Below are 56768 nucleotides of genomic sequence, written 5' to 3'. Positions count from 1 at the left end.
TTCGACGCCGTGATGCGTTCCGCACTGTATGCGGAAGACATGAACAGCGCCATCACCGAAGAAGACGGCCGCCGCATACTCTTCGTACCGGCCAACCTGACCGAGATGCGTTCGCAGGCCATCAACGACGACGATTTTCTGGCGCGCCATCTGCGCAGCGGCGGCAGCACCAGCGTGTTGACCGGGCGCACCGCAAACGGCGAAAAGCGCATGGTGGTGCAACGCACCGTCACGCCGGGCGACATGGGACTCGACAAGACCCTGGTCATCAGCCTGACGCGCAACGTCGAGCGCCTGCATGCGGGATGGCATGACCTGGCTTTGTCCTATCTGTCGGCGTGGGGCACTTTCGCTTTGACAGGCGCACTGGTGCTGGCTTTCATCCAGCGTCGCCGCGGCATGGTGCACAGTCTCAAACGCATTCAGGAAGAACGCCAGGCGGAAGCTGCGGAACGCATGGAGCTGGCGCTGAGCAGCGTCAATCTCGGTCTGTGGGACTGGCACATCCCCAGCGACTGCCGCACTGTCGATGCACGCAGCAACGCTATCCTCGGTTACTCGGCGGAGAAGCAGCACAACGGCCCCGGCGAATGGCGCAAGCTGGTCAATCCGGAACATCGCGAGGCCTTGGATGAGGCATTGCGCCTGCATCTGATCGATAGTTCCAATTCCTTTGAGGCCGAGTATCAGATGCTGCATCGCGACGGCCAATGGGTCTGGATCCAGTGCCGCGGCAGGGTGGTGCAGCGTGACCAGCAGGGGCGTCCCTTGCGCATGGTCGGTACGCGCATGGATATCAGCGCGCGCAAGAAAGCAGAAGCAGACATTGCGCATCTGGCCTTCTACGATGGGCTGACCAATCTGCCCAACCGCCGCCTGCTGCTGGACCGGCTCGGGCATGCGGTCGCCAAAAGCGGCCGGGGCGGCTATCACGGCGCCGTCATCTTCGTCGACCTCGACAATTTCAAATCTCTCAACGACACCATGGGACATGATATGGGCGATCAGTTGCTGGGCATCGTCGCCCTGCGCCTGAAGCAGGTAACGCGCGAAGCCGACACGGTGGCGCGTCTGGGCGGCGATGAGTTCGTCATCTTGCTGGACGACCTGGGAACGACGCCGGAAGAGGCCGCCAACAATGCCGAGTTCGTCTGCCGCAAAGTGCTTTCGGCGCTCAATGCCGGTTATTCGCTGGGCGGCTACGAACTGCGCAGCACGCCCAGCATCGGCGTAGTGATGTTCGGCGCCGGCCTGCACACCGTCAACGATCTGCTGCGTCAGGCCGACATGGCGATGTACGAAGCCAAGGCGGCCGGCCGCAATACCTTCCGCTTCTTCAATCCCGGCATGCAGGAGGCGCTGGATGAAATCGCCATGCTGGAAAGCGATTTGCGTCATGCACTGACGCGCCGCGAATTGCTGCTGCATTACCAGCCCATTGTCGATGCGGAAGGACGGCTGAGCGGCGTCGAAGCGCTGATGCGCTGGGGCCATCCGTTGCGCGGGCTGGTGTTTCCCGGCACCTTCATCAGCCAGGCGGAGAAGTCCGGCATCATCGTCGAGTTCGGCGAGTGGGCGCTGGAAACGGCTTGCGAGCAATTGGTGCACTGGTCGAAGAGCTATGAAACCGAGCATCTGACAATCGCGGTCAATGTCAGCGCGCGGCAGTTCCGCCAGCCCGAATTTACTCAACGCATCCTGCAGATCATCGAGCGTACCGGCGCCAATCCGCGGCGGCTGAAACTGGAATTGACCGAGAGCATGCTGCTGACCGACATCGAAGATCTGATCGCCAAGATGAGCATGCTCAAGACGCACGGCGTGGGCTTTTCGCTCGACGATTTCGGTACCGGATATTCCTCGCTGAGCTATCTGAAGAAGCTGCCCATCGATCAGTTGAAGATCGACAGGTCCTTCGTGCAGGACATGCTGTTGACGCCGCACGCCTCATCGATCGTCAGGACCATCGTCAGTCTGGCGCAAAGCATGGGCTTGCAGGTGGTGGCGGAAGGGGTGGAGACCGCCGAGCAATGGGCGGCATTGAGGAAGATAGGATGCGGCAGCTTTCAGGGATATCTGTTCGCCAAGCCGGGACCCATCTCTGAATTGGGAAGCTGGTTCATCGCGTCGGAAGGGACGGCCCAGACCGGCGGCCGCATCCATCAATTGGCCTTGGTCAGTCCGATTGCCTGAGGCGGCAGCGTTGCATTGCGCGCGGCGGCGTCTGCAGCCTTCTTCGCTTCGATGAAGCGGGCCCGGTGAATTTCGGCCGATTCAATGACCGGTTCTTTTTCGTTCAGTTCTTTGGCAATCTCGCCGAGCGTGCGCACTGCCGTTTCCATGGTCTGGTTCCAGGCAAAGCTGTAGTTCAGACGCACGCAGTTGGTGAAGCCGCCGTCGAGAGAAAACATCGGACCCGGTGCGATGCTGATATCGAGCGCTTGCGCGCGGGAATATAGTTCCAGCGCATTGACGTGCGCCGGCAGCACGATCCACAGCAGATAGCCGCCGCCGGGCTGCGAAGTCGTGGTCCCTTCGGGGAAGAAGCGCTTGACTGCCGCAGTCATGATGCGGACTTGCTGTGCATAGGTCTTGCGCAGGCGGCGCAGATGAAAATCGTAGCCTTCGTTTTTCAGATATTCGGCGATGGCGATTTGCGGCAGAGACGGCGTGGTCACGGTGTTGAGGAACTTCAGATGCTCGATTTCCTGACGGTAGCGTCCAGTCAGCGTCCAGCCGATACGGTATTCGGCGGTCAGGCTTTTGGAGAACGAGCTGCAGTACAGCACCAGCCCCTGCGTGTCGAAGGCCTTGAGCGACTTGGGCCGTTGTTCGCCGAAATGCAACTCGCCGTAGACATCGTTTTCAATGATCGGCAAGCCATGTCGCGTCATCATCTCGACCAGCGCTTTTTTGCGCCGCTCCGGCATGTTGAAGCCGAGCGGGTTCTGGAAGTTGGGCATGACGATGCAGCCGACGATGCGGCGGTCGGTTGAGGCGATGATGGCGCTTTCCAGCGCGTTGACGTCGATGCCGGCTTCGGGATCGGTAGGGATCGGCACGGCCAGCATGCCTCTGCGTTCGATGGCGTGCAGCACGGCGTAATAGGTGGGCGACTCCACGGCGATGGCGTCGCCCGGTTTGCCGATGGCTTGCAGGCAGAGGTTGATGGCTTCGGTGGCGCCTTCGGTGATGATAATTTCAGCAGCGCTGATCGCCATGCCGGTTTCCAGATGGCGGCGCGCGATCTGGCGGATCAGTTCTTGATTGCCTGGCGGCAAGGCGCCCATGAGTTCCTGGCGCTCGCGGCGGCGATATAGTCCGCGCGCCAGCTGGCTGATTCTGGCCCAGGGAAACAAGGAGGGGTCGGGATAGGGTGAGCCCAGCGGCAAGGAGTTCTTGCTGTTGATCGAGCGCAGGTTCGACAGCGCCATCGCATAGGGCGGCATGGAAGCTGTGACGGGCGGTTCGCCGCTGACGTCCAGCGGAACGGTGTCTTGCGGCTTGCCGTCCTTGCGTGAGGCGGGATCTTTGCCATGCACCCGGACGAAATAACCGGACTGCGGACGGCTTTCGATGATGCCGCGGCTCTCCAGCAACAGGAAGGCGCGTATCACCGTGGAAATGCTGAGATTGTGCAACTGGCTCGTGCGGCGGACGGACGGAATCTTTTCGCCTTCCCGCATGAGGCCTTGTTCGATCTGCTGACTGATCGTGTCGGCAAGTGTTTCGTAGAGCGTCATCATGTTCTCCCCCTGGCGCAGGTGCACCAGCTTTTTTATGCTATGCCGCCGACTGTGCCACGCCAATCATACGTGGGTATGAACCGTGCTTTCCATGAAGAAATGGATACCGGTGCACCGATCCGCTTTGTGTGAAGCAGGCAGGGAAACTATATGCAGATCAGGCCGTTTTCCCCAGACGATACCGCGAGACAGCGCCGGCCGGCGTCTGTCGTTTCTCCGCTGCAGGCTCGTATAACCTGATGCCGCTTACTTATACTTTAGTGTAATACGCATGTTCTTACAATTCATCCGCGCTTATACTCGCACGCAGAGGTAGGTCTGAAAACAACAAACAGAACATCAATAACAGGGGCTGGCATGTTCATTTCCGCTCGATCACCGCTGCTGCCGATCAGTGCAGGCGTGTTGACGGTGGCGATCTTTGCAATCGATGCATTGACGCCGCTGGATATCGCCATTGCGGTGTTGTATGTCGTGGTTGTACTGCTGTCGGTTGCGGCATGGCCGCGGCGCGGCGTGGTGGCAATGACCGCTTTATGTATCGTTCTTACGCTGGTCGCTTACGCTACATCGCACGGCCTGACTACTTACGACGCAGCGTTGGCGCGTTGTCTTGTGAGTCTGGCGGCAATCGTCATCACCGCCTTCCTGGCGCTGAAAGGGCAGGCCGCCGCCAATGCCCTGATCCAGCGTGAAGAAGCCCTGCATCAGGCGCAGACGCAGCTGGCGCATACCAGCCGCGTGACCACGCTGGGTGAACTGGCGGCTTCCATCGCGCATGAAGTCAATCAGCCCCTGGCGGCGATCGCTACGCATGGCGAAGCCTGCCTGCGCTGGCTCAACCGGCCGCAGCCGGATCTGGATGAAGCGCGCATGGCGGTCGACGGCATGCTGCGCGATGCGCACCGCGCCAGCGAAATCATCCGCCGCATCCGCGCCATGGCGCGCAAGGCCGAACCATCTTATGTCGCGCTGAATCTCAACGAAGTGGCGCGCGAGAGCTGTGATCTGGTGCAGCGGGAGCTGGCGCGCACAGGTGTGCTGCTCAGCCTTGACCTGCAAGACGACCTGTCGCCGGTATGCGCCGACCGCGTGCAATTGCAGCAGGTGGTGATCAACTTGCTGATGAACAGCATCCAGGCCATGACCGAAGCGCATAGCAAAGAACGCTTGTTAAGCGTCAAGTCATTCTTGCGCCAGACGGAAGAGGGAACGAGTGTGGCGATGACGATATCCGACACCGGTCCGGGCTTTCCTGCTGCACATATCGGCCGCCTGTTTGAGGCTTTTTTCACCACCAAAAAGGATGGCATGGGGATGGGTTTGCCGATTTGCCGCTCCATCATTGAAGCGCACGGCGGACGGATTCAGGCGCAGAACAACGATGTATATGGTGCGACGATTTCGTTCCATTTGCCGGCTGCAGCGGAGGAGGTCATCCATGGCTAATCCGACAGCCGCCATGGCGGCGGTACCGATGGTTTATATCGTCGACGACGATGAGGCGCTGCGTGGCGCCTTGAGCAGCTTGTTGCGTTCAGTGGGCATGCAGGTGCAGGCATTTGCATCGGCCGCCGCCTTCTTGCAGCGGGCGGCGCTTGATGCGCCCAGTTGCCTGTTGCTGGATGTGCGGCTCCAAGGCATCAGCGGGCTGGACTTTCAGGCGGAGCTGCTCAAGTCCGGCAGCACCATGCCGGTCATCCTTATGACCGGGCATGGCGATATTCCCATGAGCGTACGGGCGATGAAAGCGGGGGCGGTCGATTTCCTGACCAAGCCGTTTCGCGAGCAGGACTTGCTCGACGCTGTCGGCGTTGCGCTGGACAAGGACCGCAAATCGCGCGAGTCGCGGCAAGCCAGTTCCGGTCTGGCGGCTCGCTACGCCAGCCTGACGCCGCGCGAGTCGGAGGTCATGAAGCTGGCGGCCAGCGGCTTGCTCAACAAACAGATCGCCGGTCAGCTCGGCACCAGCGAAATCACGGTCAAGATCCACCGCGGCAACGCCATGAAGAAAATGCAGGCCAAGTCCTTCGCCGATCTGGTGCGCATGGTGCAGGCGCTGGAGCCGCCGGTTTCCTGACGGTCGCCGCCCGAGCTGTCAGCGACGCCGCAGCCATCCGGCTCTGCGTCTATCCTGATGGAAGTCATGAATCCCTTTCACGGCCTGCTTTTGCGGGCCGTATCCTTCTTTTTCCTCTGTTTTTTCGGTCCTCTACTCATACCATCGTATGGTTATTTCGCGGCCGCATGTTTGTTACTCTGCATCCATGGATTCATAAACACTGCCTGCGGCCAGGATTGCAGGCGGCTGATGGCAACAAGGATACGGCGTGACAAAGATCAGCAAGATTGCAGTGGTAGATGACGACAGTTCGGTGCGCGATGCGTTGGTGGGTCTGGCACGTTCCCTCGGCCTGGAGGCGGCCGGCTTTTCATCTGCGGACGATTTTGTTGCCAGGGCAGCCTATGCGCAGATCGATTGCATCATCACGGATGTGCAGATGCCTGGCATGAGCGGGGTGGAGTTGCTGGAATTTCTCCGGAAAGAACAGTGCGCGGTGCCGGTCATTGTGGTGACCGCTTATCCGTCGCCGGCCACACGTGCACGTGCGATGGCGGCAGGTGCCGCACACTTTTTGAGCAAGCCTTTCAACGGCAACGAGATGGTCCGGTGTATTGAACAAGTGCTGGCGCCCTGAAGCGGGTTCGCCCACATGAATGGAGGGGAAAATGGAAAACCTGTTGTCGCAATCCTTCAAACCGAAGGCTAAACGAACGCCGGAACCGGCGCCGCCAAAGTCTGTCGCGATGCTTGTTGAAAAGCTGAAGACCAGCCTTTCCCAGTACTTGCCGGCTGGTCTGGCTTCACGTTTTTCTCCGGGATTCATGGATGATTTCAGGCAGCGCGTCAGCAAGCATGCGCGCTGGCCCATTTATACCTTGCTGCTGCTGGTGATCGGTTCGGGCATCGGCCTGTCGCTGGTGATGCAGACCACCGTCGAGAACATACGCAGCGCTGCGGCGCCGCTGGTGCAGTGGGAGCTTTCCTCGCAGAGCATGCATGACGTCAATGAGTTGTTGCGCGAAGGCGGCCTGGTCGACGGCAACATCAATCGCATCGCCCATCTGGTGCACTGGTTCAACATGCTGGCGCTGTTGACGGCGCTGTTCATGATGTATCACATCTGGGCGCGCTTCCGTTCCGAAGATGCGCTGGCGCATCAGGCGGCCCATGATCCGCTGACCGGACTCGGCCATCGCCGCGCATTGGAGCGTCGACTGCGTCGTCTGCGTGGCCGTACGCATGCTGTGGTGCTGGGCAGTATCGACCGCTTTGAACGCGTCATCGGCGCTTACGGCCATGAGTTTGCCGATCAGATGACCATGGATATCGCCAATCGTCTCAATGCCGCCGCCGCTGCGCATGACGGCGAAGTGTTCCGGCTAGACGGCGCCAATTTCGTGATCCTGTATCGCCACCCGGCGCACTCGCCGGCGTTCGGTGCGGCCTTGAAGGCCTTGCAGGCCGACATGAATTCGCCGTTCGTCTGCCGTGCGCATGAAGTGTTTTCCAGTCTCAGTCTGGGCGCGGTGGAATATCCGCGTCACGGCACCGAGCCCGCAACCCTGCTGCGCAACGCCGACGCCGCCTTGCAATCGGCGCGCGCCGCCGGCGGCAATCTGCTGGTCGCTTATTCCGAAGAACTTAATACCGAAGCCGAGCGTCGCGTGGATCTGGAATCGCAATTGATTCACGCGTTGCAACGCGACGAGCTTGAACTGCACTTCCAGCCGCAGCAGCGTCTGCGCGACGCCGAGTTGATCGGCTTCGAAGCGCTGGTGCGCTGGCGTCGCGGCGGCCAGTTGGTGCCGCCCGCAGAATTCATCCCGATTGCCGAAGAGTCCGGCCTGGTGATCGCCATCGGCGACTGGGTGCTGGAACGTGCCTGTGCGAAGATCCTGGCGTTGCGTGCACAGACCGGCAAGGATTTCGTCATTGCGGTCAACATCTCGCCGCGCCAGTTCTTGCATCCGGATTTCCTGCGCAAGATCGAACGCTTGCTGCAACAGACGCAAATCGATCCGGCTACGCTGGAACTGGAAATCACCGAAGGTGCGGTGATGGAACAAACCGAGAACGCCATCGCGTTGCTGCACAAATTGCGCGCACTCGGACTGAAGCTGTCGATTGACGACTTCGGCACCGGCTATTCGAGCCTGTCGTACCTGAAGCGCTTTCCTATCGACAAGCTCAAGATCGATCAGTCTTTCGTGCGCCAGCTGAAACCGCATTCGCAAGACTCCGCCATCGTGGAAGCGGTGATCGGTCTGGGGCATACGCTGGGGATCAACGTCATCGCCGAAGGCGTGGAAACCATCGACCAGCGCGAATGGCTCAAGCGCCTTTCCTGCGATGAGATCCAGGGCTATTACTATAGTCGTCCGCTGGCAGGCGAGCATGTGCTGCCGTTCGTGCAAAGCCAGTATCCCTATCAGTACCGGACTGCCTGAGTCAGCGACTGGTCAGGCTTCCGGCGCGCTTGCCCAAGAAGCGGGGTGCGTCATCTGCGGGATGTTGCAAGTACGGCAATAAAGATCAGGCAGCGGCTTTCATATTTGCAATAATATTTTGGTGTGAGCCCAAAATAACGCGATAATTCGGCTGATAGCCTGTCTGATTGCAGAAACATGAGCCGCCTGAAAAAAATAAAAGTCGAACAACTCGAACTGGGAATGTACTTCTGTGGTTTCGAAGCGTCCTGGATGGACCATCCTTTTTGGAGAAATCGCTTCCTCCTGAAAGACGCGGCGCATTTGCAGCAGGCGCAGGCGAGCGGGATTGCGGACTGCTGGATCGATATCGACCAGGGCAAGGACGTCCCCGAAGAGACGGCGGAAGATGACGCCGAAGAAAGCCCTGCCGACGAAGCGCCGGCGCTGCCTGTCCTGTCGATAGCCGAAGAAAACAAAGACGAGCCGACCGTCACGGTGACGATTGCCACCGCTTCCGATCCTTTTTTTGCGGAAGTCGAGCAGGCCCGCCTGCTGTGCGAAAGCGCCAAGGACACTGCCAAGGCCATGTTCACCGATGTGCGGCTGGGCCGCGTCATCGACATGGATCGCTGTCAGCATCTGGTCGATCAGGTCACCGCATCGATCTTGCGCGACAGCAGTGCATTGACCAGCATCGTGCGCCTGAAGATCGCTGACGATTACACCTACATGCATTCGGTTGCGGTGTGCACCCTGATGGTGGCGCTGGCCCGTACGCTGGGAATGGATGAGGTCGCCTGTAAAGAGGCGGGGCTGGCAGGCTTGCTGCATGACGTCGGCAAGGCCTTCATTCCGGTGGACATTTTGCACAAGCCGGGCAGCCTGACGCCGGCGGAGTTCGAAGTCGTCAAGCGCCATACGGTGCTCGGCCATGATCATCTGGTCAAGAATTCCAATATCCCCGACTATGCGACCGACGTCTGCATGCACCATCACGAAAAGATCGACGGCACCGGCTATCCGCATGGTCTGAGCGGCGCCGGGATTTCGCTGCTGGCGCGCATGACCTCGGTTTGCGATGTGTACGATGCGGTCACTTCGGAGCGGCCTTACAAGAAGGGCTGGGATCCCGCCGAGACGCTCACCAACATGGCGACCTGGACCGGTCATTTCGACAAGACCATCATGTCGGCCTTCGTCAAGACGCTGGGTATTTATCCGATCGGTTCCCTGCTGAAGATGGAATCCGGCCGTCTGGGGCTGGTGATCCGCCAGAGTTCGGTGGTCCTGACCAAGCCGGTGGTGAAGGCGTTCCGCTACAACAGCGAGGGTGAAATCATCGACTCCGAAGTCATCGATCTGTCCGACCCCGATGCGACAGACCGCATCAAACAGCGCGGCGGCGAAGAGTGGCTGAAATACAATGGTCTGGACAAGATGTGGACGCAGCCTTCACAGCCTAAATCCTGATTTTTCTCCTGATTTTTCTCCTGATTTCCTCCCTGACATAAGCGGCGAGCGTCATTGCGACGCGTCGCCGCTTTGCTTTCCCGACATGATCTGCGGCAGCTCGTCGACCAAGGCATCCACTGCGAGTCTGACCTTCAACGGCAGATGCGGCGTTTGCAGCCAGAGCGCAAAAACGTCGTAGGGATAGCCGGACTGCTCTGGCAAGACCTCCACCAGCATCCCCGCCTCGATACGCTCGCGCACGAGCCACGACGGCAGCCACCCCAGACCTGCACCGGTACTGACGGCATCGGCAATCGCCGCAAGATCGTCGAAGCGAAAGCGCGCCGGCGGCGTGATGTCGATGGACGACCCGTCCGTGCGAGGAAACTGCCACGGCGGCACCGGACCTGAGCGGCGATAAGCGACCGCGTGGTGATGCGCCAGATCTTCGATGGTCGCCGGTGTGCCGTAGGTATCGAGGTAGCCGGGTGACGCACAGACAATCATGCGTTGCCGCGCAATGCGGCGCGCCACCATGCCGGCGCTGTCGGCCAGCGGCCCGGTCCTGACGGCCAGGTCATAGCCATCCTCCGCCAGATCGGCAAAGCGGTCGCTCAGCGACAGATCCAGTTCCAACGCCGGATAACGCTGGGCGAAGGCGAGCAGGACCGGCATCGCACAATGGCGCCCGAAATGCACGGGCAGCGTTACGCGCAGCTTGCCGCGCGGCTCCGCCAGATGGTCGGCGGCGAGACCGTCGGCAGCGTCCGATTCCGCGAGGATCAGTTTGCAGCGCTCGTAGTAGGCCAGCCCGAAATCCGTCAGGCTCTGACGCCGTGTGGTGCGATTGATGAGCCGCACGCCAAGACGTTCTTCCAGAAAACGGATGTGCTTGCCGACCATCGGCGCCGACAGGCTGAGCGCGTCGGCTGCGGCGGCAAACGAGCCGAGATCGACGGCTTTGACGAAGACATGCATGCTGGTCAGTCGATCCATATTCAAAACCAATGGTTACTAGTGAAGCTCATTATCGCCCATTTATCGGTAATTTTTGGGTTGGTAGAGTACGTTCATAACTACTGGTTACGAGGTATTCATATGGCGAAGGTTGTTCGGTTTTATCAGCATGGCGGTCCGGAAGTATTGCTTGTCGAGGATGTGGAGCCGGCGGCACCCGGCGCAGGCGAGGTGCAGATCCGCGTGCAGGCGCTCGGGTTGAATCGCGCGGAAGCCTTGTTGCGGGCAGGGACGTATATCGAAACACCGGTATTTCCCTCCGGCCTCGGGCTGGAAGCCGCGGGTCTTGTCGTCGCCGTCGGTGACGGTGCGGCCGGCTTCAAACCGGGTGAGGCAGTGAGCATCATTCCGCCGGTATCGATGGTGCGCTCGCCGGCCTATGCGGAACTGATCAACGTCCCGGCCGGCAGGGTGGTCAGGAATCCCCCCTCGCTGAGCACCGAGCAGGCCGCCGCTGTGTGGATGCAATATCTCACCGCCTATGGCGCGTTGATCGGCGTTGCCGGGTTGAGTCGCGGCGATGTCGTGGTTATCACTGCCGCATCGAGTAGTGTCGGGCTGGCGGCGATCCAGATCGCCAATATGGTCGGTGCCGTTCCCGTGGCCGTTACGCGCACATCAGCCAAGAAGCAGGCGCTGCTGGACGCCGGGGCAGCCCACGTGGTGGCTTCGTCTGAAGAAGATCTGGCCGCGCGCCTGGCCGGGATCACACATGCACAGGGGGCTCGGGTGGTACTCGATCCGGTCGGCGGCCCGATTTTCGGTCCGTTGACCGAGGCTATGTCGCGCGGCGGCATGTTGATCGAGTACGGCGGCCTGAGCCGGGAGCCGACGCCGTTTCCCTTGGCTGCGGTGCTGAGCAAGACGCTGACGTTGCGCGGCTACCTTGTACACGAACTGATCGGCAATGCGGAGCACCTTGATATTGCGAAGCAATTCATCCTCGGCGGGCTGGCCTCCGGCGCGTTGCGACCAATCATTGCCAGGATTTTTACGATCGATCAGATCGTCGAGGCGCATCGCTATCTGGAAGGAAACGAACAGTTCGGCAAAATCGTTGTGACGATCTGATAACAAAATAAATTCCTTTCTACGTATTGACTTAGTAATTTCTAAGATATATCTTAGTAAATGTCTTAACGAAGAAAGGAAACATCATGTTTGGACGTTTTATCGGGGGCCATCATGGTCCCGCACATCATCGCCATGAGCGTCCGCATCACGGCGGCGGTCTGTTTGATGAGGGTGGCGGTCGCGGTCGCGGCGGCAGGGAAGGCGGACGCGGTCCGCGCATGTTTGAGCAGGGCAGCCTGCGTCTGGTGATTCTGCATCTGTTGCAGGACAAGTCGCGCCACGGCTATGAAGTCATCAAGGCCATCGAGCAATTGGTCGGCGGCGACTACAGTCCGAGCCCGGGTGTGATTTACCCGACGCTGACTTTGCTCGAAGAAATGGGATATGCCGCAGTGGAAGCGGAAAACGGCGGCAAGAAGCTGTATCGCGTGACCGCCGAAGGCGTGGACTTTCTGGATCAGAACAAGGAAGCGCTGGACCACGTACTCAAGCGTCTGGAGTTGAAACAACGCGCCAGCGGCGCCGGCACCGACACACCGGAACTGCGCCGCTCGATCCAGAATTTCAAAATGGCGCTGCATACGCGGCTGGCCAAGGGTGAACTCGATCAGCAGCAACTGCACGCCATCATCGACATCATCGATCGCGCCGCCGTGGCGATTGAACGCACATGATTGAAGATGATTCGACCTGCGCTCGTGATCGGCCGCAGTTGGCCGTCACCGGCGTCTTAATCGAAAAAATCCGAAAGGACTCGCAATGAGAGAACATCGCTATCGCATTACCGTGGAACATCTGGCGACGGCTTCCGAAGGCCAGACGCAGCATGCGCCGATGCAATTTGAAGCCGGCAATCACGACGATATTGTCGGCATCATCGACAAGATCCGCAGCAAGAATCAATTCGATGCGGATACCAGCGCTTCGCTGGCGCTGGGGATGAAGCTGTTCGGGGAGGTCATCCTGAAGAATCGCAAACATCCGCTTTTCGAAGACATTCAGTCGCCGCTGCGCGAATTTATCGGCAAGCTGAAATCGCTGCCTGCTCTGGACGCACCGCCGGCGACCAGTGATCGCGGCGACTCGCCGTCGCAATAAACCGGCTTCATGTCGCGACAGAGAACACTCCCAGCAAACCAGCCAGGCCGTGTTCTGCCGTTGAGCCTGCTTGATCAGGACCGTTCCGGCGCAATCATTTCTGCATAGTCATACAGCGCGCCGAGGATTTCTTCGCCGCGTTCATCCACGCTTTCGGACAACTGGTCAATCTGTTCGAACAGCTCGTCCAGCGTACGCGCACCGCCTTCGCCTTCAAACAGGCGCGCGGCACGGTGCTCTTCCCAGCGTTGTGCTTCTTCCGCCGACAGGCTGTCGGGGAAGTTGCGCGCGCGGTAGCGGAACAGCAGTTCCTCCAGCCTGACATCGTCAAAGGTGATGCGCGCCTGTGCCAATTGTTGCGGCGACAGCGCGCGCAGTTGCGTCAGTTGGCGGCGGTCGTTGTTGCCGACGAACCCGCCGTACAAATCTTCATCCACATCCGGCGCTGCTTCCTTCGGACGCTGGAACACCTTGGCCCAGACCGCCCCCATTTCTGGCAGGGCGGCAGCAGCGGCGGCGTTTTGCAATGCGGCGTCGATGTCGAGATTGAGTTCGGCGGCGCGCGCCGGCGTGAGTGTCTTCAGACTGGCGATCACCATCGGCGACTTGTTCAGATGGATGGTCTTGACCGGCAGGCGCGAGACGCCTTCCGGCAGATCGTCGGTCTTGCTGAACATGCGGGTGCGGATCGTGTCGACGTCCAGCCCGGCCAGTTCGCTCGGGTCGCGGCTCAGGTCCCAGGCGATTATTTCGTTCTTGTTGGTCGGATGCGTACCGAGCGGCCACATCACGGCGAGGCAACCTTGCGTAGCGGGGAACATGCCCGACACATGCAGGAAGGGCTTCGGCGTCGGCAAACCGATTTCAGCGGCGACGCGGTCTTTCTTGTGCAGGGCCAGACAGAAATCGAACAGGCGCGGTTGCTTTTCTTTGATCAGGCGCGCAAAGGCGATGGTCGCGCGCACGTCGGACAACGCATCGTGCGCCGCTTCGTGCGAGATGCCGTTTTCTTTGGTCAGGTGTTCCAGTTTGAAGCTGGGCGTGACGCCGTCTTCCTTTTTCGGCCATTCGATGCCTTCGGGGCGCAGCGCGTAGGTGGTGCGCACCACGTCCAGCAAATCCCAGCGGCCGCAATTGTTCTGCCACTCGCGTGCATAAGGATCGATCAGATTGCGCCAGAACATGAAGCGCGTGATCTCGTCGTCGAAGCGAATGGTGTTGTAGCCGACGCCGATGGTGCCTGGTTCGGACATGGCCTCTTCGATCCGTGCGGCGAACTGGTATTCGGGAATGCCGCGCTCAAGGCAATCTTGCGGCGTGATGTGCGTGATCAGGCAGGATTGCGGATCCGGCACGAAATCCGGCGCGGGTTTGCAATAGATCATGATCGGATCGCCGATCTCGTTGAGGTCGGCATCGGTGCGGATCGCGGCGAACTGCGCCGGACGATCGCGGCGTGCCTGTGCGCCGAAGGTTTCGTAGTCGTGCCAGAGGAAGGTGTGATTGGACATCGGGACAGTGAGGAGTCGGTGATTGCGGAGCAATGAATGAGCGGGCGCGGCCGGGGCCGGAACTTCCGCGATTTTAACCGACGATCACTGCCACGCGAAGATTGTCGCCGATCGCGTGGCGATTTGGGATGGCGATGCGAACGGGCTTACTGAACGATGCGCCGCTCATTCTTGTTGAGGATCGCCTGCAGGCTTTTTTGCAGGTCGCCCTGATGCATGCCGCTGTTGGCGGCGCTGCTGCCGTACTCGATGTTGTCGATGACCCAGCCGCGCGCATCGCGGGTGAGTACGATGCGGTCGGTGGATTTGAACGGCGACTGCAGTTTGGCGTCGCTGTAGATCACTTCCACGGAGCAGGTGCTGGTGCTTTCCTTGACTTCGCAGCCGAGCACGCGATAGGTCGAGGCGCCCTTGGGATGCGTGGTGAACAGGTCGCCGTCGACCAGCGGCGGGGTCTGGTTGTCGGTCTGCGCCAGATGCGCTTCCTCGGCGACGGAAACATCCTTGAGCAGGTCGAACAGCGGCACCGACAGGAAGTGGCGGAAGGTGATCAGTTCCTTGAGCGACAAGGCGCCGGCCGGACGGTTGGATTGATGCGTCTGATAGAAACTGTTGACCAGGTCCTTGGCCTCTTGTTCGCTGCTGGCGCTGCAGCCCGCCATCAGCAGGGCGGCTGCAAGAATCAGAGTATTGCCGAATTGCTTCACGATCTTTTTCTCCCTGGCCTTTTGTCTGCGACGCGGATGTCCGTGCCGGTTTCAGGCCCATTACTTGTTTTATTGCCGTATTGTTATCTGGTCACGCTGTCAGCGGCCCCGGATTAAAAATGACGGGTTGCTGCGAGGAAATGCAGCTGACATCATAAATCAAACTGCCGGCCTCATCACGCGCAGAGCAATACTGTGCAGGGATGAGCGCGTTGATGTCTATCGTACCGCAGCATGCCGGCGTCGCTGATGGAGAAATTATCGGAAGAAGGGGCGTATTTCTTCAATATGCGCGGCAGCTGCGGTGGTGAAGGAACGCGCTGTATCGCCAGCCGCAGTTGCGGTCTGGCGATGGAGTGGGAGTCTCAGTTGTAATCCTGAACGATGCTGCTAAGCGTATCGGTCAGGTATTCGCGCTGCGACGACTGGCCGTTGCCGAGAAACTCAATGTCGTCGATGCGCCATTGATTGTTTTCCTTGATCAGCAACAGCTTGTCTTTCCAGTTCTCGTCGCTGCCGCCATTGCTTCCGGCGTGGCGAAACTTGACCTGGCAGGAGGCGCGATTGTCTTCGCTTTCACAGCTGTCCAGCTTGAACGAGGTGGCGCCTTCAAACAAGGACGTGAACAAGTCGCCGTCTACCAGCGGAGGCACCGGGTCTTCGGCGGCGGCGTGGTATCTGACTTCGGTCTCCGACGCTTTGCTCAGCAGCGCGAACAAGGCTTGCGACAGGAAAGGCTGCAGCAGTTTGAGCTCGTCGGCATTGGGAATGCCGGGCGTATGCGTCTTCAGGTGCTGTTGGTAAAACCCGGAAATCACTCGCTCCTGCAAGTGCGTATCGTCCGGCGGCTCGCTGCACGCCGCGGCACAGGCGACGGTGAACAAGGCTGCGATGCGGGTAAAAATCTTCATGCAATAAGGTCCGGGTAAATCAGTGTTGTGCTGTGTTGTGTTGTATTGCGCGTGACCAGCAGATGATCATGCGCGGTCATGTCAGAGTGGCCTGTGCGTCATGCGTTCCACATCTTGTCCTAGTTGTTGTGTTGCCTTGAGGAATCATTGTTGCGGCAGGATAATGACCTGCTGCGATGACAGGACTGTGACAAGAGTGAATGGAGTGCTGTGCTGCCGGTAGCAAGCAGAGGCAGATCCGGGAAGACGCCGATGCGCTTCCCGATCTTGTCCGGCTTTAACTTGTCCCGGACTTATTTCGATTCGGTCAGCAGGGCGAAGTGCTCGACGTGCGGCGCGCTGGCAAAGAAAGGACCGACGATGCCGCGCCATTCAGTGAAGGCCGGCGATTCGCGGAAATCGACAGTGTGATTTTCCAGTGTCGCCCAGTGCACCATCAACAGATAACGTTCAGGCGCTTCCACACCTTTTTGCACCTTGTGGCCGAGATAGCCCTTGGCTTTGGAAATCGTCTGCACGATGCCGCGCTGGATGGCTTCGTCGAATTCAGCTTGTTTGCCTGGCTGGATGCGGATGTCGGCAAGTTCCAGAATCATTGTTGTCTCCGTATTGGGGTAGGGGTGATGAAGCGGGTCTCGATTATTACATTTTCCCGCAGGCATTGCGTGACTCGCCCTTGTAGCTCCCCGGGCAGGATGAAAAGGCTTCAAGCCAACCTGTACTTTGTTGCACAAATGACTATGCTGAAAGCAGCGGGGCCTGCTTCGCCGGCCATGCTTTTCATGGTGCGCGGCGGTAGGCGGAGCCTTGCGTGAGAAGACAAGGAGACCACCATGTTAGGCAGACAAAGGCTGTATTTCATGCTGCCGGATGTACCTAGTGCGCGCAGCATGCTCGACGAGCTCTTGCTGGCGCGTATCGAAATCCGGCACATTCATTTCTGGGCGCGCGACGGCGACTTGCCGGACGACATGCCTGACGCGACGTTCTTCCACAAGACCGACCTCACACACGGCGCCGAAATGGGTTTGTTAGTAGGCGGGCTGATGGGGATGGCCGGCGGCTTGTGGCTCGTACTGTTTCCACCTGAATGGGTGCAGCTCAGTTTGTTCGCAGTGCTGATCACCACGATTGCGGGAGCCGTGCTGGGCAGCTGGATGTCAGGCATGGCGGCGGCAGCGATTCCCAATTCGCGGCTGAAAAACTTTCATGCGGATATCGCCGGTGGAAAGGTGTTGTTGCTGGTCGATGTGCCGTTCAAACGGATCGAGGCGATTGAAGACCTGATCGAAAGCCGTCATCCCGAAGCCAGCTTCCGCGGTGTGGAACCGCATATTCCGGTTTTCCCCTGACAGTGGTTCACGTCAGCTGGCGCACCGCCTTGCCGGTGCGCTTTTTTTTGCGTTTGTATTTTGTGGATATCGGATTTCAACAATCGGGATATTCACGTCAGCCCGGCCAAATTGGGGCAGGCGACGCCCCATGTCGGGAAATCTGCACTGCGAAAAAGCAAGGCTCGCTGCCTGCGTAAATTTTTTATCCATTTAAGCTGTTTTTCGGTGGTTTCCACCCGGCAGACAATTGTTATTTTTGCCGCCTCTCAATACACTAGCTCCCGGTCATTCAATAACAAGATACGAGACGTGCTGCGGCCTTGATGGCCATGGCGGCGCGTTCCAATAACATCCGGAAGGAAACTCATGGCAGGTTCTTATTTTCCACAATGGCGCGTGCGCAGCAGCACCTCGGACGGACACGGTCAGGTCATCGCAACCGATGAGCGTCTGCCGATGCCGCAGACCGTTGCCATGGGCGTGCAGCACGTGGTCGCGATGTTCGGCTCTACCGTGCTGGCGCCCTTGCTGATGGGTTTCGATCCCAACCTGGCGATTCTGATGTCGGGTGTCGGCACCTTGCTGTTCTTCCTGCTGGTGGGCGGCCGCGTGCCAAGCTATCTGGGTTCCAGCTTCGCCTTCATTGGTCTGGTGATTGCCGTCACCGGCTATGGCGGACATGGTCCGAATACCAACCTGGGCGTCGCACTGGGCGGCATCGTTGCGTGCGGCGTGGTGTATACGCTGATCGGTTTTCTGGTGAGTGCCATCGGCACGCGCTGGATCGAAAGCCTGATGCCGCCGGTGGTCACCGGTTCGGTGGTCGCGGTGATCGGCCTGAACCTGGCTCCGATCGCCGTCAAGGGCGTGACCGGCAATAACTTCGACGCGTGGATGGCGCTGGGGACGGTGTTGTGCGTCGGCCTGGTTGCGGTGTTCACACGCGGCATGGTGCAGCGTCTGCTGATTCTGATCGGCTTGCTGCTGGCGTACGTGATTTACGCGATCCTGACCAACGGCGCCGGGCTGGGCAAACCGATTGATTTCAGCAGCGTCGCCAATGCGGCGTGGTTCGGTATTCCGACGTTTGCGTCGCCGGTGTTCAAGATGGATGCGATGGCCTTGCTGGCGCCGATCGCGGTCATCCTGGTGGCGGAGAACCTCGGCCACATCAAGGCGGTCAGCGCCATGACCGGCCAGAATCTGGACAAGTACATGGGACGCGCCTTCATCGGCGACGGCCTGGCGACGATTTTGTCGGGCAGCGTGGGCGGCACGGGCGTGACGACCTATGCAGAAAACATCGGCGTCATGGCGGTCACCAAGATTTACTCGACGCTGGTGTTCGTGGTGGCGGCGGTGATCGCGATCGTGCTGGGTTTCTCGCCGAAGTTTGGTGCAGTCATCCTGACCATCCCGGGCGCAGTGCTGGGCGGCGTGTCGATTGTGGTGTTCGGCCTGATCACCGTATCCGGTGCGCGCATCTGGGTAGAGAACAAGGTCGATTTCTCCAACAACACCAACCTGATCGTGGCGGCTGTCACGCTGGTGCTGGGCGCAGGCGACTTTACGCTGAAGCTGGGCGGTTTCGCACTGGGCGGCATCGGTACCGCCACCTTTGGCGCGATCATCCTGTATGCCTTGTTGAGAAAGCGCGGTTGATTGCACTGTCTGAACGACAAGTAAATGACTTGCCAAAAGACGCGGCCCGACGGTCGCGTTTTTTGCTATTGTTCTTGCGCGGCGCTGTCGGATACGTCATCAAGGGTTCATCTTGCGGTTTTAAACTGATTTAAGCGCGGAAACTTGCCAGATTTCCATTGAGCAATTTTTGCGGACTTACTATACTCACGTGTTGCAGTTGCATTGCGTCGAATCAGGCCCGGGAAGGGGACTGCGATGCATGGCAGTCAGTAATTTGCAGCGATTGCAACAACGCCGGCCGTCATCACTCAAAAAACAGGAATACGCCGTATGAATACCGCTCTCAAACATTCTCTGGCCTTGCTCTGCATCGCCGCCCCCCTGCTGTCCGGTTGCGATGCTGTCGCCGGCAAGAAGGACTATGCTTATTTCCGCCAGCATATCGACGAAGCCAAGTCGGTTGCTGACCAGTGCCAATTGAACGGCACTTCCGGTATGGAAAAGGCTAAAGTCGCACAGTGCGACGCAGCACGCGACGCCTACGCCAATCGCAATTACAACTACTGATGCTGCCAATCCGGCGGGCCGCCTGAACGCCTTTGCCGGTTTGCAACGGGCTTGTCACAAAACTGTCAAAGTCGGTCGGTAGAATCCGGCGTTTCCTTGTGGAGTACGCCGCGCCATGCATAATCCCCCAGAAACGCCTCAGGCTTTACATCTGCTCTACGAGCCAGCCGGGTTTATCTGTGCATTTCGTTTCGATGAAGGGCGCGCCACGCCGCTGAAGTGGCATGAAGTCCTGGCCGGCACAGTCGCCTCTCCTGCATTCAGCTGGCTGCACGTCAAGACTGCCGACGTCAAGGTGCGCCACTGGATGGAAACCAGCGACGAGATTCCCGAACATATCGCGGAATTCCTGCTCAGCAGCGACACCCACCCTTGTCTGCATACCACCGCCAATGGCGCCTACGGCACGCTGGCCGATCTCAAGATGGAAATCGGCGACACCGGCACCGAAAAAGGCGCGCTGCATTTTTTCCTCGACGGCAATCGCCTGCTGACGCTGCGCACGCAGCCGCTGTGCTCTACCAACATGCTGCGCCAGAAGGTGCTCGACGGTGCACTGTTCGATAATCCGATGGAATTGTTTGCCGAGCTGCTGCGCTGCCTGGCCGATGGCTTTGACGCGCGCGTTGCCTCGCTGAATGACAAGGTGGACGACATCGAAGAATCGGTGTTGTCGGATCGCCGTCCCGAAGACCGTGCCGAGCTCAGCGCGATCCGGCGTCAACTGGCGGAATTGCGCCGTCACATCACGCCGGAACGGCGCCTGCTGAATCAGCTCAATCGCCTGCGTCCGGCGTGGGTGCCGACTGCGGCGCTGGAAGAACTCAACCATGCGCTGGATGAACTCAATGAGTTGCACCTGACATTGGAGGCGCTGTATGAACGCGCCAAACTGCTGCAGGAAGAAATCGCCTCGCAGATGTCGGAACAGATGAACCGCAACCTGATGGCGCTGTCGATTCTGACTGCGTTGCTGATGCCTGCGACGCTTGTGTCGGGGATCTTCGGGATGAACGTCGCCGGCTTGCCGGGTTTGCATGACGAAGCTTCGTTCACCATGGTGATGTGGGTGATGATCGGCCTTGGCGTAGCGACGGTAGGCTTGCTGAAATGGCTGAAGATCTGGTGATCGCGGGTAATTTCGTCAAATAATATTCATCACATCCGAAGCCACGGCGGAAAACTGCACAAAGCGCGGCTATGCGCTTTGTGCGATCAAACCGACGCATTGCCGGCTGATGATTTCCGGATCAGCAATTCCCCTTTTTTGCTTGCCCCGGTGGGCAGTGATAGCGCGGTTCGTCGTCACGATCATGGTTGCGATGTTCGCGATATTGTTCTTCACCCCGGCGCCAGCCACCACGATGCAGCTCCCAGCCATGAGGTCCTTCGCGCCATTCGGGGCGGTTATACTCGTAACCGCGGCGCATGCGTTCCCAGTGTCCCTGCACCCATACATGGCGATGCCCATCCCAGTTCCAGTACCCGGGTGCCCATATATAACCGCTGCGCGGCGGAGGAGCTGCTTCATAGCGTGGCGCGGGAGGAGGTGTGCCAATGTTGATACTGACGCTGACCTGTGCCGCGACCTGGCCGGGCAAGAATGCCGTGAGACAACTGAAGGCGAGTGCGGAAGCGTAGAAAAAGCGTTTCATCTGATGACCTTTTTCGATTTTGAGAGAATCGGACTATACCGATAATTTGTTGTTCGCCAACGCCATGATGCATTTGATTACATTTGACTTCGCCGGTTCTTCAGGCGCAACGTGATCAGGCATTAGTGGCGACAAGTATGTTCCTCTTTATCTTCGCTCCTGATTTATTCGACTAAAAAAAATCCTTCCGCACATACCAGCGGAAGGATTTTTAATATTCCAAGCTCTATCTGAGCGCCCGCTGCATACAGCGGACGTTTTCTACAGGAAGATCAGTAGGTACCGATGTAATCGCCCTTGCCGATTTCCACGCCGTTGTGGCGGAAGATGTCGTACGCCGTGGTGACGTGGAAGAAGAAATGTTGCACGCCGTAGTGCAGCAGGTAGGCTTCGCCGGTGAAGCGTTTTTCTTTCGGCGTGCCTGGGCGCAGCACGATTTCACGGCCTTCGGCGCCTTCGAATTGTTCCGGCTTCAAGCCGTCGATGAACGCAATAGTCTTGTCCAGACGCGCTTGCAGGTCGGCGAAGCTGGCTTCGTTGTCTTCATACGGCGGCACCTCGACATTGGCCAGACGCGCAGGAACGCCCTTGGCGAAGTCGGCGGCGATCTGCACCTGGCGGGTCAGGTTCAGCATGTCCGGGAACAGACGGGCTTTGAGGAAAACGTCGGCGTCGATGCTTTTTGCAGTGGCGTGCGCTTCAGCCTTTTTGAGGATGTCTTTGAGCGCGTTCAGTGCTTGCTTGAAAACAGGGACGGAAGCGGCGTAGTAAGAGATGGTCATGATTTTCCTTTGGTGTATTTGCTGAGTACCGGTAAGCGCATGGTGCGCTTACGCAGGCGATGCAGTCGTGCTTTGAATTATGAGTATTTCTGAAATTCGCTTTTTTGAAACTCGATTTCCAGCGGGCGAAACTTGGAGTACAGCCACAGGCCGCAAGCGAACAGCGTGCCGAGGAAGCCGGTGAAGATCAGCGCCAGCATGATGCCGACGAAGGGCGAAGCGATCAGCCCCATCAGGCCGGTGAGGTGCTGGCCGTTCCAGACGATGGTTTCGGCGCCGAAGAAGGCGAACAGGCCCATCAGGATTGAGATCGGCACCATCGAAAACCCCGAAGCGATCGCCAGGATCTTGTAGACCGTGCCGAAGGAGAAGCGCTTGATTTCCATTGTTTCAAACATCATTGACCCGCATAAAAATGCCGGCGCTATTTTCAGTGCCGGCGTGAAGAATATTGTTGGAATAATTACTTTGCGACCCAGCTGTCTTTCAGCGTTACTGCACGGTTGAACACCGGTTTGCCTGCCGTCGAATCGACGCGGTCGGCGACGAAATAGCCGTGGCGTTCGAACTGATAAATCGCGCCCGCTTCGGCGGTCTTCAGCGTCGGCTCCAGGTAGGCAGTGATGACTTCCTTCGAGTTCGGATTCAAGGCCAGCTTGAAGTCTTTGCCGCCGGCGTCCGGATGGGCGTCGGTGAACAGACGATCGTACAGGCGCACTTCAGCTTCCAGCGCGTGATCGGCGCTGACCCAGTGCAGGTTGCCCTTGACCTTGTAGTTCGCGCTGCCGGGCGTGCCGCTCTTGCTGTCTTCAAAGTAGTTGCAATGCACGGCGATGACGTTGCCGTCAGCATCCTTGTCGCAGCCGGTGCACTCGACCACATAGCCGTAGCGCAGGCGCACCTTGTTGCCCGGGAAGAGGCGGAAGTAGCCCTTGGTCGGCACTTCCATGAAGTCTTCCTTCTCGATCCACAGGTTTTTTGTAATCGGGAACAGGCGGTGCTCGCTGTCATGCAGCGGATGTGCCGGCGGATAGACCGGTGCGCTGCACTCGACGCTTTGGCCTTCAGGGAAATTGTCGATGATCAGCTTCAGCGGACGCAACACGGCGACGGCGCGCGGTGCTTTCGGATCGAGGTCGTCGCGCAGCGCGCCTTCGAGGATGCTGTAGTCGATCCAGCTGTTGTTCTTGGAAGCGCCGGTGCGATCGCACATCAGGCGGATCGCTTCCGGCGTGTAGCCGCGACGGCGCAGGCCAACGATGGTCGGCATGCGCGGATCGTCCCAGCCACTGACGATTTTTTCATCTACCAGCTGTTTCAGCTTGCGCTTGCTGGTGATGATGTAGGTCAGATTCAGGCGCGCGAATTCGTATTGATGCGGCAATGGTTTCTTGAAGAAGCCTTCTTCGGCCAGGCGTTCAAGCACCCAGTCGTAGAACGGGCGCTGATCTTCGAACTCCAGTGTACAGATCGAATGGCTGATGTTTTCCAGCGCGTCTTCGATCGGATGTGCGTAGCTGTACATCGGGTACACGCACCACTTGTCGCCGGTGTTGTGGTGAGTGGCGTGGCGGATGCGGTAGATGGCCGGATCGCGCAAATTCATGTTGGGGCTGGCCATGTCGATCTTGGCGCGCAGGATCAGCGTGCCGTCGGCGTGCTTGCCGTCACGCATTTCTTCGAACAGGCGCAGCGATTCGTCGGCAGGGCGGTTGCGCCACGGCGAGTCGGTGCCTGGCTCGGTCAGCGTGCCGCGGGTTTCGCGCATCTGATCGGCGTTTTGTTCATCGACGTAAGCCAGACCCTTGCGGATCAGCGCTTGCGCGCCGGCGTACATGACGTCGAAGTAATTGCTGGCGTAGTACAGATGCGGTTGGCCGCTATGGTCCCAGTCGAAGCCCAGCCATTTGACCGAGTCGATGATGGTGTCGACGTACTCCTGGTCTTCCTTCTCCGGATTGGTGTCGTCGAAGCGCAGGTGGCAGCGGCCGTTGTAGTCGCGCGCCAGACCGAAGTTCAGGCAGATCGATTTGGCGTGGCCGATGTGCAGATAACCGTTGGGTTCGGGTGGAAAACGTGTCACTACCTGCGGCAAGGCCTGGCCCTGCTTGTCGCTGCGATCGGCATAGGTGCCGGAAGCGAGGTCGGCTTCGATGATGCCGCGCAGGAAATTGGTGGATGGTGCTGGCGTGTGACCGTTTTTCAGTTCGTTGCTCATGGATGCTTTGAGGGAGACATATTTATATAGACAGACATTTTACCGCAGCGCGCCGATATTGAACGGGTTTCCCGGCGGCTATGGAGGCAGGAAACGGGGGCGGAGGGCAGATTTGTCTAAATCGGGGCAGAAATAATTGATTACACCTGATACGGATGGGAATTACCTCGTTGTTCGCTTTGCGGGCAAGCTGTGCTTCATCGTCAAGTTTCCCAAGTCCAAGGAGGACGTCATGAAAAAACTGATTAAACTCGCCATCGCAGGCGTGCTGGTAGCCACCACTCTGTCTGCCTGCATCGTTGTGCCGGTCGGTCCGCCGCACGGTGGCTATTATCGCCACGATCCTTATTACGGCCGTTAATCACGACGCCGCCGTACCGGCAGGGACAACGCCAGGCAATGCGGCAGCTTATTCACAGCAGGGAGTCAATAATGAAAATGAGCATGAAAAATACATTGGTGGCATTGGCGATGGGTACATCGGCGTTTGCCGCTGCGGCGGCGCATGCCGAAGAACCCGGACGCCATCCTTTTTATGCGCACGCCAGGGCTGATCTGGATCAGGCGCGCTGGCTGATCGATCATCGTCCCGGCGATAATTGGCAAATGGGGCGTAGCGAGCAGATCGCCCTGCGGGAAATCGATCTGGCCGGGCGCGACGTGACGCAACTGGGCCTGGATGTCGGCAAGGATATGTTCCGGCCGGAACGCGCCGATGCGCATCCTGATCGCCGCGGCCGCCTGCACGATGCCGTCGCGACGCTGGAAAAGGCGCATCAGGACCTCGCCCGTGAAGAGGATGATCCGCGCGTGCGTGGCCTGCAGCGGGATGCCTTGCGCCATATCGACGTGGCGTTGCATGCGACGAAGGATGCAATCCGCGACGCCGGGTATTAGATTTTTTTACAAAACATCTGCAGCGCCCGCCGTGTGTCGACCGGCGGGCTTTCTTTTGTGCGGCTTCCGCGCGTTCTGCCGCAACGCCGTTTCATCCGCCGATCACAGCATTTCGTCGCATTCTGCTTGGCGTCGCAAGAAGGGCTGAAGATACTGGCCTCCTGTTTCTAACCGGAGAAATTCCATGTCAGTCAGCCTGTTTAAAACCTTGCATCTGCTCGGCGTTGTTCTCTTTCTCGGTAACATCATCGTCACCGCCTTCTGGAAAATCCTGGCCGACCGCACGCGCGAGCTGGCCGTGATCCGTTTTGCGGTGCGCGTCACCAACTGGGCCGACGTCGTTTTCACTTTTGGCGGCATCGTGTTGCTGGCGGCGGCCGGGCATGCGATGGCGGCGCCGGAAGGAGGAATGATGCAGGCTGCCTGGTTGCGCTGGGCCTATGGGTTGTTCGTGGTCACGGGCTTGCTCTGGGTCGGGGTCTTGATTCCGGTGCAAAGAGCGCAGGCACGTTTGCTGTATCCGCTGCCGCGCGAGGCGCAGATTCCGGCGCGCTATTGGCGGCTGTCGGCGATCTGGGCCGTGGCCGGTTCCGTCGCGACCTTGTTGCCGCTGGCGATTTTGTATCTGATGACAGTCAAGCCGCTGTGAGGCCGGTCTGTGGGGAGAGTTACATCTGCTTGAACAGATGCGCGAACAGGCGGCTGACGGCCAGCGTTTCCGGGCGTGAGCGCAGGCGCAGCGACAGTTTGCCGGCTTCATCGCGCTGCGCCGACTGCACCTGTGCGATGCGGACCACCGTACCGCGATGGATTTGCCAGAACTGGTCGGGATCGAGTTGCGGAATCAATTCCTTGAGGCTGGTGCGGATCAGGGATTCGCTGTCGGCAGTGACGACGTTGACGTACTTGTCGGTGGCTTCAAGATAAATCACTTCTTCAATCGGAATCAGTTTGATCTGATTGCCGACGGCGGCGCGTATCATGCGCAGCCGTTCCTGTGCTGCCGGCGCCGGCGCGAGGTTGGGTGCGATGCTGCGCAGCTGCTGCAGCATGCGTTCCATTTCCTCACTGATATTGCCTGCCTTGCCGCTTTGCGCCAGCCGGGCTTGGAGGCGTTCGACGGTTTTTGCCAGCCGTTCGTCGTTGACCGGTTTGAGCACATAGTCGATGGCGGCATGTTCGAAAGCCTGCACCGCGTAGTCGTCATAGGCCGTGACGAACACCAGCATTGGAAACGGGCGCTGATCCGGCCATTCTTCCGCCAGTTCACGCGCGGCTTCGAGCCCGCTTTTGCCGGGCATTTTGATATCGAAGAAGATGATGTCCGGCTGTGCCGCCAGCGCATGATCCACCGCTTCGATGCCGTTGGCGGCGACGCCGATGACCTCCAGTTCCGGCCACAGGCGTTGCAGGCTGGCGGACAAGGCGGCAGCCAGCAGGGCTTCGTCTTCGGCAATCAGGGCGCGGGCGGCAGGCGTGATCATCGCGGCATATTCTCTTATCGTCCCGGGTTGGGATCCAGCGCAGCCAGCGGAATGGTGATCTGCGCCACCGTGCCTTCAGGAATATTGTGCGTCAGTGTCAACTCGGCCAGCGGGCCGTACAGCGCATCGAGACGGGCGCGAATGTTTTCCAGGCCGAGGTGGATACTTTCCGGCTTGTTGTAACTGGTGGAGGTATTAAGTCCCATGCCGGTGTCGAATACGCTCACGATCAGCATGCCGTCATGGACATTGACGCGCACGGTGCAATCGCCGCCTTCCACCTTGGGTTCCAGGCCGTGGCGAATCGCGTTCTCGACCAGCGGCTGCAGCAGCATCGGGGCAATCGGTGTGGACTTGAGTTCATCCGGCAACTGCAGGCTGTAGGTCAGGCGTAAGCCCATGCGCAGCGACATCAGGCCGAGGTAGGCCTTGGTCAGTTCGAACTCCTGCCCTAGCGAGGTCTGGGTGCTGCGCGAGGTCGACAGCGTGGCGCGCAGGTAGTGGATCAGTTGATCCAGCATTTGCTGGGCGCGGATAGGTTCGGTGGAAATCAGGGTTTGCAGCGTCGCCAGTGTGTTGAACAGCATATGGGGCTCGATCTGCGCCTGCAGCATTTGCAATTGCGCCTGGACGGCCTGCTTTTCGATGATGACGTTGCGCGCTTCCAGCGCCGCCATTTTTTCGCGATTCCAGTAAAACAGCGTCGCGCCGACGCAGGCGAGCAAGATCAGGACGATAACGCCGATGGCGTTGTTGGCCTGGTTCGGCGTGAACGCCTGCACCGGGCGGCCGAGCAGAACGTTGGCGATCATATTGCCGATGAAGAATGACAGCGGCGCAAAAACCAGCAGCATGATGAAGAAGCCGGCCTTATTCGGTTCGTCCTTGCCCCACAAAAAAATACGGCCGCAATCGATCAGGACCATGGCGGTTGTGCCGATGCATATCGAAAATATGAGGTTCTCGGTAAAGCCGGCGCCGATATGCATGAGGTAGGTCACCACCACTGCACACAGCAGATTGATGAGCATGGTCGGCACCAGGCCGCGTAGCAGCTCCGGGACGATGAGGGGTAAGCGTGAAGCGATGGTTGTTGCGTTCGTGGTCATTGCCGGTGATTTCTCAATTCCTGTTCAATCATGCGTTGCTTCCATGCCGGAGGCAACTGCATGAATACTTTCAAGCCGTGAAATAGTAACCCGATTCCCCACCCCAGTAACGGCCCGGCCGCCCAGAACGGCGTGTGCGTGTGCAGCAGGTTCAGGGTGATCAGGCCGGTGTTGACCGTCAAATAGACCCCAAGATGGGCGAAGAAGCCGAGTTTACGCTCGACGCGCCGGGTAGCCTGGACCAGGGCTGGATCGGACGGCGACTGAGATGGAGACATGATGATTTCCTCGTTGCAGGCGTAACGACATGGTGTGCCATCCACATAGACGGAGACAGCAGTTTGCGATGAAGCGTCAAAATCGAAGGATGAAGTGCTGCGAAGCTGTGCGCCTCGGCATAGAATGGCGGCAATAAATTTTTGCACGGAGAAAAACATGTGGCCTTATCCGAAAGTTGCAGCACATCGCGGCGGCGGTACACTCGCGCCTGAAAACACGCTGGCGGCGTTCCGCTGCGGCATGGAGTATGGATTCAGGGCGGTCGAATTTGACGTCATGCTGACCAGCGACGAGCAAGCCATCCTGATGCACGATCCGGTGTTTGGCCGTACGCTGCCGGGTGAGGGCAAGATCGCAGAACACACGCTGCAGGATTTGCAGAAGCTGGATGCTGGTATCTGGCACAGTCCGAAATACGCCGGCGAGCCGGTCTGCACGCTGGCGCAGGTGCTGGAGTTTTGCCGCAGCAACGGCATCTGGATGAACATCGAAATCAAGCCGGCCGGTGAAGCCTATGCGGTACGCACCGGCGAAGTTGCCGGCGAGGCAGTAGCGCGTTTTTTTGCCGGTGAAATCGCGGCGCATGTGCCGGGGCAGAACGATCGCAGCTTGCCGCTATTTTCCTCGTTCTCTTTCGATGCGCTGATGGCGGCCAAGCGGACGGCACCGGATATCCCGCGCGGCTTCCTGGTCGACAAGATTCCTGCTGACTGGGAACAGCGCTTGCAGGCGCTGGATGCAGTGGCGCTGCATACCAGCCACAAGAATTTGACGCCGGAACTGGCGCGGGCAGTGAAACAAGGCGGATATGGTTTATTCTGCTACACCGTCAACGACCCGGCGCGTGCAGAAGAAATCCTGGGCTGGGGTGTGGATGGATTTTGCACGGATCGTATCGACCTGATCGGTCCGGCATAAAAAGATCATCGAAACACCGAAATAATCAAAAAGACGAAACATAGAGGGAAGCAGTAATCATGAAAACCAAGGGCATGCTTTGCATGCTGTCGGCTGCGGCCGCGATCACCATTGCCATCACCGGCAACGCCAGCGCACAACAGGGAAACACCCAGGGAAACAGCCAGCACAAATATACCGACGACGCCATCGTCCGTGATCTGAAGGCCGGCAAGCTGACCGTACGTGAAGCGCAAATCCTGCAGCAACGGAACGATCAGGCTGCGGCAAAAACGGCGCCTAAAGTAGTGGCTCCCGCAAGTGCACCAAAATCGACCGCCAAGAAGGCGTATGCCGCCAAGCCGGTAAAAACGGGTAAAACTGCGAAGGGCGCCAAGAAAAAAAGCAAGGTCCCTGTCAAGCATCTGACCAGTCCGCATGCCAAGCACGGCCAGACTGACCGTCACGCCGACACGAGCAAGGCCAAAGCCAAGTCGCATCACGCAGCGGTGAAGGGCGAGCCGGCCAAGCCAGGTAAGTCGGGCAAGCCGGTAAAGCTGAAGGACAAGGCGGAGAAAAACAAGACTGCCACCAAGAAGCCGGAGCCGGTCCGCAAAACTGCGGTGAAATACATCAGGTAATTCCTGAATAGACGGCGCGTGTGCAACGCTTAAAATGTGTCAACGCGAATCGAAAGCACAGCGTTAAACAGGCGCAAGTGGTCGTATGTCAGAACGGATTCGCCGAAATGACGTGGCGGATCTTGGATAACAAATCGTCAGCGCACTTGTAATGAACCAACTTAAGAGGAAAAAGATGAAACTGAATAAATTACTGGCAGCAGTCCTGGTCGCCGCTTTCGCAATGCCTGTTCTGGCTCAGAACGCTCCTGCAGCAGCTCCGGGCGCTCCGGCAGCAACTGCGCCGGCAGCAAAGCCAGCACACGCCAAGCACAAGAAACACGCTAAGAAGCACAAAAAGCACAAGAAACACGCCAAGAAGAGCAAGAACAGCAAGCTGTATCAAGGCGCCTGATTTACCGGAGGGGGTTTTAGCCAAGCAAGCCATGATGGGGCCAGGTCGGAAGGAAGCGAGGCCGGTCTGATTCAGGTTGCAGGTTGACATCACCATTAACCCGTTTGGAGCGATCCGAACGGGTTTTTTTACGTCCGTATTTGCGTTTGCACACCGAGACATGCAGCAGGCGCGTTGCAGACCATGATTGCGATAGGGCTTATCACGTATAATCATCGGTTCGCAACATCTTTTTTGCACCGTTTTCTTTACAGTCCTCGAACATGAACTCAGCCGAAATCCGCGACAAGTTTTTGAAATTCTTTGAATCCAAGGGACATACCGTCGTCCGTTCGTCCAGCCTCGTGCCGGGCAACGACCCGACCTTGTTATTTACCAATTCCGGCATGGTGCAGTTCAAGGACGTGTTCCTCGGCACCGACAAGCGCAACTACGTGCGCGCCACGTCCGTGCAGCGCTGCCTGCGCGCCGGCGGCAAGCACAATGACCTGGAAAACGTGGGTTACACCGCGCGTCACCATACTTTCTTTGAAATGCTGGGCAACTGGTCCTTCGGCGATTACTTCAAGCACGACTCGCTGGTCTGGGCCTGGGAGCTGCTGACCAAAGTCTACGGCCTGCCGGCTGAAAAACTGTGGGCGACCGTCTACGAAACCGACGACGAAGCCTACGATATCTGGCACAAGGTCATCGGCCTGCCGAAAGAGCGCATTGTGCGCATCGGCGACAACAAGGGCGCGCCTTATGCCTCCGACAACTTCTGGCAGATGGCAGACACCGGCCCTTGCGGTCCTTGCTCGGAAATCTTCTACGACCATGGCCCCGACGTCTGGGGTGGTCCTCCGGGCAGCCCTGAGCAGGATGGCGACCGCTACATCGAAATTTGGAACAACGTGTTCATGCAGTTCGATCGCCAGATCGATCCGAAGACCGGCGAAGCCACGCTGACACCGCTGCCGGCGCCGTGCGTCGACACCGGGATGGGGCTGGAGCGCCTGGCTGCGATTCTGCAGCACGTGCACAGCAACTACGAGATCGACCTGTTCCAGCGCCTGATCAAGGCCGCTGCACGCGAAACCAACATCACGGATCTGGAAAACAATTCGCTGAAGGTTATCGCCGATCACATCCGCGCGACTTCTTTCCTGATCGTCGACGGTGTGATTCCCGGCAATGAAGGCCGCGGCTATGTGCTGCGCCGTATCATCCGCCGCGCGCTGCGCCACGGGCACAAGCTGGGCCAGACCCAGCCGTTCTTCTACAAGCTGGTCAAGGATCTGGTCGCCGAGATGGGCGCTGCCTATCCGGAGTTGCCGGAAGCCGCATCGCGTGTCGAACAAGTCCTCAAGCAAGAAGAAGAGCGTTTCGGCGAGACGCTGGAACACGGCATGAAGATCCTCGAAGCAGCACTGGCCAAGAACGCCACCAAGCTCGATGGCGAGACGGCTTTCACGCTGTACGACACCTATGGCTTTCCGCTGGATCTGACTGCAGACATTTGCCGTGAGCGCAATGTCGAACTGGACGAAGCCGGTTTTGCGACCGCCATGGAACGCCAGAAATCGACGGCGCGCGCCGCCGGTAAATTCAAGATGGCTGCCGGTATTGAATACAGCGGCGACAAGACCAGGTTCGTCGGTTACGACGCATTGGCGCAGCAATCCAAGGTTGTTGCCCTGTACGTCGACGGTAGCGCCGTCACCAAGATCGAAGCCGGCCAGGATGCTATCGTCGTGCTGGATACGACACCGTTCTATGCTGAATCCGGCGGTCAGGCGGGTGACGCCGGCGTGCTGGAATCGTCGGGCGCACTGTTTGCCGTCGCCGATACGCAAAAGATCCAGCCGGAAGTATTCGGCCATCACGGCAGCCTGATCAAGGGTTCGCTGTCGGTGGGCGACACGCTGGAAGCCAAGGTTGATGCAAAGCAACGCGCGCAAACCATGCGCAACCACTCGGCAACCCATCTGATGCACAAAGCACTGCGCGAAGTATTGGGCAGCCACGTGGCGCAAAAGGGTTCGCTGGTCGATGCCGACAAGACGCGTTTCGACTTCAGCCACAATGCGCCGGTCACCCCCGAAGAAATCCGTCGTGTCGAAGAAATCGTCAATCGCGAAATCCTCGCCAATGCAGCTACCGAAGCGAAACTGATGGGCTTCGACGATGCCGTCAGCGCAGGTGCGATGGCCTTGTTTGGCGAGAAATACGGCGACGAAGTGCGCGTGCTGTCGATCGGCTCTTCGCGTGAACTGTGCGGCGGTACGCACGTGTCGCGCACCGGCGATATCGGCCTGTTCAAGATTGTGGCCGAAAGCGGCGTGGCGGCAGGTATCCGTCGTGTTGAAGCCGTTACCGGTGAAAACGCGCTGGCGCTGGTGCAATCGCTCAGCAACCGCGTCAACGAAGCTGCTGCGGCATTGAAGGCGCAGCCGGAAGAGTTGATTACGCGTATTGCCCAGGTGCAAGATCACGTCAAGTCGCTGGAAAAAGAGTTGACCGCATTGAAGTCCAAGCTGGCTGCTAATCAAGGCGACGAGTTGCTGACCCAAGCTGTCGACGTCAACGGCATCAAGGTGCTGGCTGCCACGCTGGAAGGCGCCGACGTCACTGCGCTGCGCGAGACCATGGACAAGCTGAAAGACAAGCTGAAAACCGCCGCCATCGTTCTGGCTTCGGTCAAGGACGGCAAGGTCAGCCTGATCGCGGGTGTGACTGCAGATGCAACAGCGAAGGTCAAGGCCGGCGATCTGGTCAACTTTGTTGCACAGCAGGTCGGCGGCAAGGGCGGCGGACGTCCTGACATGGCGCAAGCCGGCGGCACCGACCCGAGTGGTTTGCCCAAGGCGCTGGAAGGCGTCGCGGCATGGGTCGGCAGCAAGGCATAAGTTGTGAGCGATTTCAAGTTCTGTCCCGTCTGTGCTGCATCGCTGGTCATGCGCGCAGACGAACAAGAGGCGGGCAAGCTCCGGCTTGCCTGTCCCGAAGGCCATTGGACACATTGGGACAACCCTTTGCCGGTGCTGGCGGGCTTGGTTGAAATCGACGGCAAGATGTTGCTGGCGCGCAATGCGGCGTGGGCGGAAGGCCGGTTTGCCTTGATTACCGGCTTCATGGAGCGGGATGAAACTCCGGAACAAGGCATCGCGCGAGAAATCAAAGAAGAAACCAATCTCGATGCCAACCAAATTACCTTGATCGGCGTTTACGAGTTCATGCGCAAGAATGAATTGATCATTGCGTATCACGTCAAGGCGACGGGCGAGATCAAGCTGTCTCCGGAATTGCTGGAGTACCGCCTGGTGGCGCCGCCGGACTTGCGGCCTTGGCCGGCAGGAACGGGATACGCGGTGGCGGACTGGATGCGGCGTCACGACTTGCCGGTGCAGTTTGTCGAATTTGCAGGTTCATCCACTCCGCTAGTTTCTCCTGCACAACCTTAGTGCGCGAAATACAACAGAGTATGTTGCGACGCACCAACAAGGTTCATGTTGGAGTAGAATTCTCGAACGATCACTAGGAATTTTTGATTCACAGTATGGTTATTGAATTTCACAGAGAGCTGGATGCACGGGGCCTGAATTGCCCGCTGCCGATACTGAAGACCAAGAAGGCGTTGGCCGATATGTCGAGCGGCCAGGTATTGCGTGTGACAGCCACAGACACCGGTTCGGTGCGCGACTTCCAGGCTTTCGCCAAGCAGACAGGCAACGACCTGCTGTCGCAATCGCAAGAGAATCAGGAATTCATTTTCTTCATGAAGCGTAAATAATTTACGCATTGCCGAGGATGCATTTTTCGTTGTGTTGCAGATAACGAGGCAACCGGATCAAGTTGCAAAACAAGATACAAAAAACGCCCGCTGATGCGGGCGTTTTTATTGGTGCGCAATTGGCGTGCTTTCGTTTCAGTGAAAGCGGCTGCCGATCTCCGGATGGAAGCTCTCCGCACGTGCAATCGGCCAATACTTTTCATAAACCTGATAGCGGTAATTACCGGTGATCAGATCGCCCGGTTCCAGATATTTGAGCATCTCCGACAGCAGCTGGATTTCGTGATCGTTGATGCGATGGACGATGTGGAATGCCCTCAGCGCCGAGGTATGCGGCAAGCCCGCCGCCTGTACCAGTTCCTGCAGCGCATGCAGCGTGCTTTGATGGAAGCGATGTACGCGTTCCGCTTTGTCAGGTACGACCAGTGCGCGAGCGCGCGTCGCGTTCTGTGTCGCCACGCCGGTCGGGCAGCGATCGGTGTGGCAGCTTTGCGACTGGATGCAACCCAGGGCAAACATGAAGCCGCGTGCCGAGTTGCACCAGTCGGCGCCGATGGCCAGTGTGCGCGCCACGTCGAAAGCGGTGATGATCTTGCCGCTGGCGCCGATCTTGACGCGGTCGCGCATGCCGATGCCGACCAGTGTGTTGTGCACCATCAGCAAACCTTCCTGCAGTGGCATGCCGACGTGGTCGACGAATTCCAGCGGCGCGGCGCCGGTACCGCCTTCGGAACCATCGACGGTGATGAAGTCGGGGACGATATTGGTTTCCAGCATGGCCTTGGCGATGCCGAAGAATTCCCATGGATGGCCCACGCACAGTTTGATGCCGGTGGGTTTGCCGCCCGACAGTGTGCGCAGCTTGTCGATGAATTCCAGCAGGCCGATCGGTGTGGAGAACGAGGAGTGCACTGCCGGCGAGATGCAATCGATGCCCATCGGGATGCCGCGCGTGGCGGAAATCTCCGGTGTGATCTTGGCCGCCGGCAGCACGCCGCCGTGCCCCGGCTTGGCGCCTTGCGACAACTTCACCTCAATCATCTTCACTTGTGGCGCATTGGCTTGTGCGGCAAATTTTTCCTCGTCGAAACTGCCGTCCGGATGGCGGCAACCGAAGTAGCCCGAGGCGATCTGCCACACCAGGTCGCCGCCGAATTCGCGGTGATAAGCAGAGATCGAGCCCTCGCCGGTGTCGTGCGCAAAGTTGCCTTTCTTGGCGCCCTGATTGAGCGCGCGGATGGCGTTGGCCGACAGCGAGCCGAAGCTCATCGCCGAGACGTTGAAGACCGACATCGAATACGGTTGAGCAAGCCCGGCGCCGACAACCACGCGGAAGTCGTGGCTCGCAATCTTAGTGGGCGACAGAGAGTGGCCGATCCATTCGTAGCCGGCAACTTTGACATCCAGTTCGGTGCCGAAAGGGCGGCTGTCGACGTCGGCCTTGGCGCGTTGATAAACCACGCTGCGCTTCTTGCGCGTGAACGGTGCGCCGTCGTTTTCGCCTTCAAAGAAATATTGGCGGATTTCCGGACGGATCGATTCGAACATGAAACGGAAATGGCCCATCAGCGGATAGTTGCGCAGCACGGCATGGCGGCGCTGCACGATATCGCGCACGCCGATGATGCTGAACACCAGGGGCACGATGGCCCACCACCAGCTCACCATATGTCCCGACGCGAGGATGGCCAGCGCCAGCGTCAGGAAGATGACGAACCATAAAACCAGATAACGAGTTGCCCACATACCAGCATCCTTTTTGTTGTTTGTCAGGCGGTGATGGGATTCTACTGCCGCCGTTGCCCGTCTATAGGGCGAAAAGAGTGGTGTTTATTTCAATTCCGGTTGATTCGATTCTGCACTGTTGTAGTGCGGGCTTGCAGCGAGCCGGGCGGGTGGAATGAAGATTGCATTGCCACATGGATACATCTTCGCGCAAGCTTGTCTGGCAGCCGCCAAATCGTTGAGTGGCATTGTTATTGCTAGTTGTTAGCAAAAAAAGCACGCACCACTACCTGGGCACCTTGTAGTCCGTTTTTCTTCTTCCGAATCCCCTTTTTATTGCCATCAGGCATTGATTGCGTCGACCATTTATATGAAGATTGTTGCTTCCTCCATTCCGCCGGACCATGCCGCTGCAATTACTTCCATCGCCAGACCGCCGCGTTTGCTGGAGACCTTGCTGGCGAATCTGGACGGCATGGTGTATCGCTGCCGCGACGATGCAGAGTGGACGATGGAGTTTGTCAGTGAAGGCTGTCTTGAGCTGACCGGCTATCAACCGCAGGACTTGCTCTTTAATCACCGGATTTCTTACGACCGCATCACCCATCCTGAGGATCGAGATACGGTGCGTCAGACCATACAAGCTTGTTTGCTTGCCAAGAAGCGGTTTGAAATGGAGTACCGGATTATCCGTGCCGACGGCGAGGTGCGCTGGGTGTGGGAGCGCGGCGTCGGAATCTATAACGCGGCCGGCGCGCTGGATGCGCTTGAAGGCTACGTCCAGGACGTGACGGCGCGCAAGGAAGCCGACCAGGCTTTGCTGGAGGCGGAGCGGCGCTACCGCAGTATTTTTGAAAATGCCATCGAGGGCGTCTTTCAGTCGACCCCGGACGGCGGTTATATCGCGGTGAATCCCGCGCTGGCGCGTATTTATGGCTACAAGTCGCCGGAAGATCTCATCGTCAGCCTGCGCGACATCAAGCATCAGTTGTATGTCGAGCCGGAGCGCCGTACTGAATTCATGAAGATGATGGAACAGTTCGGCTCCGTCTCCAATTTTGAGTCGCGCGTGTACCGCCGTGACGGCGAGATCATCTGGATTTCCGAAAATGCCCGCGCCGTGCACGACGATGCCGGCACGCTGATGTTCTATGAAGGTACAGTCGAGGCGATCACCGAGCGAAAATTATACGAAGCGGAAATCCGCCATCAGGCTACGCACGATGCGCTGACCGGCTTGCCCAACCGCACGATGCTGCACAATCACCTTCAGCGCGCGGTGCAGAATTCGCGGCAGAAAGGTTCGCTGACGGCGGTCGTATTTGTCGACCTCGATCAGTTCAAGTTCATCAACGACAGTCTCGGCCACCAGGTCGGCGACGAATTGCTCAAGACTGTGGCGCAGCGCCTGGTGTCCTGCGTGCGCGAGACCGACATGGTGGCGCGGCAGGGCGGCGATGAGTTCGTGCTGGTGCTGCAGAACCAGCCGGACGAAAGCAACATCACCGAAGTCCTGCAGCGCATCCTGACCGCCGTGGCGCGGCCGTGGGTGGTGGGTGACCGCGAGTTTCACATTACCTGCAGCATCGGAGTGAGCCGCTGTCCGACCGACGGCCGCGATGTCGAAACCCTGCTCAAGAATGCTGACTCGGCCATGTACAAGGCCAAGGAGCTGGGGCGCAACAACTTCCAGTATTTTGCCGGCTGGATGGATGCTCAGGTCAGTAACCGGCTGGAGATGCTGGTCAGCCTGCGACGTGCGCTCGACCGTGATGAGTTCAAACTGTATTACCAGCCCAAGATCAGTCTGGCCAGCGGCCGCATCATCGGCGCCGAAGCATTGATACGATGGATTTCGCCGGATCAGGGACTGGTGCCGCCGGATCGTTTCATTCCGTTTGCGGAAGAGGCCGGCCTGATTGTTCCTATCGGCGAATGGGTGCTGCGCACGGCGTGTGCACAAAACAAGCTCTGGCAGGATGCCGGGCTCGTGCCGATTCCGGTGGCGGTCAACTTGTCGCCGCGGCAACTGGATCAGAACCTGCCGGAGTTCGTGCGCCAGGTTCTGGTGGAAAGCGGCCTCGCCGCAGCGTGGCTGGAGTTGGAGATCACGGAAAACGTCGTCATGCGGGACGCCGAAAAAACCGTTGCCACGTTGAATGCGCTCAAGCGGCTGGGCTTGCAGGTGTCGGTGGATGACTTCGGCACCGGTTATTCCAGTCTGAGCTATCTGCGCCGTTTCCCGGTAGATGCCTTGAAGATCGACAAGTCCTTTGTGCGCGACATTGCACGCGATACGGACAGTGCCGCGATCGTCAAGGCGGTGATCTCGCTCGGCCACATCCTGAATCTGCGAGTGATCGCGGAGGGCGTTGAAGATCAGGAACAATACGATTTTCTGCTGGAAAACGGCTGCGACGAAGTGCAGGGTTATCTGCTGGGCAAGCCGATGCCGGCGGAAGATTTTACGCGCCGTCTGGAGCAGGAAAAGAAGTCTCTGCCGTGATGCCGCAGGTTGTCGTCGCCGAAATGCCGTCGGGTGTGTCTCGCAGGCGACAGCGTGTAAATAATGTATGACACCCGCAACGAAGCGACATCCTGCCGGGGCTTTGTGCTAAACTCCGCGCAGTATATTTTGCATTTTGCCTCCGGCCACCCGAAAACTCAGCTCGGCGCCGCTTGCAAGGTCAAAAGTTGAAATGGTGCGAGAATCTGGGAACTCAAGATTCTGTGTTCGCAACCAAGCCTTATTTTCCCGCTCATCTTCAACCTCCTATAAACGAGCGCCGGGAAGCAGCACCAACAGCATCAAAGCAGTATTTCAGGTTCAAGAGCCTGACAGCACCGTTGGCGCTGCGATGAAACTCAACCCGTGCAGCCAGGCTTCGCTTCGTTTTGGTCGAGCCCCTAAACTTTTGTTAAACAGTCGCACAAGAGTCGTACATGAATACTATTGAGGCCAAGAAAGTCCTCGAAACAGCATTGCTATGTGCTCACGAGCCATTATCAATCAACGATTTGAAGAAGCTTTATGTATCCGGTGAGGATGTCGAAAGCGAAATGACGTCGGATGTCATCCTGCAGATGCTGGAAGAGCTGCGCGAAGACTGGATTGACAAGGGTGTTGAAGTTGTCAGTTTGTCGACAGGCTGGCGCTTTCAGAGTCGGGCCGAGATGAAGGTCTATCTGGATCGCCTGAATCCGGAAAAACCACCGAAGTACACCCGTGCAACCCTGGAAACACTTGCCATCATCGCTTATCGCCAGCCGGTAACCCGCGGCGACATCGAAGAAATCCGCGGCGTCACGGTGAGTTCGCAAACTGTGCGTTTGCTGGAGGACCGCGGCTGGATTGAAGCCATTGGTCATCGCGACGTGCCGGGGCGCCCGGCCTTGTTTGCCACGACCAAGCGTTTTCTGGATGACCTCGGATTGACCTCGCTGGATCAGTTGCCACCGTTGCGTACGGTCACCAAGGAAGGCGTTGTCGATCCGGGCGCGTTGCTCGAATTGCAGGCGTTGGAAGCCGAGATGCAGGCCAGTCTGATCGCTGACGGCGAAGCCGCTGAAGTGATCGATGCTGCTGAGGGCGATGCTGCTGTTGAAGCCGCGCACGTTGAGCCGGATGCTGAGAATACAGAATCGGTTGAACTTGCCGGCGCCGAAAGCGCCATAGCAACAATTGACGGCGAAATTGACAGCGTCACTGCCGCCGGCACGAAAACGAATGCGGAAGAAATTCCCGGGGAAGACATCGAGAACGACGTGGATGCGATTGCACCAAGCGTTGCCAACTACGAAGAAGTGCAGGCCGAAAGCCCTGCTTCTGCTGAAGAAATTCACACCAAGGACCCTGCCTCCGGCCACGCAAGTGACGCCGCGCCCGGTCTGAATAACCACGATTCAAATAATGAAACCATCTAGTTCCAACGATGAGAAGCAGGTAGACCTCTTTGGTGCTGCCGCCGACAATGCCGATACTGCTGCAGCCAAGCCGGCTGTGCGCAAGCGGACCAAAAAGGTAGTGGCTGAAGAGCCGGTTGCCGAAGCTGCGCCGGTCAAGAAGGCTGCTGTCAAAAAGACGGTAACGAAAAAAGCGGTTGCTGAGAAGGCTTTGGCCGATGTTGTTGCGCCCGCGCCTGAAGCAGCACCGGCAGTTGCATCGGCGGATGAGGTCGTCGCGCCGAAGAAGCGCGCTACCCGCGCCAAGAAGCCTGCGGTCGATGCTGTAGCAGAGGCTGCACCGGTATCTGCCCCTGTTCCCGCCGCTGCGCCGGAAGCGCCGAAGGTCATCGTCACCATCGGCGAAGAAGTTACTGCTGCACCTGTCTTGCTGGATGCGCCTGCTGACAATGCGCGCACCAAGCCTGCCCGACGCGGCGTGCGCGGTCCGCGTGCTTTGCGCAACAACCGGGCTGCACAGCGTGCCGCGGAAAGCAGCGAAGCCGCTCCTGCTCATCAGGCTGATGCCGATGTTGCTGCAGTTCACGGTGCCGGAGACGCCAATGCTCCGGTTCCTGTCGCCGATCAGGCGATGGCGGAATCGCGCCGTGATGGCCAGGGCCAGGATCGCAATCGTCAGCAAAAAGGCAAGAAGCCTTTTGTCAAAGGTGGCAAGCCGAAGGCGCCGCAACTGGGTTTGCGCTCGCATGACGCCGGCGATGATATTTTCTCGTTCGTCACTTCCGATGCTTACGACAAGGAAGACGGCGCCAAAGGCGGCGCTCGCAACGGACATCAGCTGCGCGGCAAGAATGGCCGCCGCGATCTGACTTCCGAGGACGATGCACCGAAGCTACATAAAGTACTGGCCGACTCCGGTCTCGGTTCGCGCCGCGACATGGAAGAACTGATCGTTGCCGGCCGCGTGTCGGTCAACGGCGAACCTGCGCATATCGGTCAGCGTATTTTGCCGACCGACCAGGTGCGTATTAACGGCAAGTTGCTGCAACGCAAAGTCAGCAAGAAGCCGCCGCGCGTGCTGGTCTATCACAAGCCGGCCGGTGAAATCGTCAGCCACAACGATCCGGAAGGCCGTCCGTCGGTTTTCGATCGTCTGCCGAACATGAAGGCTGCGAAATGGCTGGCTGTCGGCCGTCTCGACTTCAATACCGAAGGTCTGCTGTTGTTTACAACCTCCGGCGATCTGGCCAACCGTCTGATGCATCCGCGCTACAACATCGAGCGTGAATACGCCGTGCGTACGTTGGGCGAGCTGGAACAAGGCATGCGCCAGAAGCTGTTGCACGGTGTTGAGCTGGACGACGGCATGGCGCAATTCTCCAAGATCGCCGATGGCGGCGGTGAAGGCGTCAACAAATGGTACCGCGTGACGATCGGCGAAGGCCGTAATCGCGAAGTGCGCCGCATGTTTGAAGCCATCGGTTTGACGGTTTCGCGTCTGATCCGTACCCGCTACGGCATGATGATGTTGCCGCAGGGCCTCAAACGCGGTCGTTGGGAAGAATTGGAAGAAAACGCCGTGCGCGGCATGCTGGCGGCCTGCGGTCTGGAAAAAGCCGGCGGCGACGCTCCGGCCGGCAATGGCAAGGGACGTGGCAACGGCAATGCGAATGGCAATAATGGCAACAGCAACGGCCAGCCGCGCAGCAACGCCAACGCCAACCCAATGCAGCAGAAAGGTCCGCGCCGCGAACCATGGCAGGGACAAGGTCAAGGTCCTCGCCAAGGTCAAGGGCAAGGACAGGGCGGTCGTCCGCAACAGAACAAGCCGCGTCAGCCCGATCCTTTGCAGACTGCGCTGGGCTTCCCGGATGCCGGTCAGCGTCGCCATAATCGTCCGCAACGCAGCGGCGGCATGGCAGGCCAGGGACAAGGCATGGGTGCAGGCGGCATGCCGCGCCGTCGACGCGGGTAAGTCTTTGATTGCTCGGGAATTTCTTTTGTGAAATTTCGGGCTGTCTGGGGTATGTCCGGTAATCTTGAATTGCCGGACATACCGTAATCGGTTATAATGCGCAAGTTAACGGGGTAATTCACGGCAAATAATGATCGTGAAACTGCTTGCAGTTGAATAAACGATAAGAACGATGGGCAGATGCCCATTTTTTTTTTGCTGAACAAATTGACGTGTCTGCGCGGGTTGGCGAGATGCGCAGAAAAGAAGCGCGGAGAGATTTCCTTGCAATTGCTGGATTTGATTGAAACCACCCTGTCTGGGATGGGCTACGAACTGGTTGACCTCGAGAAGGCGGCGCGCGGACTTGTGCGCGTGTTTATCGATTTCCCGTTCGAAGACGCCGACAAGGGCCCGATCACAGTCGAGGATTGCGAAAAGGTCACGCATCAGTTGCTGCACGTCTTTACGGTCGAGAACGTCGATTACGAGCGACTGGAAGTGTCGTCGCCGGGGCTGGATCGCCCCCTCAAGAAGCTGAGCGACTATGTGCGTTTCGCCGATCAGGAGGCAATCATCAAGCTGCGCGTGCCGATGGCGAGCGCAGCCAATCGCAAGTCGTTTCAAGGCATCTTGCGCGCCCCTGAAGGCGAGAACTTAAAACTGGAATTTGAAGCAAACGATGGGTCGGCAGCGGTGTTGGATTTCACACTCGCCGATGTGGATAAGGCACGCCTGGTGCCGAAAGTGGATTTTAGGAGTCGCAAAGCATGAGTCGCGAAGTTTTGTTATTGGTCGATGCGCTGGCGCGCGAAAAGAACGTCGATAAAGATGTGGTCTTCGGAGCACTGGAGCATGCGCTCGCGCAAGCTACCAAGAAGCGCTACGAAGGCGAAGTCGACATCCGTGTGTCGATCGACCGCGAAAGCGGCGAATTTGAATCGTTCCGTCGCTGGCATGTGGTGCCGGACGAAGCCGGTCTGCAATTGCCCGACCAGGAAGTGTTGCACTTCGAAGCCAAAGAGCAGATTCCCGATATCGCCGTCGATGAATACATCGAAGAGCCGATTGAATCGGTCGAGTTTGGCCGCCGCTTCGCACAAGATACCAAGCAAGTCGTCCTGCAACGCATCCGCGACGCCGAGCGTGAGCAGATTCTGGCTGACTTCCTGGAGCGCGGCGATTCGCTGGTGACCGGCACGATCAAGCGCATGGAACGCGGCGATGCCATCGTCGAGTCCGGCAAGATCGAAGCACGCCTGCCGCGCGACCAGACGATTCCAAAAGAAAACCTGCGTATCGGCGACCGCGTCCGCGCTTATATCCTGCGTATCGACCGCAATGCACGCGGCCCGCAAGTGATCCTGTCGCGTACGGCTCCTGAATTCATCATGAAGCTGTTCGAACTGGAAGTCCCGGAAATCGAACAAGGCTCGCTGGAAATCAAATCGGCAGCACGTGACCCTGGCGTTCGCGCCAAGATCGCCGTCTTCACCAGCGACAAGCGCATCGATCCTATCGGTACCTGTGTCGGCATGCGCGGTTCGCGTGTGCAGGCTGTGACCGGTGAGTTGGGCGGCGAGCGCGTCGACATCGTGCTGTGGTCGGAAGACCCGGCGCAATTCGTGATCGGCGCACTGGCCCCGGCCAACGTCTCCTCGATCGTCGTGGATGAAGAAAAACACGCCATGGACGTCGTCGTCGACGAAGAAAATCTCGCCATCGCCATCGGCCGCGGCGGCCAGAACGTGCGTCTGGCGGCAGAGCTGACCAACTGGCAGATCAACATCATGACAGCGGAAGAATCGGCCGATAAGTCGGCGCAGGAAACTGCAGCGATTCGCATCCTGTTCATGGAAAAATTGGATGTCGATCAGGAAGTCGCTGACATCCTGGTGGAAGAAGGTTTCGCCAGTCTGGAAGAAATCGCTTACGTGCCGATCAACGAAATGCTCGAAATCGAGTCCTTCGACGAAGACACCGTCAACGAACTGCGCAACCGCGCACGCGATGCACTGGTGACTGAAGCGATTGCTTCCGAAGAAGGTCTGGAAGGCATGGACGAAGCGCTGATCAATTTCGAAGGAATGGATCGCGTTGTCGCCGGCAAGCTCGGCCTGGCCGGTGTCAAGACCGTGCCTGCCTTCGCTGCACTGGCGTACGACGAATTCGGCGCCATCCTGGCGTTGTCGGCCGAGCGTGCGCGCCAACTGATTGAAAATGAATTTGAAGATGTGACCGACGATGAAATGAAGCTCATCGATGCTAAATACGACGAGCGTGCCAAGGCATTGCAAGCCAAAGCATGGAGTACGGTGGAAGCGAAGCAATAAGCTTCCACGTACCCACATCATCTGCCGAGCCACATAGAAAAGAGGACTGAATGGCAAGTAACAACGTAGCCCAATTTGCCACCGAGCTGAAAATGCCGGCGGATTTGCTACTGACCCAGCTGCGATCTGCCGGAGTTGAAAAAAGCTCCGAGTCCGATCCTTTGTCAAAAGAAGACAAGGACCGTCTCCTGGAGCATCTGCGTCGCGTACGCGGAGCAGCTCCGGAAGGCGAAAAGAAGAAAATTACGCTGACCCGCAAAGAAACGACTGAAATCAAGCAAGCTGATTCCACCGGCAAGTCGCGCACGATTCAAGTGGAAGTGCGCAAGAAGCGCACCTTCATCAAGCGTGACGAGCCTGCTGCGGAAGAAGTCGCTGCTGCTCCGGCCGTTGCTCCTGCAACTGACCCGGCGGAAGTCGAGCGTCGTGCTGAAGAAGCGCGTCGTCACGCTGAGCTGATCGCCCGTCAGGAAGCTGATCTGCGTGAAAAGCAAGAGCGCCTGGCGCAACTCGAAGCTGAAAAGATCGAGCAAGCCAAGGCCGCCGAGCTGGAAGCGAAGAAAGCCCAGCAGGAAGCCAAGCAGGCTGCCGAAGAAGAAGCCAAGCAAGCGGCTGCAGAAGCTGCGGAAAAAGCCAAGACCAACGTTGACGCCAGCGCTGGTGCGCCTGCGCCTGCCAAGGCTGCGGAAGATACCGCTGCGGAAGAAAAGAAACGCGCTGCTGCCGAAGAAGCCAAGAAGAAGGCTGCACAGGTCGCCAAGGAAGCTACGGAGCGCGCTGCTGCGGCTGAACGCGCCCGTAAAGCGGTGGAAGACGAAGTTGCACAGATCAAGGCCATGATGAATGCGCCGCGTCGCGTGGTGAAGGCTCCAGAGCCAGCACCGGCGCCTGCTGCAACCAAGACATCCGAAGGCACCTTGCACAAGCCGGCTGATAAAAAGCCTGGCGAGAAAAAGGACGACAAGAAGGCACCGGTCGCTGTCGACAAGAAGTCGATCAAGTCGGCCAACGTCTCGTCGACTTGGCAAGATGACGCTGCGAAGAAGCGCGGCACCGGCATGAAGACACGCGGCAATACCGGCACTGGCGGCCGTGACGGCTGGCGCGCAGGTCCGAAGGGCCGCCGCAATTCGCATCATGACGACCATGAAAGCAATTTCCAGGCGCCGACTGAAGCGGTCATCAAGGACGTGCACGTTCCGGAAACCATCACTGTCGCTGAAATTGCGCACAAGATGTCGGTCAAGGCTTCTGAAGTCATCAAGCATCTGATGAAGCTGGGCCAGATGGTCACCATCAACCAGGTGCTGGACCAGGAAACCGCCATGATCGTGGTGGAAGAAATGGGCCATCGCGCGCATCCTGCCAAACTGGACGATCCTGAAGCCTTGTTGGAAGAAGGTGCAGAACATCCTGACGCCGAAATGTTGCCGCGCGCACCGGTCGTTACCGTCATGGGTCACGTTGACCACGGTAAAACCTCGCTGCTGGATTACATCCGCCGCGCCAAGGTTGCTTCCGGCGAAGCCGGCGGCATTACTCAGCATATCGGTGCATACCACGTGGAAACACCGCGCGGCATGATCACCTTCCTCGACACCCCGGGCCACGAAGCGTTTACCGCAATGCGTGCCCGTGGCGCCAAGGCGACCGACATCGTTATTCTGGTGGTGGCAGCCGACGACGGCGTGATGCCGCAAACCAAGGAAGCGATCGCTCACGCGAAGGCCGGTGGCGTGCCGCTGGTCGTGGCGATCAACAAGATCGACAAGCAGGGCGCCAATCTGGACCGCGTCAAGCAGGAACTGGTCGCTGAAGGCGTCGTGCCGGAAGAATACGGTGGCGAGTCGCCATTCATCTCCGTGTCTGCGAAGACCGGCGAAGGCATCGACTCCCTGCTGGAAAACGTCTTGCTGCAAGCCGAAGTGCTGGAGTTGAAAGCCGCTGTCGACGTCCCCGCCAAGGGGCTGGTCATCGAAGCCAAGCTCGACAAGGGCCGCGGTCCGGTGGCAACGATTCTGGTGCAGTCCGGTACGTTGAAGCGCGGCGACGTTGTGCTGGCAGGTTCGGCCTACGGCCGTGTCCGTGCGATGCTGGACGAAAGCGGCAAGAGCATTACTGAAGCCGGTCCGTCGATCCCTGTTGAAATCCAGGGTTTGACCGAAGTGCCGAGCGCCGGTGAAGAAGTGCTGGTCATGACGGATGAGCGCAAGGCGCGCGAAATCGGTCTGTTCCGCCAAGGTAAGTTCCGCGACGTCAAGCTGGCCAAGCAGCAAGCTGCGAAGCTGGAAAACATGTTTGAACAGATGGCCGAAGGCGAGGTCAAGAACCTGCCGATGATCATCAAGACCGACGTGCAAGGTTCGCAAGAAGCGCTGGTGCAATCGCTGCAAAAACTGTCCAACGCCGAAGTGCGTGTTCAGGTGGTGCATGCAGCAGTCGGTGGTATTTCCGAAAACGACGTCAACCTCGCGGTGGCATCGAAGGCGGTCATCATCGGCTTCAACACCCGTGCCGATGCATCTGCTCGCAAGCTGGCCGAAGCCAACGGCGTCGACATTCGTTACTACAACATCATTTACGATGCGGTAGACGAAGTGAAGGCGGCGATGTCGGGCATGCTGGCGCCGGAGAAGCGCGAACAGGCCCTGGGTCTGGTCGAGATTCGCCAGGTGTTCGTGGTCAGCAAGGTCGGTTCGATCGCAGGTTGCTACGTGCTCGAAGGTCTGGTCAAGCGCGGTTCTTCGGTGCGCCTGTTGCGCAACAACGTGGTGCTGTGGACCGGCGAACTGGATTCGCTCAAGCGCTTCAAGGACGACGTCAAGGAAGTCAAATCCGGCTTCGAGTGCGGTCTGTCGTTGAAGAACTACAATGATATCCAGGAAGGCGATCAGCTGGAGATTTTCGAAGTACAGGAAGTCGCACGTACTTTGTAATTCGCAAGCAAGAAGAAGGGCAGGCAATCCGGTATTGAACCGGATGCCTGCCCGGTTTCATTCAGGTTTCCAAAGAATTTCAACAAATGCAGTTCAATGCCGGCCACGTTTGACGTAGTGCAGCTATCGCGAGATAGTGCAGCGTCGGGCGAGTCGGCCGAGGTCAGTTTCTCAGCATGGCAAAACACAGCAAATCCATTCCAGGGCGCGGTCTGCGCGTCGCCGATCAGATTCAGCGCGATCTGTCGGAAATCATCGCATTCGAGTTGAAAGACCCGCGTGTGGGGATGGTCACGATCACCGAAGTGCAAGTGACGCCGGACTATGCGCATGCCAAGATTTTTTTCACGACCCTGAAGGACGACAAGCAGGCGATCCAGGACACGCTGACCGGTTTGTCCAAGGCTTCGGGTTTCCTGCGTGGTCAGCTGGGCCGTCGTCTGACTATTCATACGCTGCCTGATTTACATTTTGTGCACGATAACTCGACCGTGCGCGGCATTGAAATGTCGCGTCTGATCGACGAGGCCAATGCCACGCGTGCCAAGGATGCCGACGAAAACTGAGTTTTTCACGATGGCTTGATGCTTAGAATTTGAAGCACGCCATCGCCGCATCGATTGACGATTTCTCCGGATTTAACACCCATGGCGCATTCATCGCCTTCGCAACCTCGCCCTCCCAGGATTCCGCGCGTACCCGTACACGGCGTGCTGCTGTTGGACAAGCCGGTGGGCTGGTCGAGTAACGACGCATTGATCAAGGCCAAGCGCTTGCTGAACGCACTCAAGGCCGGACACACCGGTACGCTTGATCCGTTCGCGACCGGCTTATTGCCGCTGTGCTTCGGCGAGGCGACCAAGTTTTCGCAGGATTTGCTGGAAGCGGACAAGACGTATGAAGCCGTTGTCCATCTGGGTATCGTCACCAATACCGGCGACACGGAAGGCGAAGTGCTGAGCACCAAACCGGTTGATGTCAACGTTGAACAGATTGAATCGGCGTTGCAGCAGTTTCGCGGCGAGATTTCGCAAGTGCCGCCGATGCATTCGGCGCTCAAGCGCGACGGCAAGCCCTTGTACGAATATGCGCGCGCCGGCATCACGCTGGAACGCGAAGCGCGAAAGGTGACGATTCATCAGCTGGAATTGCTGGGTTACGAAGCGCCGTTCTTGCGAATTCGCGTGGTGTGCAGCAAGGGCACTTACATTCGCGTGCTTGGCGAAGATATCGGCGCGCTGCTTGGTTGTGGCGCCCATCTGAATCAGTTGCGGCGCACCGGCGTCGGCGCGTTGACGCTGGAGGGCAGCGTGACGCTTGACCAGTTCATCGCGCTGGAAGACGGCCAGCGCACCCAGGCCTTGCTGCCGGTAGACGGTTTGCTGACGACATTTCCGGCGGTGATGCTGACGGATGTGCTGACTGAGCGGTTTTTGCACGGACAGCGTCTGGCGCTTGGCAAGGAAGGCATTGCATTGCCCGCAGAATCAGGCCGGGCAAGGGTTTATCAGGAAAGTAACGGGCGCCTTCTGGGCACCGGTTTAATGCAGGAATTCGGCATACTGGCGCCGGAAAGGCTGATTTCGACCTTGTCGAACTAGTGGCTCGCAGCAGCAGTAATTGCGGTACTCGCCAGTTGGAATGAAAGTACAGCAACTCTTTGAAATTATTAGGCTTTTTAAGTTCGTGCGTCGCAACATGTTATAATGCGCGCCTCTCAGGATTCGGCAGACCAAACTAACTCAATCATGTCAAACAATAAACGCGCTATTCGCAACATCGCCATCATCGCCCACGTTGACCATGGCAAAACCACCCTCGTCGACCAATTGCTGCGCCAGTCCGGTACTTTCCGCGACAACCAGCAGGTCGATGCCCGCGTGATGGATTCGAACGATATCGAAAAAGAACGCGGCATTACCATTCTGTCGAAGAACTGCGCCGTTGAATACAAGGGTACGCACATCAACATCGTCGATACCCCAGGCCACGCCGACTTCGGCGGTGAAGTGGAGCGCGTGCTGTCGATGGTTGACAGCGTGCTGTTGCTGGTGGATGCACAAGAAGGTCCGATGCCGCAAACGCGCTTCGTGACACGTAAGGCGCTGGCGCTGGGTCTGAAGCCTATCGTCGTGGTCAACAAGATCGATCGCGAAAACGCCGATCCGCAAAAGGCCGTCAACGCCACGTTCGAACTGTTCGACAAGCTCGGCGCAACTGACGAGCAGCTGGATTTCCCAATTGTGTACGCCTCGGGTTTCAAGGGCTACGCCGGTCTGGAAGACACCGTCCGCGACGGCAACATGGAGCCGCTGTTCGACGCGATCCTGGAACACGTTCCTGCGCGTGAAGATGACCCGGACGGCCCGCTGCAACTGCAAATCACTTCGCTCGAATACTCCTCTTACGTCGGCAAGATCGGCGTTGGCCGTATCCTGCGCGGTCGCGTTCGCGGCCTGCAAGACGTGGTCTGGATGAACGGTCCCGACGACAAGCCAACCAAGGCGCGTATCAACCAGGTGCTGACTTTCCGAGGTCTGGAGCGTGTCCAGGTCGAAGAAGCGCTGGCCGGCGACATCGTCCTGATCAACGGTATCGAAGAAATCAGCATCGGTTCCACCATCTGTGCACCGGACGCGCCTGAAGGCCTGCCGATGCTCAAGATCGATGAACCGACCCTGACCATGAACTTCATGGTCAACAGCTCGCCTCTGGCCGGCCGCGAAGGCAAGTTCGTGACCACACGTCAGATCCGCGACCGTCTGGACCGCGAACTGAAATCCAACATGGCGCTGCGCGTCGTACAGGCAGAAAACGACGACTCGACCTACGAAGTGTCGGGCCGCGGCGAATTGCATCTGACGATTCTGATCGAAAACATGCGTCGCGAAGGCTACGAGCTGGCCGTGTCGCGTCCACGCGTGGTGTTCAAGATGGTCGATGGCGTGCGCCACGAGCCGTATGAAAACCTGACCGTTGACGTCGAAGAAACCAGCCAGGGCGGTGTCATGGAAGAACTGGGTCGTCGTCGCGGCGATCTGCAGAACATGGAACCGGACGGCAAGGGTCGTGTCCGTCTGGAGTACCGCATTCCGGCACGCGGCCTGATCGGCTTCCAGGGTGAATTCATGACGCTGACGCGCGGCACCGGCTTGATGAGCCACGTGTTTGACGATTACGCGCCAGTGGACAACAGCAAGGGCGAACTCGGCGGCCGTCGCAACGGCGTGCTGATTTCGCAAGACGACGGCGCTGCCGTTGCTTACGCGATCTGGAAACTGCAAGACCGCGGCCGTATGTTCGTCAGCCACAACGATCCGGTCTACGAAGGCATGATCATCGGTATTCACTCGCGCGACAACGATCTGGTCGTGAACCCGATCAAGGGCAAGCAACTGACCAACGTTCGTTCGTCGGGTACCGACGAAGCCGTTCGCCTGGTGCCGCCAATCGAAATGTCGCTGGAATACGCTGTTGAATTCATCGACGACGACGAATTGGTGGAAGTTACACCGAAGAGCATTCGCCTGCGCAAGCGCTTCCTGAAGGAACATGAGCGTAAGAAGGCATCCCGCGACGCGTAATGTAAGCGGCGTGACAGTCTGGGCGCAGTTTGCTGCGACTCACACTGGAAGGGCGGAGACAGGGCGTTTGGGTAGTTTGTGATGTGTTGATATTGGATTTGTGAATATCTGATATCAGCACAATAAAGCAGACATTCATGATGCAGTGCCATATAGTTACACCTGTCTCCTCCAATTTCCTCCTAAAGAATTGGATTTAAGCCCGCAACCGCAAGGTGAGCGGGTTTTTTTTTGCCTCGATGGTTTTTATGGCAATCTCTTGCAGGCAGGCGCTTACGCTGCCATGTTCGGATTGCCATTGTAGAAAAGTGATGTCATTTCCCTACAGTTTTTGCTGGATTTTTATTCGAGCACCGAAATTGTGCGATGCGAAATGACTAATGCTGGTTTGTGGTGCAGAATCACCCCCGCAGTATAAAAATCCTATCTCTCAAGAGGATAGAGGGGACACCAGCCCGCAACGTGAAAGCGTTGCGGGCTTTCTATTTGTAACTTGCTTGCAGGCTGCGAGGCCATGATCTGGCGTCGGGCGGTACTCCGAATCCTCGTGTACTGAAGTACATTCCAAGGGTTACGGAACTGAGGTCCGCTCCGGCCTGCAAGCAAGTTCGACCATGAACGTGGTGTGTAGCTTCCCGGCATGGCGTCGGGATCTCATTAGGAAAAGTGCATGTCTTACGGACCGAGAACAATCAGCGTGGCGCCCATGATGGACTGGACCGACCGGCACTGCCGCGTCTTCCATCGTCAGATCACGCGCCATACCTGGCTGTACACCGAAATGGTCACGACTGGGGCGCTGTTGTACGGCGACGTCGGGCGTCATCTCAATTTCAATGAAGAAGAGCATCCGGTTGCCCTGCAACTCGGCGGCAGCGAGCCGGCCGATCTGGCCAAAAGCGCGAAACTGGGCGAGCAATGGGGTTACGACGAGATCAACCTGAATTGCGGTTGTCCTTCCGAACGGGTGCAGAAGGGCGCTTTCGGCGCCTGCCTGATGGCCGAACCGACGCTGGTCGCCGATTGCGTCAAGGCCATGCGCGACGCCGTATCCATCGACGTTACCGTGAAGCATCGTATTGGTATCGATGACGTCGAGTCTTACGACTTCGTGCGCGATTTCGTCGGCAAGATCGCCGACGCCGGTAGCAAGACGTTCATCGTCCATGCCCGCAACGCCATCCTGAAAGGCCTGAGCCCGAAGGAGAACCGTGAAATCCCTCCACTCAAGTACGACTACGCGTATCGCCTCAAGCGCGACTTCCCGGCGCTGGAAATTCTGATCAACGGGGGCATCAAGACCGTGGCGGAGATCGACGAGCATCTCAAGCACGTGGATGGCGTCATGCTGGGGCGGGAGGCGTATCACAATCCTTTCCTCATGGCTGGTTTCGATACTCGCTATTACGCCGGACTCGATGGCGGGATTCAGGCCAGCCGCAATGATGTGATTGAGGCAATGATTGCTTATGCGCGCACTCAACTGGAGCTGCACGGCGACGGCGGCAAAGGTTTGCGTCTCAACAGCATCACGCGCCATATGCTCGGCCTGATGGCAGGCATGCCCGGCGCGCGCGCGTTCCGCCAGACCTTGTCGGACTCCAAGCGCCTGGCGCTGGGCAATCCGGCCTTGCTGATGGAAGCGTTGTCGCATACGCAACTGGTCACGCTGGAATAAGGCGCCAGCCTGCCTGATCAGACGTGAATCAGGCGTGAATGAAGCGGTAAGCCGACCGCAAATCCTTTAAAATACGGGGCTACTGAGGGAATTCTTTATGCCTATCGCAACAACAGAAGAAATCGTCGCCGAACTGCGCGCTGGTCGCATGGTCATCCTGGTCGACGAAGAAGATCGTGAAAATGAAGGCGACCTGGTGCTGGCCACTGATTTCGTCACGCCGGAAGCCATCAATTTCATGGTCAAGTATGCACGCGGCCTGGTGTGCCTGACCCTGACCGAAGAACATTGCGACCGTCTCGACCTGTCGATGATGTCGACCCGCAACGGCACCCAATTCGGCACCAATTTCACCGTGTCGATCGAAGCTGCGGAAGGCGTTACCACCGGCATTTCCGCCGCCGACCGCGCGCGCACGATTCAGGTGGCCGCCGCCAAAGATGCGACGCCTGCCGACATCGTGCAACCGGGACATATTTTCCCGCTGCGTGCGCAAAAGGGCGGGGTGCTCATGCGTGCCGGCCATACCGAGGCCGGTTGCGACCTGACTCAGATGGCAGGCCTGACGCCGGCTGCCGTGATTTGCGAAATCCTCAAGGACGACGGCACCATGGCGCGCCTGCCCGACTTGCTGGAATTTGCGGAAGAGCACAAACTGAAGATCGGCACCATTGCCGACCTGATCCATTATCGCAGCCAGCACGAAAGCATCATCGAGCGCGTGGCCGAGCGTGAGATGCACACCGTGCACGGCAGCTTCAAGGCCATCGCTTATCGCGACAAGCCAAGCGGCGGCGCCCATCTGGCGCTGGTGCATGGCGACATCCGTCCCGGCGAAGAGACGCTGGTGCGAGTGCATCAGCCGGTATCGATTCTGGATCTGCTGGAAACCGAAGCGACTACGCACTCGTGGAACATGGCCTCGGCCATGGCGGCGATCAAGGCGGCGCCAAGCGGCGTGGTGGTGCTGCTCAATTGCGAAGAGTCTGCCGACCAGATGTTTGCCCAGTTCGCCGCGCTCAATAGCGCCCCGTCGGCCAAGCCGACACGTGCTGATCGAATGGACCTGCGCACCTACGGTATCGGCGCGCAGATTCTGAAGGATCTGAACGTCTGCAAGATGAAGCTGTTGGCCAGCCCGCGCAAGATGCCGTCGATGACCGGTTTCAATCTGGAAGTCACCGGATATCGCGCCAAGCCGGAAGCCTGAAACAACAAAAGCAGCATAAACAGCACCGGCGGGCTGAGCATCAGATATACCGTTCCACGGTGATCGCTTGATCCGGTATTTGCAAGATGCGTGCACCGGCATTGCTGCAACACTATTCACACTCAACAGAAGCGCAAGTTTGCGTATAAGGAAAAGCCATGACTATAGGTACTTACGAATCGGATCTGAATGGCGAAGGCTTGCGTATCGGCATCGTGCAGGCGCGTTTCAATGAAGACGTCTGCCATGGTCTGCTGGCGGCTTGCCTGGCGGAGTTGAAGCATCTGGGCGTGCAAGATGAAGACATCCTGCACGTCAGCGTTCCCGGTGCGCTGGAGATTCCGCTGGCGCTGCAAAAGATGGCTGAGACCGATCAGTTTGACGCCTTGATCGCGCTGGGCGCAGTCATTCGCGGCGAGACCTATCACTTCGAGCTGGTATCCAACGAATCCGGCGCAGGCATCACACGCGTCGGTCTCGACGCCGGCATCCCGATTGCCAACGCGGTCCTGACCACGGAAAACGATGAGCAGGCTGAAGTGCGCATGGCAGTCAAGGGTGCGGACGCGGCCCGCGTCGCCGTTGAAATGGCTAACCTGGCGCTGGCGCTGGATGAACTGGCGCAAGTGTCGGAAGAAGAATAAGCACCTCGGAAACGGCGCTCGTTCTGCAGTACGGAAGCAGATGAACGAGCGGGACGATGCGCCTATCCATTTTGTATTTTGTATCGAACCGGTTTGATCTATTCACCATGACTAATAAAAATCTCCACGCCAATCCGAGCAAGAATCGCACGCCGCGTCACCGTGCGCGCGAGTTCGCATTGCAAGGCCTGTATCAATGGCTGCTCAACAACGAAGACGCCGGCGCTATTGAAGCGCACATCCGTGAAGCCCATGGTTTCGACAAGGCTGACGCTGAGCATTTCGACGTGCTGCTGTACGGTGCGATCAAGCAGGTCGCCGACCTGCGCGCCGGTCTGGCGCCGCTGATCGATCGTCCCATCACCGAACTCTCGCCGGTGGAACATGCCGCGCTGCTGATCGGCGCGTTCGAACTGAAGAACAACATTGAGATTCCCTACAAGGTCGTCATCAACGAAGCCGTTGAACTGACCAAGTCCTTCGGCGGTATCGATGGTCACAAATACGTTAACGGCGTGCTTGATCGTTTCGCTGCCAAAGTGCGCGAAACCGAAGTCGGCGCCGGTCGCCGCTAATCACCTGGCCGGTTTGTTTTGCGGATTCGCTTTGCAAATTTTTCACCGGCGGTTTTTCGATCCTGATTTTTCCGCCGTTGCCGCCGGCATGATCGCGGCGCGGCGAGTTCCGTTTTTCTACACATCCCCATGAGCTTTCACGATCTCGCGTCACGTCTGGACAACATCGCACCCTTTCATGTGATGGAGTTGGCCAAGATGGCTGCTGCCCTGGAACAACAGGGTCAGCACATCATCCACATGGGCATCGGCGAGCCCGACTTCACCGCTGCGCCCGCGGTTGTTGCCGCTGCGACACAAGCGATGATGGACGGCAAGATGCAATACACCTCGGCAACAGGTTTGCCGGCGTTACGAGAAGCGATCTCAGCGCATTATCGGCGGGTGTACGGGTTGGACATCGCGCCGACCCGAATTGTGGTCACAGCGGGCGCCTCAGCGGCCTTGTTGCTGGCCTGTGCCGCGCTGGTGGAAAAAGATACTGAAGTCCTGATGCCGGATCCTTCATATCCGTGCAATCGCCATTTCGTCGCCGCCTTTGAAGGCAAGGCCAAATTAATCGAGAGCGGACCGGAACATCGCTTTCAGTTGTCGGCAGGCATGGTGCAGAAACATTGGTCTGCAGCAACCAAAGGCGTCTTGCTGGCCTCTCCGTCGAATCCGACCGGCACCTCGATCCTGCCGGAAGAGTTGAGCAAGATCGTCGACGTCGTGCGCGAGAAAAAAGGCTTCACCATCGTCGATGAAATCTATCAGGGCTTGTCATACGAGGGCGCACCGTTCTCAGCCTTGTCGCTTGGCGAAGACATCATCGTCATTAACAGCTTCTCCAAATACTTCAACATGACCGGCTGGCGTCTCGGCTGGCTGGTGCTTCCTGAAAGCCTGGTGCCGCAAGTCGAAAAGCTCGCACAGAATTTATTCATCTGCGCATCGTCGATTGCACAGCACGCCGGCATCGCTTGCTTCGCGCCGGAATCGATCGCGCTGTATGAAGAGCGCAAAGCGGAATTCAAACGCCGCCGCGATTACATCGTGCCCCAACTCGAACGTCTCGGTTTCAAGGTGCCGGTGATGCCGGACGGCGCCTTCTATGTCTATGCGGATTGCAGTGCGCTGAGCGGCGATGCCGATCAGTTCACCATCGACATGCTCAACAAGGCCGGTGTGGTGCTGGTGCCGGGATTGGATTTCGGTCCGGCCACGGCGCATCGCTATATCCGTTTGTCGTATGCGACGTCGATGGAAAATTTGCAGGAAGCGGTTCGCCGTCTGGAAAAATATCTGGCCGAGCGATAAGCGTACTTGCAGGTGATTCACCGCAAATGCATCGCAAATAAAAAAGGAGCCCTGAGGCTCCTTTTTTCATGCCCGCTTGTTCAGCCGGCTCATGTCGTGTGAAGAAATGCGATGCTGAGAATTACAGTGCAGCGATTTCTTCCGATGCGTTCACGCCTGGCTTCTTCGGTGCCGCGGCAGCCATGTCGCCGACAGCGGTCGGCTTGGCTGGCGTCACTGCCGGCAGGGCAGGGCGCACGGCTGGCGCCGGCGCCTTGATCAGCGCGGTCGTGAAGATCGAGATGTTCTTGCCGACTGCGACTTCCTTCAGGTTCTGATATTCAGACAAGACCTTCAGGCCATAGCCGCCATCGTTCTCCATATCGGCTGCGCCAACGTAGCTCTTCAGGCCGGCTTCGACCGAACCGCCGCGGGTGACGTATTCCTTCAGGATCAGCGAGCCGACCTTGATGTTGGCAACTGGATTGAGCGCTGCCTTGACGCCGCCCAGTTCCTGGAACTTGTCGTGGTGAACCTTGGACATGACCTGCATCAGGCCTTGTGCGCCCATCGGGCTTTCCGCGAACGGATTGAAGCGCGATTCGATCGCCATCACTGCGAGGATCAGCAGCGGATCGAGCTTGATTTCACGTGCAGTCAGATACGCAGCCGACACCAGCATGTCGGTCGCATCGCCCGCAACGCGGTAACGCTTCGACAGCCAGTTGGTTACCAGTTTTTGCTGGCGCGGCGTACCGATGATCTTGCGTTCTTCATCGGTCATCGGAACCGCTGCTGCAGCGGCGACCGCTGCGGCTACAGGTGCTGCGGCAGTCAAGGCCGGCGCAGGCACGTCCATCAGATTTGCCAGCGATGGCGCTTCCGGTGCGACTTCTTCGGGTTGTTCATCCGAGAAAGGCGACAAAGCCATCAGCTTGTCGGCAAAATCCGGGTTGAAAAACATCATGCCCAAAACGAACAGGGCAGCGATACCGACCAAAGTCAGCGCGTAGTGCGCTGCGGTAAAAAAGCGACCGATTCTGCTTGGAATGGATTTCGCCCATTGCGCAGAATGGTCAACCATATCGGAGGCGGAGCTTAACTGCGCCTCGATGGGTTGGTTTAACATTGAACCTCCTGAATGTTGCAACTTACATAGGGCAAAGCCGGCCAAGAGTGAAAAACCGGATTACTGACTACATGCATCACAATCAAAACACTGCCGTCGCAAAGCGTTACGGCAAGCTACGGGTTGTTTGCGGTTA

Annotated in this window: 52 protein-coding genes and 1 pseudogene (1 of these 53 running past the window's edge); 37 read left to right on the top strand and 16 right to left on the bottom strand. The window is 58.4% G+C overall.

The window, feature by feature from the left end; all coding sequences use genetic code 11:
* Positions 1-2193, top strand: the 3' portion of a protein-coding gene (locus AC1RN6_RS04400) for a bifunctional diguanylate cyclase/phosphodiesterase (RefSeq protein ID WP_493003304.1). 561 nt of this gene lie to the left of the window's left edge; 2193 of the gene's 2754 nt are visible here — the last part of the coding sequence; its start codon lies off the left edge, out of view; it ends in the stop codon at positions 2191-2193.
* Here the strand turns inward: AC1RN6_RS04400 and AC1RN6_RS04395 are convergent.
* Positions 2163-3743, bottom strand: a complete 1581-nt coding sequence (locus AC1RN6_RS04395; protein WP_493003515.1) for an aminotransferase-like domain-containing protein — start codon at positions 3741-3743, stop codon at positions 2163-2165. The genes AC1RN6_RS04400 and AC1RN6_RS04395 overlap by 31 nt on opposite strands.
* A 360-nt stretch (positions 3744-4103) precedes the next feature.
* Here AC1RN6_RS04395 and AC1RN6_RS04390 point away from each other — a divergent pair, with 360 nt between their 5' ends.
* From AC1RN6_RS04390 to AC1RN6_RS04370, 5 genes are all read left to right on the top strand, one after another.
* Complete coding sequence (locus tag AC1RN6_RS04390) at positions 4104-5195, top strand: sensor histidine kinase (protein WP_493003302.1); 1092 nt, start codon at positions 4104-4106, stop codon at positions 5193-5195.
* Positions 5188-5826 carry a response regulator transcription factor gene (locus AC1RN6_RS04385; RefSeq protein ID WP_493003301.1) on the top strand — a complete coding sequence of 213 codons (639 nt, stop codon included), beginning with the start codon at positions 5188-5190 and terminating at the stop codon, positions 5824-5826. The genes AC1RN6_RS04390 and AC1RN6_RS04385 overlap by 8 nt, the downstream gene beginning before the upstream one ends.
* Before the next feature lie 250 nt (positions 5827-6076).
* Entirely contained in the window at positions 6077-6445 is a 369-nt protein-coding gene (locus AC1RN6_RS04380) for a response regulator transcription factor (protein ID WP_493003299.1), read from the top strand.
* Positions 6446-6476: 31 nt separating this feature from the next.
* Positions 6477-8258, top strand: coding sequence for a putative bifunctional diguanylate cyclase/phosphodiesterase (locus AC1RN6_RS04375; protein WP_493003298.1), 1782 nt, complete (start codon positions 6477-6479; stop codon positions 8256-8258).
* Between the two features lie 177 nt (positions 8259-8435).
* Positions 8436-9710, top strand: a complete 1275-nt coding sequence (locus tag AC1RN6_RS04370; protein WP_493003296.1) for a cyclic di-GMP phosphodiesterase — start codon at positions 8436-8438, stop codon at positions 9708-9710.
* 51 nt (positions 9711-9761) lie between these two features.
* Here the strand turns inward: AC1RN6_RS04370 and AC1RN6_RS04365 are convergent, their stop codons facing one another.
* Positions 9762-10688, bottom strand: a complete 927-nt coding sequence (locus AC1RN6_RS04365; protein WP_493003294.1) for a LysR family transcriptional regulator — start codon at positions 10686-10688, stop codon at positions 9762-9764.
* Positions 10689-10790: 102 nt separating this feature from the next.
* On the opposite strand from AC1RN6_RS04365, the gene AC1RN6_RS04360 reads away from it, so the two are divergent.
* From AC1RN6_RS04360 to AC1RN6_RS04350, 3 genes are all read left to right on the top strand, one after another.
* Positions 10791-11780 carry a zinc-dependent alcohol dehydrogenase family protein gene (locus AC1RN6_RS04360; RefSeq protein WP_493003514.1) on the top strand — a complete coding sequence of 330 codons (990 nt, stop codon included), beginning with the start codon at positions 10791-10793 and terminating at the stop codon, positions 11778-11780.
* An 86-nt stretch (positions 11781-11866) separates the two neighbouring features.
* A complete protein-coding gene (locus tag AC1RN6_RS04355) occupies positions 11867-12457 on the top strand; it encodes a PadR family transcriptional regulator (protein WP_493003292.1) in 591 nt (196 codons plus the stop codon).
* A gap of 85 nt (positions 12458-12542) precedes the next feature.
* A complete protein-coding gene (locus AC1RN6_RS04350) occupies positions 12543-12881 on the top strand; it encodes a DUF3861 domain-containing protein (RefSeq protein ID WP_493003291.1) in 339 nt (112 codons plus the stop codon).
* Between the two features lie 74 nt (positions 12882-12955).
* Here AC1RN6_RS04350 and sbcB read toward each other — a convergent pair whose 3' ends face one another.
* Positions 12956-14392: an exodeoxyribonuclease I gene (gene sbcB, locus AC1RN6_RS04345; RefSeq protein ID WP_493003289.1), complete on the bottom strand. Its 1437-nt coding sequence runs from the start codon at positions 14390-14392 to the stop codon at positions 12956-12958.
* A gap of 146 nt (positions 14393-14538) precedes the next feature.
* The gene (locus AC1RN6_RS04340; RefSeq protein WP_493003287.1) at positions 14539-15099 is read right to left on the bottom strand and encodes a hypothetical protein; all 561 of its coding nucleotides are present in this window, start codon (positions 15097-15099) and stop codon (positions 14539-14541) included.
* Positions 15100-15348: 249 nt separating this feature from the next.
* On the opposite strand from AC1RN6_RS04340, the gene AC1RN6_RS04335 reads away from it, so the two are divergent.
* Positions 15349-15474, top strand: coding sequence for a hypothetical protein (locus tag AC1RN6_RS04335; RefSeq protein WP_493003285.1), 126 nt, complete (start codon positions 15349-15351; stop codon positions 15472-15474).
* On the opposite strand, the gene AC1RN6_RS04330 is transcribed toward AC1RN6_RS04335, so the two are convergent.
* Positions 15465-16010: a DUF3828 domain-containing protein gene (locus tag AC1RN6_RS04330; protein WP_493003283.1), complete on the bottom strand. Its 546-nt coding sequence runs from the start codon at positions 16008-16010 to the stop codon at positions 15465-15467. The genes AC1RN6_RS04335 and AC1RN6_RS04330 overlap by 10 nt on opposite strands.
* A 293-nt stretch (positions 16011-16303) precedes the next feature.
* Positions 16304-16606: an antibiotic biosynthesis monooxygenase family protein gene (locus tag AC1RN6_RS04325; RefSeq protein WP_050477913.1), complete on the bottom strand. Its 303-nt coding sequence runs from the start codon at positions 16604-16606 to the stop codon at positions 16304-16306.
* 237 nt (positions 16607-16843) lie between these two features.
* Here AC1RN6_RS04325 and AC1RN6_RS04320 point away from each other — a divergent pair, with 237 nt between their 5' ends.
* The 4 genes from AC1RN6_RS04320 to AC1RN6_RS04305 all read left to right on the top strand — a co-directional run bounded on the left by AC1RN6_RS04320 (position 16844) and on the right by AC1RN6_RS04305 (position 20684).
* Positions 16844-17362, top strand: coding sequence for a DUF1269 domain-containing protein (locus AC1RN6_RS04320; protein WP_493003282.1), 519 nt, complete (start codon positions 16844-16846; stop codon positions 17360-17362).
* Between the two features lie 348 nt (positions 17363-17710).
* Positions 17711-19006 carry a solute carrier family 23 protein gene (locus AC1RN6_RS04315; RefSeq protein ID WP_493003280.1) on the top strand — a complete coding sequence of 432 codons (1296 nt, stop codon included), beginning with the start codon at positions 17711-17713 and terminating at the stop codon, positions 19004-19006.
* Positions 19007-19318: 312 nt separating this feature from the next.
* Positions 19319-19555, top strand: coding sequence for an EexN family lipoprotein (locus tag AC1RN6_RS04310; RefSeq protein WP_493003279.1), 237 nt, complete (start codon positions 19319-19321; stop codon positions 19553-19555).
* Positions 19556-19670: 115 nt separating this feature from the next.
* A complete protein-coding gene (locus tag AC1RN6_RS04305) occupies positions 19671-20684 on the top strand; it encodes a transporter (protein ID WP_493003277.1) in 1014 nt (337 codons plus the stop codon).
* Positions 20685-20753: 69 nt separating this feature from the next.
* Here the strand turns inward: AC1RN6_RS04305 and AC1RN6_RS04300 are convergent, their stop codons facing one another.
* From AC1RN6_RS04300 to AC1RN6_RS04280, 5 genes and pseudogenes are all read right to left on the bottom strand, one after another.
* Complete coding sequence (locus tag AC1RN6_RS04300; RefSeq protein WP_493003522.1) at positions 20754-21026, bottom strand: hypothetical protein; 273 nt, start codon at positions 21024-21026, stop codon at positions 20754-20756.
* Positions 21025-21210, bottom strand: a pseudogene (locus tag AC1RN6_RS04295) (hypothetical protein); the annotation flags it as partial. The pseudogene AC1RN6_RS04295 and the gene AC1RN6_RS04300, both read right to left, overlap by 2 nt.
* Positions 21211-21482: 272 nt before the next feature.
* The gene (locus tag AC1RN6_RS04290) at positions 21483-21992 is read right to left on the bottom strand and encodes a DUF1993 domain-containing protein (RefSeq protein WP_050477909.1); all 510 of its coding nucleotides are present in this window, start codon (positions 21990-21992) and stop codon (positions 21483-21485) included.
* Positions 21993-22069: 77 nt separating this feature from the next.
* Positions 22070-22393: a hypothetical protein gene (locus tag AC1RN6_RS04285; RefSeq protein WP_007876104.1), complete on the bottom strand. Its 324-nt coding sequence runs from the start codon at positions 22391-22393 to the stop codon at positions 22070-22072.
* 62 nt (positions 22394-22455) lie between these two features.
* The gene (locus tag AC1RN6_RS04280) at positions 22456-24210 is read right to left on the bottom strand and encodes a glutamine--tRNA ligase/YqeY domain fusion protein (protein WP_493003275.1); all 1755 of its coding nucleotides are present in this window, start codon (positions 24208-24210) and stop codon (positions 22456-22458) included.
* A gap of 232 nt (positions 24211-24442) precedes the next feature.
* Between AC1RN6_RS04280 and AC1RN6_RS04275 the strand changes: the two genes are divergently transcribed.
* The 3 genes from AC1RN6_RS04275 to AC1RN6_RS04265 all read left to right on the top strand — a co-directional run bounded on the left by AC1RN6_RS04275 (position 24443) and on the right by AC1RN6_RS04265 (position 25756).
* Complete coding sequence (locus AC1RN6_RS04275) at positions 24443-24571, top strand: hypothetical protein (RefSeq protein WP_007876107.1); 129 nt, start codon at positions 24443-24445, stop codon at positions 24569-24571.
* Between the two features lie 83 nt (positions 24572-24654).
* The gene (locus AC1RN6_RS04270; protein ID WP_493003272.1) at positions 24655-25107 is read left to right on the top strand and encodes a hypothetical protein; all 453 of its coding nucleotides are present in this window, start codon (positions 24655-24657) and stop codon (positions 25105-25107) included.
* Between the two features lie 184 nt (positions 25108-25291).
* Complete coding sequence (locus AC1RN6_RS04265) at positions 25292-25756, top strand: DUF2269 family protein (RefSeq protein WP_493003271.1); 465 nt, start codon at positions 25292-25294, stop codon at positions 25754-25756.
* 19 nt (positions 25757-25775) lie between these two features.
* Here AC1RN6_RS04265 and AC1RN6_RS04260 read toward each other — a convergent pair whose 3' ends face one another.
* Genes AC1RN6_RS04260 through AC1RN6_RS04250 form a run of 3 tightly spaced genes read right to left on the bottom strand, consistent with a single transcriptional unit; the run spans position 25776 to position 28137 of the window.
* Positions 25776-26591, bottom strand: a complete 816-nt coding sequence (locus tag AC1RN6_RS04260; RefSeq protein WP_493003269.1) for a LytR/AlgR family response regulator transcription factor — start codon at positions 26589-26591, stop codon at positions 25776-25778.
* Between the two features lie 14 nt (positions 26592-26605).
* Positions 26606-27700: a sensor histidine kinase gene (locus AC1RN6_RS04255; protein WP_493003268.1), complete on the bottom strand. Its 1095-nt coding sequence runs from the start codon at positions 27698-27700 to the stop codon at positions 26606-26608.
* Positions 27697-28137: a 2TM domain-containing protein gene (locus AC1RN6_RS04250; RefSeq protein ID WP_493003266.1), complete on the bottom strand. Its 441-nt coding sequence runs from the start codon at positions 28135-28137 to the stop codon at positions 27697-27699. Before AC1RN6_RS04250 ends, AC1RN6_RS04255 begins: the two co-directional genes overlap by 4 nt.
* Between AC1RN6_RS04250 and ugpQ the strand changes: the two genes are divergently transcribed.
* The 6 genes from ugpQ (at position 28136) to AC1RN6_RS04220 (ending at position 33683) form a co-directional block, all read left to right on the top strand.
* Complete coding sequence (gene ugpQ, locus AC1RN6_RS04245) at positions 28136-28897, top strand: glycerophosphodiester phosphodiesterase (RefSeq protein ID WP_493003265.1); 762 nt, start codon at positions 28136-28138, stop codon at positions 28895-28897. The genes AC1RN6_RS04250 and ugpQ overlap by 2 nt on opposite strands.
* 59 nt (positions 28898-28956) lie before the next feature.
* Positions 28957-29517 (top strand): hypothetical protein, encoded by a 561-nt coding sequence (locus AC1RN6_RS04240; protein WP_493003263.1) that lies wholly within the window; start codon positions 28957-28959, stop codon positions 29515-29517.
* 175 nt (positions 29518-29692) lie between these two features.
* Positions 29693-29911, top strand: coding sequence for a hypothetical protein (locus AC1RN6_RS04235; RefSeq protein ID WP_493003261.1), 219 nt, complete (start codon positions 29693-29695; stop codon positions 29909-29911).
* Between the two features lie 263 nt (positions 29912-30174).
* Positions 30175-32799, top strand: a complete 2625-nt coding sequence (gene alaS, locus AC1RN6_RS04230) for an alanine--tRNA ligase (RefSeq protein ID WP_493003259.1) — start codon at positions 30175-30177, stop codon at positions 32797-32799.
* 3 nt (positions 32800-32802) lie between these two features.
* Positions 32803-33354: an NUDIX domain-containing protein gene (locus AC1RN6_RS04225; RefSeq protein WP_493003258.1), complete on the top strand. Its 552-nt coding sequence runs from the start codon at positions 32803-32805 to the stop codon at positions 33352-33354.
* A 95-nt stretch (positions 33355-33449) separates the two neighbouring features.
* Positions 33450-33683 carry a sulfurtransferase TusA family protein gene (locus AC1RN6_RS04220; protein ID WP_007876134.1) on the top strand — a complete coding sequence of 78 codons (234 nt, stop codon included), beginning with the start codon at positions 33450-33452 and terminating at the stop codon, positions 33681-33683.
* Between the two features lie 135 nt (positions 33684-33818).
* On the opposite strand, the gene AC1RN6_RS04215 is transcribed toward AC1RN6_RS04220, so the two are convergent.
* The gene (locus AC1RN6_RS04215; RefSeq protein ID WP_493003256.1) at positions 33819-35429 is read right to left on the bottom strand and encodes an FMN-binding glutamate synthase family protein; all 1611 of its coding nucleotides are present in this window, start codon (positions 35427-35429) and stop codon (positions 33819-33821) included.
* A 349-nt stretch (positions 35430-35778) separates the two neighbouring features.
* On the opposite strand from AC1RN6_RS04215, the gene AC1RN6_RS04210 reads away from it, so the two are divergent.
* The 14 genes from AC1RN6_RS04210 to AC1RN6_RS04145 all read left to right on the top strand — a co-directional run bounded on the left by AC1RN6_RS04210 (position 35779) and on the right by AC1RN6_RS04145 (position 55524).
* A complete protein-coding gene (locus AC1RN6_RS04210; RefSeq protein ID WP_493003255.1) occupies positions 35779-37914 on the top strand; it encodes a putative bifunctional diguanylate cyclase/phosphodiesterase in 2136 nt (711 codons plus the stop codon).
* 437 nt (positions 37915-38351) lie between these two features.
* Positions 38352-39332 carry an SMC-Scp complex subunit ScpB gene (scpB, locus tag AC1RN6_RS04205; protein WP_493003254.1) on the top strand — a complete coding sequence of 327 codons (981 nt, stop codon included), beginning with the start codon at positions 38352-38354 and terminating at the stop codon, positions 39330-39332.
* A complete protein-coding gene (rluB, locus tag AC1RN6_RS04200; RefSeq protein ID WP_493003252.1) occupies positions 39319-41286 on the top strand; it encodes a 23S rRNA pseudouridine(2605) synthase RluB in 1968 nt (655 codons plus the stop codon). Before scpB ends, rluB begins: the two co-directional genes overlap by 14 nt.
* A 264-nt stretch (positions 41287-41550) precedes the next feature.
* The gene (gene rimP / locus AC1RN6_RS04195; RefSeq protein ID WP_050477891.1) at positions 41551-42039 is read left to right on the top strand and encodes a ribosome maturation factor RimP; all 489 of its coding nucleotides are present in this window, start codon (positions 41551-41553) and stop codon (positions 42037-42039) included.
* On the top strand, positions 42036-43598 hold the full coding sequence (nusA, locus tag AC1RN6_RS04190; protein ID WP_493003250.1) for a transcription termination factor NusA: 1563 nt from the start codon (positions 42036-42038) through the stop codon (positions 43596-43598). Before rimP ends, nusA begins: the two co-directional genes overlap by 4 nt.
* A gap of 50 nt (positions 43599-43648) precedes the next feature.
* Positions 43649-46534, top strand: coding sequence for a translation initiation factor IF-2 (gene infB, locus AC1RN6_RS04185; RefSeq protein ID WP_493003249.1), 2886 nt, complete (start codon positions 43649-43651; stop codon positions 46532-46534).
* Between the two features lie 176 nt (positions 46535-46710).
* Positions 46711-47100, top strand: coding sequence for a 30S ribosome-binding factor RbfA (gene rbfA, locus AC1RN6_RS04180; RefSeq protein ID WP_007876149.1), 390 nt, complete (start codon positions 46711-46713; stop codon positions 47098-47100).
* Positions 47101-47181: 81 nt separating this feature from the next.
* The gene (gene truB / locus AC1RN6_RS04175) at positions 47182-48135 is read left to right on the top strand and encodes a tRNA pseudouridine(55) synthase TruB (protein ID WP_493003247.1); all 954 of its coding nucleotides are present in this window, start codon (positions 47182-47184) and stop codon (positions 48133-48135) included.
* A gap of 147 nt (positions 48136-48282) precedes the next feature.
* Entirely contained in the window at positions 48283-50118 is a 1836-nt protein-coding gene (gene typA / locus AC1RN6_RS04170) for a translational GTPase TypA (protein ID WP_493003246.1), read from the top strand.
* A 670-nt stretch (positions 50119-50788) separates the two neighbouring features.
* On the top strand, positions 50789-51796 hold the full coding sequence (dusA, locus tag AC1RN6_RS04165) for a tRNA dihydrouridine(20/20a) synthase DusA (protein WP_493003245.1): 1008 nt from the start codon (positions 50789-50791) through the stop codon (positions 51794-51796).
* A gap of 97 nt (positions 51797-51893) precedes the next feature.
* Positions 51894-53006 carry a bifunctional 3,4-dihydroxy-2-butanone-4-phosphate synthase/GTP cyclohydrolase II gene (gene ribBA / locus AC1RN6_RS04160; RefSeq protein WP_493003243.1) on the top strand — a complete coding sequence of 371 codons (1113 nt, stop codon included), beginning with the start codon at positions 51894-51896 and terminating at the stop codon, positions 53004-53006.
* A 158-nt stretch (positions 53007-53164) separates the two neighbouring features.
* The gene (gene ribH, locus AC1RN6_RS04155; protein ID WP_094562873.1) at positions 53165-53650 is read left to right on the top strand and encodes a 6,7-dimethyl-8-ribityllumazine synthase; all 486 of its coding nucleotides are present in this window, start codon (positions 53165-53167) and stop codon (positions 53648-53650) included.
* 107 nt (positions 53651-53757) lie between these two features.
* Positions 53758-54225, top strand: coding sequence for a transcription antitermination factor NusB (nusB, locus tag AC1RN6_RS04150; RefSeq protein WP_050477883.1), 468 nt, complete (start codon positions 53758-53760; stop codon positions 54223-54225).
* 129 nt (positions 54226-54354) lie between these two features.
* Complete coding sequence (locus AC1RN6_RS04145; protein WP_493003241.1) at positions 54355-55524, top strand: pyridoxal phosphate-dependent aminotransferase; 1170 nt, start codon at positions 54355-54357, stop codon at positions 55522-55524.
* Between the two features lie 121 nt (positions 55525-55645).
* Here AC1RN6_RS04145 and AC1RN6_RS04140 read toward each other — a convergent pair whose 3' ends face one another.
* Positions 55646-56632: a transglycosylase SLT domain-containing protein gene (locus AC1RN6_RS04140; RefSeq protein WP_493003240.1), complete on the bottom strand. Its 987-nt coding sequence runs from the start codon at positions 56630-56632 to the stop codon at positions 55646-55648.
* Positions 56633-56768: the final 136 nt, after the last annotated feature.

Source organism: Herbaspirillum sp. GW822-FHT03A08, assembly GCF_058801885.1.
The sequence above is the reverse complement of the archived record's forward strand: the minus strand, read 5'-3'. Positions and strand labels throughout refer to the sequence as shown.

What these genes read in the sequence shown, in the direction of transcription:
- AC1RN6_RS04330 (WP_493003283.1), bottom strand. Translation starts at nt 16,010, where the DNA reads ATGAAGATTTTTACCCGCATCGCAGCCTTGTTCACCGTCGCCTGTGCC.
- AC1RN6_RS04290 (WP_050477909.1), bottom strand. Translation starts at nt 21,992, where the DNA reads ATGACCATCTCTTACTACGCCGCTTCCGTCCCTGTTTTCAAGCAAGCA.
- sbcB (WP_493003289.1), bottom strand. Translation starts at nt 14,392, where the DNA reads ATGTCCAATCACACCTTCCTCTGGCACGACTACGAAACCTTCGGCGCA.
- AC1RN6_RS04210 (WP_493003255.1), top strand. Translation starts at nt 35,779, where the DNA reads ATGAAGATTGTTGCTTCCTCCATTCCGCCGGACCATGCCGCTGCAATT.
- AC1RN6_RS04255 (WP_493003268.1), bottom strand. Translation starts at nt 27,700, where the DNA reads ATGACCACGAACGCAACAACCATCGCTTCACGCTTACCCCTCATCGTC.
- rluB (WP_493003252.1), top strand. Translation starts at nt 39,319, where the DNA reads ATGAAACCATCTAGTTCCAACGATGAGAAGCAGGTAGACCTCTTTGGT.
- typA (WP_493003246.1), top strand. Translation starts at nt 48,283, where the DNA reads ATGTCAAACAATAAACGCGCTATTCGCAACATCGCCATCATCGCCCAC.
- AC1RN6_RS04280 (WP_493003275.1), bottom strand. Translation starts at nt 24,210, where the DNA reads ATGAGCAACGAACTGAAAAACGGTCACACGCCAGCACCATCCACCAAT.
- AC1RN6_RS04335 (WP_493003285.1), top strand. Translation starts at nt 15,349, where the DNA reads ATGGAGAAATTATCGGAAGAAGGGGCGTATTTCTTCAATATGCGCGGC.
- nusA (WP_493003250.1), top strand. Translation starts at nt 42,036, where the DNA reads ATGAGTCGCGAAGTTTTGTTATTGGTCGATGCGCTGGCGCGCGAAAAG.
- AC1RN6_RS04235 (WP_493003261.1), top strand. Translation starts at nt 29,693, where the DNA reads ATGAAACTGAATAAATTACTGGCAGCAGTCCTGGTCGCCGCTTTCGCA.
- alaS (WP_493003259.1), top strand. Translation starts at nt 30,175, where the DNA reads ATGAACTCAGCCGAAATCCGCGACAAGTTTTTGAAATTCTTTGAATCC.
- AC1RN6_RS04260 (WP_493003269.1), bottom strand. Translation starts at nt 26,591, where the DNA reads ATGATCACGCCTGCCGCCCGCGCCCTGATTGCCGAAGACGAAGCCCTG.
- AC1RN6_RS04320 (WP_493003282.1), top strand. Translation starts at nt 16,844, where the DNA reads ATGTTAGGCAGACAAAGGCTGTATTTCATGCTGCCGGATGTACCTAGT.
- AC1RN6_RS04145 (WP_493003241.1), top strand. Translation starts at nt 54,355, where the DNA reads ATGAGCTTTCACGATCTCGCGTCACGTCTGGACAACATCGCACCCTTT.
- AC1RN6_RS04275 (WP_007876107.1), top strand. Translation starts at nt 24,443, where the DNA reads ATGAAAAAACTGATTAAACTCGCCATCGCAGGCGTGCTGGTAGCCACC.
- AC1RN6_RS04360 (WP_493003514.1), top strand. Translation starts at nt 10,791, where the DNA reads ATGGCGAAGGTTGTTCGGTTTTATCAGCATGGCGGTCCGGAAGTATTG.
- AC1RN6_RS04390 (WP_493003302.1), top strand. Translation starts at nt 4,104, where the DNA reads ATGTTCATTTCCGCTCGATCACCGCTGCTGCCGATCAGTGCAGGCGTG.
- AC1RN6_RS04365 (WP_493003294.1), bottom strand. Translation starts at nt 10,688, where the DNA reads ATGGATCGACTGACCAGCATGCATGTCTTCGTCAAAGCCGTCGATCTC.
- AC1RN6_RS04250 (WP_493003266.1), bottom strand. Translation starts at nt 28,137, where the DNA reads ATGTTTTTCTCCGTGCAAAAATTTATTGCCGCCATTCTATGCCGAGGC.
- AC1RN6_RS04140 (WP_493003240.1), bottom strand. Translation starts at nt 56,632, where the DNA reads ATGTTAAACCAACCCATCGAGGCGCAGTTAAGCTCCGCCTCCGATATG.
- AC1RN6_RS04385 (WP_493003301.1), top strand. Translation starts at nt 5,188, where the DNA reads ATGGCTAATCCGACAGCCGCCATGGCGGCGGTACCGATGGTTTATATC.
- ribH (WP_094562873.1), top strand. Translation starts at nt 53,165, where the DNA reads ATGACTATAGGTACTTACGAATCGGATCTGAATGGCGAAGGCTTGCGT.
- AC1RN6_RS04265 (WP_493003271.1), top strand. Translation starts at nt 25,292, where the DNA reads ATGTCAGTCAGCCTGTTTAAAACCTTGCATCTGCTCGGCGTTGTTCTC.
- AC1RN6_RS04220 (WP_007876134.1), top strand. Translation starts at nt 33,450, where the DNA reads ATGGTTATTGAATTTCACAGAGAGCTGGATGCACGGGGCCTGAATTGC.
- AC1RN6_RS04325 (WP_050477913.1), bottom strand. Translation starts at nt 16,606, where the DNA reads ATGATTCTGGAACTTGCCGACATCCGCATCCAGCCAGGCAAACAAGCT.
- AC1RN6_RS04305 (WP_493003277.1), top strand. Translation starts at nt 19,671, where the DNA reads ATGCATAATCCCCCAGAAACGCCTCAGGCTTTACATCTGCTCTACGAG.
- ribBA (WP_493003243.1), top strand. Translation starts at nt 51,894, where the DNA reads ATGCCTATCGCAACAACAGAAGAAATCGTCGCCGAACTGCGCGCTGGT.
- AC1RN6_RS04355 (WP_493003292.1), top strand. Translation starts at nt 11,867, where the DNA reads ATGTTTGGACGTTTTATCGGGGGCCATCATGGTCCCGCACATCATCGC.
- scpB (WP_493003254.1), top strand. Translation starts at nt 38,352, where the DNA reads ATGAATACTATTGAGGCCAAGAAAGTCCTCGAAACAGCATTGCTATGT.
- AC1RN6_RS04350 (WP_493003291.1), top strand. Translation starts at nt 12,543, where the DNA reads ATGAGAGAACATCGCTATCGCATTACCGTGGAACATCTGGCGACGGCT.
- AC1RN6_RS04285 (WP_007876104.1), bottom strand. Translation starts at nt 22,393, where the DNA reads ATGATGTTTGAAACAATGGAAATCAAGCGCTTCTCCTTCGGCACGGTC.
- dusA (WP_493003245.1), top strand. Translation starts at nt 50,789, where the DNA reads ATGTCTTACGGACCGAGAACAATCAGCGTGGCGCCCATGATGGACTGG.
- nusB (WP_050477883.1), top strand. Translation starts at nt 53,758, where the DNA reads ATGACTAATAAAAATCTCCACGCCAATCCGAGCAAGAATCGCACGCCG.
- AC1RN6_RS04375 (WP_493003298.1), top strand. Translation starts at nt 6,477, where the DNA reads ATGGAAAACCTGTTGTCGCAATCCTTCAAACCGAAGGCTAAACGAACG.
- ugpQ (WP_493003265.1), top strand. Translation starts at nt 28,136, where the DNA reads ATGTGGCCTTATCCGAAAGTTGCAGCACATCGCGGCGGCGGTACACTC.
- AC1RN6_RS04310 (WP_493003279.1), top strand. Translation starts at nt 19,319, where the DNA reads ATGAATACCGCTCTCAAACATTCTCTGGCCTTGCTCTGCATCGCCGCC.
- infB (WP_493003249.1), top strand. Translation starts at nt 43,649, where the DNA reads ATGGCAAGTAACAACGTAGCCCAATTTGCCACCGAGCTGAAAATGCCG.
- AC1RN6_RS04215 (WP_493003256.1), bottom strand. Translation starts at nt 35,429, where the DNA reads ATGTGGGCAACTCGTTATCTGGTTTTATGGTTCGTCATCTTCCTGACG.
- AC1RN6_RS04270 (WP_493003272.1), top strand. Translation starts at nt 24,655, where the DNA reads ATGAAAAATACATTGGTGGCATTGGCGATGGGTACATCGGCGTTTGCC.
- rbfA (WP_007876149.1), top strand. Translation starts at nt 46,711, where the DNA reads ATGGCAAAACACAGCAAATCCATTCCAGGGCGCGGTCTGCGCGTCGCC.
- AC1RN6_RS04370 (WP_493003296.1), top strand. Translation starts at nt 8,436, where the DNA reads ATGAGCCGCCTGAAAAAAATAAAAGTCGAACAACTCGAACTGGGAATG.
- AC1RN6_RS04240 (WP_493003263.1), top strand. Translation starts at nt 28,957, where the DNA reads ATGAAAACCAAGGGCATGCTTTGCATGCTGTCGGCTGCGGCCGCGATC.
- AC1RN6_RS04315 (WP_493003280.1), top strand. Translation starts at nt 17,711, where the DNA reads ATGGCAGGTTCTTATTTTCCACAATGGCGCGTGCGCAGCAGCACCTCG.
- truB (WP_493003247.1), top strand. Translation starts at nt 47,182, where the DNA reads ATGGCGCATTCATCGCCTTCGCAACCTCGCCCTCCCAGGATTCCGCGC.
- AC1RN6_RS04395 (WP_493003515.1), bottom strand. Translation starts at nt 3,743, where the DNA reads ATGACGCTCTACGAAACACTTGCCGACACGATCAGTCAGCAGATCGAA.
- AC1RN6_RS04300 (WP_493003522.1), bottom strand. Translation starts at nt 21,026, where the DNA reads ATGGGCATCGCCATGTATGGGTGCAGGGACACTGGGAACGCATGCGCC.